Source organism: Bacillus sp. FCW2 (genome assembly GCF_021228595.1).
GTDB classification, from domain to species: domain Bacteria; phylum Bacillota; class Bacilli; order Bacillales; family Bacillaceae; genus Bacillus; species Bacillus velezensis.
In genome coordinates this window covers 57,559-114,734 of record NZ_CP089436.1, presented here as the reverse complement: position 1 = coordinate 114,734, position 57,176 = coordinate 57,559, and the positions used below count along the sequence as shown (strand labels likewise).

General features: G+C 47.4%; 58 protein-coding genes (2 of these 58 only partly in view). 28 read left to right on the top strand and 30 right to left on the bottom strand.

The window, feature by feature from the left end; genetic code table 11:
* Positions 1–754, bottom strand: the 5' portion of a protein-coding gene (locus K3G25_RS00625) for an ABC transporter ATP-binding protein (protein ID WP_007409231.1). 143 nt of this gene lie to the left of the window's left edge; 754 of the gene's 897 nt are visible here — the first part of the coding sequence; it begins with the start codon at positions 752–754; its stop codon lies off the left edge, out of view.
* 105 nt (positions 755–859) lie between these two features.
* On the opposite strand from K3G25_RS00625, the gene K3G25_RS00620 reads away from it, so the two are divergent.
* Entirely contained in the window at positions 860–1,045 is a 186-nt protein-coding gene (locus K3G25_RS00620) for a YhzD family protein (RefSeq protein WP_015239502.1), read from the top strand.
* A 24-nt stretch (positions 1,046–1,069) separates the two neighbouring features.
* Here K3G25_RS00620 and K3G25_RS00615 read toward each other — a convergent pair whose 3' ends face one another.
* Entirely contained in the window at positions 1,070–1,837 is a 768-nt protein-coding gene (locus K3G25_RS00615) for an enoyl-CoA hydratase (protein WP_007409232.1), read from the bottom strand.
* A gap of 184 nt (positions 1,838–2,021) precedes the next feature.
* On the opposite strand from K3G25_RS00615, the gene K3G25_RS00610 reads away from it, so the two are divergent.
* The 3 genes from K3G25_RS00610 to K3G25_RS00600 are packed head-to-tail and all read left to right on the top strand — an operon-like array spanning position 2,022 to position 4,122.
* Positions 2,022–2,375 (top strand): hypothetical protein, encoded by a 354-nt coding sequence (locus K3G25_RS00610; protein ID WP_014417322.1) that lies wholly within the window; start codon positions 2,022–2,024, stop codon positions 2,373–2,375.
* A gap of 27 nt (positions 2,376–2,402) precedes the next feature.
* Entirely contained in the window at positions 2,403–2,900 is a 498-nt protein-coding gene (locus tag K3G25_RS00605; protein WP_012117200.1) for a cation:proton antiporter regulatory subunit, read from the top strand.
* A gap of 7 nt (positions 2,901–2,907) precedes the next feature.
* Positions 2,908–4,122 (top strand): cation:proton antiporter, encoded by a 1,215-nt coding sequence (locus K3G25_RS00600; RefSeq protein ID WP_003155266.1) that lies wholly within the window; start codon positions 2,908–2,910, stop codon positions 4,120–4,122.
* 24 nt (positions 4,123–4,146) lie between these two features.
* Here K3G25_RS00600 and K3G25_RS00595 read toward each other — a convergent pair whose 3' ends face one another.
* From K3G25_RS00595 to K3G25_RS00585, 3 genes are all read right to left on the bottom strand, one after another.
* The gene (locus K3G25_RS00595) at positions 4,147–5,436 is read right to left on the bottom strand and encodes a lysine N(6)-hydroxylase/L-ornithine N(5)-oxygenase family protein (protein WP_015417143.1); all 1,290 of its coding nucleotides are present in this window, start codon (positions 5,434–5,436) and stop codon (positions 4,147–4,149) included.
* A 101-nt stretch (positions 5,437–5,537) separates the two neighbouring features.
* Positions 5,538–7,040, bottom strand: coding sequence for a coproporphyrinogen III oxidase (locus tag K3G25_RS00590; protein WP_061862026.1), 1,503 nt, complete (start codon positions 7,038–7,040; stop codon positions 5,538–5,540).
* A gap of 112 nt (positions 7,041–7,152) precedes the next feature.
* A complete protein-coding gene (locus K3G25_RS00585) occupies positions 7,153–8,019 on the bottom strand; it encodes a Cof-type HAD-IIB family hydrolase (protein WP_007409237.1) in 867 nt (288 codons plus the stop codon).
* Between the two features lie 383 nt (positions 8,020–8,402).
* On the opposite strand from K3G25_RS00585, the gene K3G25_RS00580 reads away from it, so the two are divergent.
* Positions 8,403–9,542, top strand: a complete 1,140-nt coding sequence (locus tag K3G25_RS00580) for a DNA alkylation repair protein (RefSeq protein WP_079891364.1) — start codon at positions 8,403–8,405, stop codon at positions 9,540–9,542.
* 38 nt (positions 9,543–9,580) lie between these two features.
* Here the strand turns inward: K3G25_RS00580 and K3G25_RS00575 are convergent, their stop codons facing one another.
* Both K3G25_RS00575 and K3G25_RS00570 read right to left on the bottom strand, forming a co-directional pair.
* The gene (locus K3G25_RS00575) at positions 9,581–9,931 is read right to left on the bottom strand and encodes a YlbF/YmcA family competence regulator (RefSeq protein ID WP_014720937.1); all 351 of its coding nucleotides are present in this window, start codon (positions 9,929–9,931) and stop codon (positions 9,581–9,583) included.
* Between the two features lie 85 nt (positions 9,932–10,016).
* Entirely contained in the window at positions 10,017–11,150 is a 1,134-nt protein-coding gene (locus K3G25_RS00570; protein WP_232489521.1) for a DUF445 domain-containing protein, read from the bottom strand.
* A 237-nt stretch (positions 11,151–11,387) separates the two neighbouring features.
* On the opposite strand from K3G25_RS00570, the gene K3G25_RS00565 reads away from it, so the two are divergent.
* From K3G25_RS00565 to K3G25_RS00540, 6 genes are all read left to right on the top strand, one after another.
* Entirely contained in the window at positions 11,388–12,479 is a 1,092-nt protein-coding gene (locus K3G25_RS00565) for a YheC/YheD family endospore coat-associated protein (protein ID WP_014417317.1), read from the top strand.
* Complete coding sequence (locus tag K3G25_RS00560; RefSeq protein WP_022553605.1) at positions 12,469–13,827, top strand: YheC/YheD family endospore coat-associated protein; 1,359 nt, start codon at positions 12,469–12,471, stop codon at positions 13,825–13,827. Before K3G25_RS00565 ends, K3G25_RS00560 begins: the two co-directional genes overlap by 11 nt.
* Before the next feature lie 82 nt (positions 13,828–13,909).
* Positions 13,910–14,125 (top strand): YheE family protein, encoded by a 216-nt coding sequence (locus K3G25_RS00555; RefSeq protein ID WP_012117190.1) that lies wholly within the window; start codon positions 13,910–13,912, stop codon positions 14,123–14,125.
* Between the two features lie 224 nt (positions 14,126–14,349).
* The gene (locus K3G25_RS00550) at positions 14,350–14,556 is read left to right on the top strand and encodes an alpha/beta-type small acid-soluble spore protein (protein ID WP_022553606.1); all 207 of its coding nucleotides are present in this window, start codon (positions 14,350–14,352) and stop codon (positions 14,554–14,556) included.
* 101 nt (positions 14,557–14,657) lie between these two features.
* The gene (locus K3G25_RS00545; RefSeq protein WP_007610363.1) at positions 14,658–14,783 is read left to right on the top strand and encodes a hypothetical protein; all 126 of its coding nucleotides are present in this window, start codon (positions 14,658–14,660) and stop codon (positions 14,781–14,783) included.
* A gap of 28 nt (positions 14,784–14,811) precedes the next feature.
* On the top strand, positions 14,812–15,432 hold the full coding sequence (locus tag K3G25_RS00540; RefSeq protein ID WP_029973208.1) for an NAD(P)-dependent oxidoreductase: 621 nt from the start codon (positions 14,812–14,814) through the stop codon (positions 15,430–15,432).
* Positions 15,433–15,471: 39 nt separating this feature from the next.
* Here K3G25_RS00540 and K3G25_RS00535 read toward each other — a convergent pair whose 3' ends face one another.
* Positions 15,472–17,493 (bottom strand): multidrug resistance ABC transporter ATP-binding protein/permease BmrD, encoded by a 2,022-nt coding sequence (locus K3G25_RS00535; protein WP_202729481.1) that lies wholly within the window; start codon positions 17,491–17,493, stop codon positions 15,472–15,474.
* A complete protein-coding gene (locus tag K3G25_RS00530; protein WP_224988485.1) occupies positions 17,490–19,247 on the bottom strand; it encodes a multidrug ABC transporter ATP-binding protein BmrC in 1,758 nt (585 codons plus the stop codon). The genes K3G25_RS00535 and K3G25_RS00530 overlap by 4 nt, the downstream gene beginning before the upstream one ends.
* A gap of 421 nt (positions 19,248–19,668) precedes the next feature.
* Between K3G25_RS00530 and K3G25_RS00525 the strand changes: the two genes are divergently transcribed.
* The gene (locus K3G25_RS00525; protein ID WP_232489520.1) at positions 19,669–20,169 is read left to right on the top strand and encodes a universal stress protein; all 501 of its coding nucleotides are present in this window, start codon (positions 19,669–19,671) and stop codon (positions 20,167–20,169) included.
* A 38-nt stretch (positions 20,170–20,207) separates the two neighbouring features.
* Here the strand turns inward: K3G25_RS00525 and K3G25_RS00520 are convergent, their stop codons facing one another.
* Positions 20,208–20,759 (bottom strand): hypothetical protein, encoded by a 552-nt coding sequence (locus K3G25_RS00520; protein ID WP_232489519.1) that lies wholly within the window; start codon positions 20,757–20,759, stop codon positions 20,208–20,210.
* 108 nt (positions 20,760–20,867) lie between these two features.
* On the opposite strand from K3G25_RS00520, the gene K3G25_RS00515 reads away from it, so the two are divergent.
* A complete protein-coding gene (locus K3G25_RS00515; RefSeq protein WP_232489518.1) occupies positions 20,868–21,455 on the top strand; it encodes a TetR/AcrR family transcriptional regulator in 588 nt (195 codons plus the stop codon).
* A gap of 39 nt (positions 21,456–21,494) precedes the next feature.
* Here the strand turns inward: K3G25_RS00515 and dat are convergent, their stop codons facing one another.
* Positions 21,495–22,346 carry a D-amino-acid transaminase gene (gene dat, locus K3G25_RS00510; RefSeq protein WP_232489517.1) on the bottom strand — a complete coding sequence of 284 codons (852 nt, stop codon included), beginning with the start codon at positions 22,344–22,346 and terminating at the stop codon, positions 21,495–21,497.
* Between the two features lie 256 nt (positions 22,347–22,602).
* Here dat and K3G25_RS00505 point away from each other — a divergent pair, with 256 nt between their 5' ends.
* Positions 22,603–23,451, top strand: coding sequence for a polysaccharide deacetylase family protein (locus tag K3G25_RS00505; RefSeq protein WP_014417307.1), 849 nt, complete (start codon positions 22,603–22,605; stop codon positions 23,449–23,451).
* A 32-nt stretch (positions 23,452–23,483) separates the two neighbouring features.
* Here the strand turns inward: K3G25_RS00505 and K3G25_RS00500 are convergent, their stop codons facing one another.
* The 3 genes from K3G25_RS00500 to K3G25_RS00490 all read right to left on the bottom strand — a co-directional run bounded on the left by K3G25_RS00500 (position 23,484) and on the right by K3G25_RS00490 (position 25,659).
* Positions 23,484–24,215, bottom strand: coding sequence for an NAD-dependent protein deacylase (locus tag K3G25_RS00500; protein ID WP_370531147.1), 732 nt, complete (start codon positions 24,213–24,215; stop codon positions 23,484–23,486).
* Positions 24,216–24,278: 63 nt separating this feature from the next.
* Positions 24,279–25,394 (bottom strand): mechanosensitive ion channel family protein, encoded by a 1,116-nt coding sequence (locus K3G25_RS00495; protein ID WP_017417359.1) that lies wholly within the window; start codon positions 25,392–25,394, stop codon positions 24,279–24,281.
* Positions 25,395–25,554: 160 nt separating this feature from the next.
* Positions 25,555–25,659: a YhdX family protein gene (locus K3G25_RS00490; RefSeq protein WP_003155299.1), complete on the bottom strand. Its 105-nt coding sequence runs from the start codon at positions 25,657–25,659 to the stop codon at positions 25,555–25,557.
* A gap of 169 nt (positions 25,660–25,828) precedes the next feature.
* On the opposite strand from K3G25_RS00490, the gene K3G25_RS00485 reads away from it, so the two are divergent.
* Genes K3G25_RS00485 through crcB form a run of 3 tightly spaced genes read left to right on the top strand, consistent with a single transcriptional unit; the run spans position 25,829 to position 27,298 of the window.
* Entirely contained in the window at positions 25,829–26,545 is a 717-nt protein-coding gene (locus tag K3G25_RS00485; protein ID WP_017417358.1) for a glycerophosphodiester phosphodiesterase, read from the top strand.
* Position 26,546: 1 nt separating this feature from the next.
* Positions 26,547–26,942 carry a fluoride efflux transporter FluC gene (locus tag K3G25_RS00480; protein WP_021494915.1) on the top strand — a complete coding sequence of 132 codons (396 nt, stop codon included), beginning with the start codon at positions 26,547–26,549 and terminating at the stop codon, positions 26,940–26,942.
* Positions 26,939–27,298 carry a fluoride efflux transporter CrcB gene (gene crcB, locus K3G25_RS00475; protein WP_017417357.1) on the top strand — a complete coding sequence of 120 codons (360 nt, stop codon included), beginning with the start codon at positions 26,939–26,941 and terminating at the stop codon, positions 27,296–27,298. The genes K3G25_RS00480 and crcB overlap by 4 nt, the downstream gene beginning before the upstream one ends.
* 13 nt (positions 27,299–27,311) lie before the next feature.
* Here the strand turns inward: crcB and K3G25_RS00470 are convergent, their stop codons facing one another.
* The 3 genes from K3G25_RS00470 to K3G25_RS00460 form a co-directional block, all read right to left on the bottom strand.
* On the bottom strand, positions 27,312–28,700 hold the full coding sequence (locus K3G25_RS00470) for a hemolysin family protein (RefSeq protein WP_021494914.1): 1,389 nt from the start codon (positions 28,698–28,700) through the stop codon (positions 27,312–27,314).
* A gap of 231 nt (positions 28,701–28,931) precedes the next feature.
* Positions 28,932–30,176 carry a beta-ketoacyl synthase N-terminal-like domain-containing protein gene (locus K3G25_RS00465; RefSeq protein WP_014417300.1) on the bottom strand — a complete coding sequence of 415 codons (1,245 nt, stop codon included), beginning with the start codon at positions 30,174–30,176 and terminating at the stop codon, positions 28,932–28,934.
* Between the two features lie 32 nt (positions 30,177–30,208).
* A complete protein-coding gene (locus K3G25_RS00460; RefSeq protein ID WP_031304436.1) occupies positions 30,209–31,393 on the bottom strand; it encodes a pyridoxal phosphate-dependent aminotransferase in 1,185 nt (394 codons plus the stop codon).
* A 179-nt stretch (positions 31,394–31,572) separates the two neighbouring features.
* Here K3G25_RS00460 and K3G25_RS00455 point away from each other — a divergent pair, with 179 nt between their 5' ends.
* Together K3G25_RS00455 and K3G25_RS00450 are read left to right on the top strand one after the other, a co-directional pair.
* Positions 31,573–31,998 carry a Cu(I)-responsive transcriptional regulator gene (locus tag K3G25_RS00455; RefSeq protein ID WP_007409263.1) on the top strand — a complete coding sequence of 142 codons (426 nt, stop codon included), beginning with the start codon at positions 31,573–31,575 and terminating at the stop codon, positions 31,996–31,998.
* Positions 31,999–32,059: 61 nt separating this feature from the next.
* Entirely contained in the window at positions 32,060–33,394 is a 1,335-nt protein-coding gene (locus K3G25_RS00450; RefSeq protein WP_003155308.1) for a hemolysin family protein, read from the top strand.
* Positions 33,395–33,439: 45 nt separating this feature from the next.
* On the opposite strand, the gene K3G25_RS00445 is transcribed toward K3G25_RS00450, so the two are convergent.
* A complete protein-coding gene (locus K3G25_RS00445) occupies positions 33,440–34,039 on the bottom strand; it encodes a lysophospholipid acyltransferase family protein (RefSeq protein ID WP_007610331.1) in 600 nt (199 codons plus the stop codon).
* A gap of 240 nt (positions 34,040–34,279) precedes the next feature.
* On the opposite strand from K3G25_RS00445, the gene sigM reads away from it, so the two are divergent.
* Genes sigM through K3G25_RS00430 form a run of 3 tightly spaced genes read left to right on the top strand, consistent with a single transcriptional unit; the run spans position 34,280 to position 36,115 of the window.
* Positions 34,280–34,771 (top strand): RNA polymerase sigma factor SigM, encoded by a 492-nt coding sequence (gene sigM, locus K3G25_RS00440; protein WP_003155312.1) that lies wholly within the window; start codon positions 34,280–34,282, stop codon positions 34,769–34,771.
* Complete coding sequence (locus K3G25_RS00435; RefSeq protein WP_087920756.1) at positions 34,761–35,837, top strand: anti-sigma factor; 1,077 nt, start codon at positions 34,761–34,763, stop codon at positions 35,835–35,837. The genes sigM and K3G25_RS00435 overlap by 11 nt, the downstream gene beginning before the upstream one ends.
* The gene (locus tag K3G25_RS00430; RefSeq protein ID WP_003155315.1) at positions 35,825–36,115 is read left to right on the top strand and encodes an anti-sigma-M factor; all 291 of its coding nucleotides are present in this window, start codon (positions 35,825–35,827) and stop codon (positions 36,113–36,115) included. Before K3G25_RS00435 ends, K3G25_RS00430 begins: the two co-directional genes overlap by 13 nt.
* A 35-nt stretch (positions 36,116–36,150) precedes the next feature.
* Here K3G25_RS00430 and K3G25_RS00425 read toward each other — a convergent pair whose 3' ends face one another.
* The 4 genes from K3G25_RS00425 to K3G25_RS00410 form a co-directional block, all read right to left on the bottom strand.
* Positions 36,151–37,506 (bottom strand): sodium-dependent transporter, encoded by a 1,356-nt coding sequence (locus tag K3G25_RS00425; RefSeq protein ID WP_014417298.1) that lies wholly within the window; start codon positions 37,504–37,506, stop codon positions 36,151–36,153.
* Between the two features lie 114 nt (positions 37,507–37,620).
* Complete coding sequence (locus tag K3G25_RS00420; protein WP_232489516.1) at positions 37,621–39,024, bottom strand: branched-chain amino acid transporter BcaP; 1,404 nt, start codon at positions 39,022–39,024, stop codon at positions 37,621–37,623.
* A gap of 334 nt (positions 39,025–39,358) precedes the next feature.
* Positions 39,359–40,228, bottom strand: a complete 870-nt coding sequence (locus K3G25_RS00415; protein WP_232489515.1) for an SDR family oxidoreductase — start codon at positions 40,226–40,228, stop codon at positions 39,359–39,361.
* Between the two features lie 78 nt (positions 40,229–40,306).
* Positions 40,307–41,410 carry a citrate synthase/methylcitrate synthase gene (locus K3G25_RS00410; protein WP_232489514.1) on the bottom strand — a complete coding sequence of 368 codons (1,104 nt, stop codon included), beginning with the start codon at positions 41,408–41,410 and terminating at the stop codon, positions 40,307–40,309.
* Between the two features lie 109 nt (positions 41,411–41,519).
* Here K3G25_RS00410 and K3G25_RS00405 point away from each other — a divergent pair, with 109 nt between their 5' ends.
* A complete protein-coding gene (locus K3G25_RS00405) occupies positions 41,520–42,395 on the top strand; it encodes a transcriptional regulator CitR (protein ID WP_007409271.1) in 876 nt (291 codons plus the stop codon).
* A 68-nt stretch (positions 42,396–42,463) separates the two neighbouring features.
* Here the strand turns inward: K3G25_RS00405 and K3G25_RS00400 are convergent, their stop codons facing one another.
* On the bottom strand, positions 42,464–43,288 hold the full coding sequence (locus K3G25_RS00400) for a C40 family peptidase (protein WP_014417294.1): 825 nt from the start codon (positions 43,286–43,288) through the stop codon (positions 42,464–42,466).
* 458 nt (positions 43,289–43,746) lie between these two features.
* Between K3G25_RS00400 and K3G25_RS00395 the strand changes: the two genes are divergently transcribed.
* Positions 43,747–45,126 carry an alkaline phosphatase PhoA gene (locus tag K3G25_RS00395; RefSeq protein WP_232489513.1) on the top strand — a complete coding sequence of 460 codons (1,380 nt, stop codon included), beginning with the start codon at positions 43,747–43,749 and terminating at the stop codon, positions 45,124–45,126.
* A 38-nt stretch (positions 45,127–45,164) separates the two neighbouring features.
* Here K3G25_RS00395 and K3G25_RS00390 read toward each other — a convergent pair whose 3' ends face one another.
* Complete coding sequence (locus K3G25_RS00390; RefSeq protein ID WP_014417292.1) at positions 45,165–46,571, bottom strand: SpoVR family protein; 1,407 nt, start codon at positions 46,569–46,571, stop codon at positions 45,165–45,167.
* A 169-nt stretch (positions 46,572–46,740) separates the two neighbouring features.
* Here K3G25_RS00390 and K3G25_RS00385 point away from each other — a divergent pair, with 169 nt between their 5' ends.
* From K3G25_RS00385 to K3G25_RS00375, 3 genes are all read left to right on the top strand, one after another.
* Positions 46,741–48,255, top strand: coding sequence for a mechanosensitive ion channel (locus tag K3G25_RS00385; RefSeq protein WP_404977502.1), 1,515 nt, complete (start codon positions 46,741–46,743; stop codon positions 48,253–48,255).
* A gap of 131 nt (positions 48,256–48,386) precedes the next feature.
* Positions 48,387–48,821, top strand: coding sequence for a nitric oxide-sensing transcriptional repressor NsrR (gene nsrR / locus K3G25_RS00380; RefSeq protein WP_007610306.1), 435 nt, complete (start codon positions 48,387–48,389; stop codon positions 48,819–48,821).
* A gap of 178 nt (positions 48,822–48,999) precedes the next feature.
* Positions 49,000–50,454 (top strand): peptidoglycan endopeptidase LytF, encoded by a 1,455-nt coding sequence (locus tag K3G25_RS00375; RefSeq protein ID WP_014417290.1) that lies wholly within the window; start codon positions 49,000–49,002, stop codon positions 50,452–50,454.
* A 44-nt stretch (positions 50,455–50,498) separates the two neighbouring features.
* On the opposite strand, the gene K3G25_RS00370 is transcribed toward K3G25_RS00375, so the two are convergent.
* Positions 50,499–50,822, bottom strand: coding sequence for a DUF3889 domain-containing protein (locus K3G25_RS00370; RefSeq protein ID WP_003155332.1), 324 nt, complete (start codon positions 50,820–50,822; stop codon positions 50,499–50,501).
* A 190-nt stretch (positions 50,823–51,012) separates the two neighbouring features.
* Between K3G25_RS00370 and K3G25_RS00365 the strand changes: the two genes are divergently transcribed.
* On the top strand, positions 51,013–51,255 hold the full coding sequence (locus K3G25_RS00365; protein WP_003155335.1) for a YhdB family protein: 243 nt from the start codon (positions 51,013–51,015) through the stop codon (positions 51,253–51,255).
* A 13-nt stretch (positions 51,256–51,268) separates the two neighbouring features.
* On the opposite strand, the gene K3G25_RS00360 is transcribed toward K3G25_RS00365, so the two are convergent.
* The 5 genes from K3G25_RS00360 to glpD all read right to left on the bottom strand — a co-directional run.
* Complete coding sequence (locus K3G25_RS00360; RefSeq protein WP_109566813.1) at positions 51,269–51,793, bottom strand: NADPH-dependent FMN reductase; 525 nt, start codon at positions 51,791–51,793, stop codon at positions 51,269–51,271.
* Complete coding sequence (locus K3G25_RS00355; protein WP_205160712.1) at positions 51,790–52,437, bottom strand: response regulator; 648 nt, start codon at positions 52,435–52,437, stop codon at positions 51,790–51,792. The genes K3G25_RS00360 and K3G25_RS00355 overlap by 4 nt, the downstream gene beginning before the upstream one ends.
* Positions 52,437–53,573, bottom strand: coding sequence for a GAF domain-containing sensor histidine kinase (locus K3G25_RS00350; protein WP_014417287.1), 1,137 nt, complete (start codon positions 53,571–53,573; stop codon positions 52,437–52,439). Before K3G25_RS00350 ends, K3G25_RS00355 begins: the two co-directional genes overlap by 1 nt.
* 144 nt (positions 53,574–53,717) lie before the next feature.
* Complete coding sequence (locus K3G25_RS00345) at positions 53,718–55,460, bottom strand: phospho-sugar mutase (protein WP_021494906.1); 1,743 nt, start codon at positions 55,458–55,460, stop codon at positions 53,718–53,720.
* Between the two features lie 139 nt (positions 55,461–55,599).
* Positions 55,600–57,176: the 3' portion of a glycerol-3-phosphate dehydrogenase gene (gene glpD, locus K3G25_RS00340; protein ID WP_014417285.1), read on the bottom strand. It continues 91 nt past the right edge of the window; the window shows 1,577 of its 1,668 coding nt (coding positions 92–1,668); the start codon falls outside the window, past its right edge; it ends in the stop codon at positions 55,600–55,602.

Sequence of the window (57,176 nt, the reverse complement as noted above, 5' to 3'; positions counted from 1 at the left end):
TCCCGTCATTTGTTTCCTTCCATTTCACGACGCCTTCATGCGTTTTTAAAAAGCTGAGGTCATCATCTGAATGAACGGTGACATTTTTTTTGCCGAAAGACCGCTTAATGTCTTTCAGATTGCCTTGAACGACGGGTTTTCCCTTCTGGAGAATGCACAAATTCTCGCAAAGCTCTTCCACATGCTCCATTCGGTGGCTTGAAAAAACGATAGAAACGCCGCTGTTTTTCAAAGAAATAACCGCTTCTTTCAGCAGCTCGACATTCACCGGATCAAGACCGCTGAAAGGTTCATCGAGAATCAGCAGTTCAGGCTTATGCAGGACGGCCGAAATGAACTGGATTTTCTGCTGGTTTCCTTTCGACAGCTCTTCGACTTTCTTATTCTTGTAATCTGTAATGCCGAACCGCTCGAGCCATGTCATGAGCTCTTTTTCCGCCTCTTTTTTGCCCATTCCTTTTAATCTCGCCAGATAGACAAGCTGGTCACTCACCTTCACTTTCGGATACAGCCCCCGCTCTTCCGGGAGATAGCCGATTTTTTCACTGATGGAATAATTGACCGGCTGCCCTTTCCAGGTGATATGCCCGTCAGTCAGGCTTAAAAGACCTAAAATCATCCGAAAGGTCGTCGTTTTTCCCGCGCCGTTTGCGCCGAGCAGCCCGAACATTTCCCTTTCAGGTATTTGCAGGTTCAAATTGTCAACAGCGGTAAAGCTGCCGAATGTTTTCGTTACGTTTTCAATTGTAAGCACAAATCCAACTCCTTCCTTGACCCATTATATACTAATAATGGGTAAAAATTAATGGAGGATTTTAAATTCTTTATCAGAATATCATTCTATAAAGGGGGTGACATGATGGGACAATATGTATTGACCGCATTCCATGCGTCGGGAGAAACGCTGCTGAATGAACGGATCGAAGCGGATAATGAGGCGGAGGCGAAGGCCGCCGGAGAGGCTTTATTGAAGGAAAAAAAGCTTGAGAACAGTACTCATCGCTTGGTAAATGAAGCCGGAAAGCTGATTTTATTCCACAGATAACAGAAGCTTTCCGGCTTCTGTATTTTACCGGTTAAATTGCGGCGTCCGTTTTTCTAAAAAGGCGCGGATGCCCTCTTTATGATCATCCGTTTTTCTCATATTTTCCTGGGCCTTTCGTTCAAGAGACAAAACGTCTTTTAACCGGCTGATATGGAGGCTCTGATAAATAGCCTTCGTTTCAATCATCGCTGACAGCGGCGCATGCAGCAATCGGTCGATATACGGTTGTGCCCCCTCCGCAGGGCCGCCGCTGAACAGCCCGTCGGCAAGCTTGAGCCGCACCGCTTTTTCAGCAGGCAATTTTTCACCGCTCCAAATCAGTTTTTTCGCTTCGATCTCACCGACGCGTCTCATTAATAAATAATGGCCTCCTCCATCGGGAACCAATCCGATGCCGATGAAATTCATCGCGAGGCGGGCGTTTTCTTCGGCGAGCACCACATCGGCGCACAGCGCGAAACTCAGCCCGAGCCCCGCCGCGGCTCCGTGGATGGCGGCAATCACAATTTTTTTCATATCATAGAGGGTCAGCGTAATGGATTCGATCATTTTCATGAGCCGTTCATATTCTCCTGAATCATGATCAGACGTCATCATCTGAATATCACCGCCCGCGGAAAATCCCCGGCCTTCCCCCCGTAAAAGCACGATAAGCGCCTCACTGTCGGCTGCCATCACGCATGCATTTTCCAATTCCCGGAGCATTTGTTCATTCAGCGCATTGTAACTGTCAGGCCGGTTCAGCACAATCTCCGCGATCTTTCCCTTTTCTTCATAACGAATATACTGCATGTTTACATCCCCCTTGAATCCGCTTACATATTTTGTTCAAATGATATATTCCTTCCCCCGAAGCGAAACTCCTTTATTTTTCAAGGTCAACAGATACCGAAAAATGCATATCATTTGAAACTGAACATACATTTTTATATAGTGAAATTGATATACAAAACAAAAGGGGGGAAAAACGCCGATAATGAAATATGTGATACTCAGCTTGTTACTGAGCTTTTTTATGGTGCTGTTCCCCCCTTCGGATGTCGCTCTTCCTTCCCAATTGGTGACAGAAACAGACAGCCATGTACAAATTTCGGTTTACCCGCAGGAAACGGATTCGGCAAAGACGCCGGTTCAAACCAAAACCGCTCCGCAAGGCCTGTCAAAAGGATACGGTGCGTTATCCCGGATGATCTCCCTGTTATCTGTCAAACCTCTTGATCAATTCATTGATTCCACCATGGAAAGGACATGCGCCATTCCGATACAATACCAGTCAAATTACCTCCGGCATCAGACCATTTCTCATTGCCAATCTGTATTTACGGTGTAAAAACAGTATATTCCGGAGGGATTTTTTATGAATATTAAAGAAAACGATCTGCCCGGCATCGGGAAAAAATTCGAAATCGAAACGAGAAATCATGAAAAAATGACGATCATCATTCATGATGACGGCAGGCGGGAAATTTACAGATTTGATGACCGCGACCCTGATGAGCTTCTGGCAAGCATTTCACTTGATGATGCGGAAGCAAGACAGATTGCCGCGATTATCGGCGGGATGGTGTATAAACCGCAGGCGCTTGAATCGATTGAAATGGCGTTCAACGATCTGATTATCGAATGGTTTAAAGTTGAAAAAGGGGCAAAAGCGGCAGGGCGGACGCTCGGCGAACTGGATGTGCGCCAGAACTATGACGTGACGGTCATCGCCATCATTAAGCATAACCAGAAAAAGCTTTTAAACCCGGGCGCTGATTCGCTCCTTGAAGCAAACGATACACTCGTCCTCTCAGGTGAAAGAAAGCATCTGAAGAAACTGATCCAAGACTTCCTCTCCAGAGACGGAGTGTGATCTGTTTATGGACCATCTCGTATTTGAAGTCGGTACGGCGTTAGTTCTTGTGGCCATTGCGAGTGTCATCGCCAATAAAATTAAATTCTCGATCATCCCCTTCCTGATCATTTTAGGAATGCTTGTCGGGCCGCACGCGCCCCAAGCGGGCATCATTGACCTGACGTTTATCGAAAGCCGGGAAGTGATTGAATTTTTCGGACGGATGGGCGTCCTGTTCCTCCTCTTTTACCTCGGGCTTGAATTCTCGGTCGGAAAATTAGTCAAATCCGGACGTTCAATTGCCGCCGGCGGAACGATTTATATTCTGATTAATTTCAGTTTAGGGCTGATCTACGGCTTTATCACGGGCTTTTCCTTTTTGGAAGTGCTTGTATTGGCGGGTGTCATCACGATATCATCAAGCGCCATTGTCGCAAAGGTGCTTGTCGACTTAAAGCGCACGGCCAATCCGGAAACGGAGCTGATTCTCGGCATCATTATGTTTGAGGATATCTTTCTGGCGGTTTACTTGTCCGTCGTCTCCGGGCTTGTTCTGGGAGACGCGACGTCTGTCGGAGGCGCGCTGATGTCAATCGTGATCGCTTTCGGATATATGCTGCTGTTTTTCATTGCCGCCCGAAAATTGCCGCCTCTGCTGAACAAGCTGCTTGATATCCGTTCAAACGAGGTATTTGTCATCGTCATTTTCGCCGCGCTCTTTTTCATTGCCGGCTTTTCCGAAACGATTCATGTCGCTGAAGCGATCGGCGCGCTCTTGCTCGGACTCGTATTTTCGGAGACGGCCCATTCTGACAGGATTGAGCATCTTGTCGTGCCGTTCCGTGACTTTTTCGGGGCCATGTTTTTCTTCAGCTTCGGTCTCAGCATTGATCCGTTTTCACTCGGAGATGCGGTATGGCTTGCCCTCGGCGCCGTTCTGCTGACGATTGCCGGAAACTTTATCGCCGGCATGATCGCCGGACGCCGGGCGGGGCTTTCTCATAAAGCATCGTCTAATATCGGGCTGACCATTGTGTCACGCGGCGAATTCTCCATTATCGTCGCAAATCTCGGCATCGCCGGCGGCCTGTCCGCTTCACTTAAACCTTTCGCCGCCTTATATGTTTTAATACTGGCCATCTTCGGCCCTTTGCTCACGAAAGAATCGAAGCGGATATATCTCCTGTTGAACAGCGTGTTCAAATGGAAGACGCCTGAAAAGAAACCTCAGAAATCATAAAAAAACTGACCTCTTCATAAGGGGTCAGTTTTTTTGAGCGGGAAGAAATTGCTGAAAAGCCGTTTTTTTATTAATGGAGAAATGCTCTTTCCCCAGAATGGTATTGATGATTTTTTGGTTTCTGTAAACAGACAGCTTCAAATTCGTAGCGCCCGTTCCGTGAGCATGATCAAGATTCGTTAATGTGAAAAAATGATGCCTCCTGTCGTCCTTAAAGACAAGACGGGAATCGGCCGTCACTTTAAACCGTTTCTCATCCTCCCATTCGATATCGGGGGCAATTGCCGTAAACCATTCCGGAATATGAGGTTTAAAGCCGGTCGCCAATATCACTTTTTCTGAATCGGCCGTAAAGGTTTCATCCATCTGCCATTGATGAAAACTCAGTACGCAGCGCCCGTTTTGCTTTTCAATTTTTTCAAGCTCCGCCATCGGCTGAATATACACGTCAGGCGAACCTCCGCTGATCGATCTGTGATACAGGGCATCGTAAATGGCGGCAAGTGTGTCAGAATCAATGCCGTGGCGCAGTCCGTCCAGCTCAGGGAGTGTGTTCAGCCGTTCTTTAAAAGGCAGGCGGTTAAAATATTCCACATAATCAGGTGTAAACATTTCCTGCCCGAGCTTGGCGGTTTCCAATTCTCGAAATCCGGCGGAGCGTGTCACCCATTGCAGCCGGCTGCGGCGGTATTGTTCATCGTGCAATAAGTCAGAAAAGATCTCCGCGGCGCTCTGTCCGGAACCGACCACCGTAATTGATTCGGCGCCGGCGAGCTCGTCTTTCCGAAACAAATATTCCGTGCTGACCATCGTGTCCTGACGCGCTTCGTCAGCAATCTCTGCGGGAATAAGCGGCTCAGACCCCGTCCCCATGACGAAATGCTTCGTTTGATAGACACTGATGCTTCCGTCCTCAATGTTCTTGACGCTGACGTCATAATGTCCGCCGGCATTTTTCACACCGATTACCTCTGAGCCGAAACGGCATGATTTGATTTCTGAAGCCGCCCAGCTCAAATAGTCGTTAAATTCCCGTCTCGGAATATCAAATTCATTAAACGTATAAAACCGGTACAGCCGGTCATGTTCATGGAGAAAGTTTAAAAACGTGTAGCGGCTTTTCGGATCGGCGAGCGTGACCAGGTCCGCCAGAAACGCCACCTGTAAATCCGTCCCTTTAATTAATAGACCGGGATGCCACGCAAATTCTTTCTTTTTATCGAAAAAAAGAGCGTCTGTTCCGGGTATATCCTCTAACAATGCGGCAAGCCCTAAATTAAACGGCCCGATTCCCGCTCCTATGACATCATACATATTATGCACCTCTTACGAATAACAGTCTGATGCTCTTTTCCCGTTTTTGCAGATGGTTAAACATAAAAAAACGGCACGCTGATTCCGTGCCGTTTTTGATATTATAATGCAGATTTGACGAACATCTCATCTAAGTATTTGATTTTCTCTTCTGTATAATGCTCGAATCGGTCATTATATGATTTCGGATCTTTCGGATTGGCGAAGTGCGTGATTTTTCCGGTTTCCGGATGAATGAATTTGCTTGCCGCGCCGCAGCCGATACCGATAATCGTCTGCACTTCTTCCATAATCATAATGTTGTAGATGCTTTCCTGACCAGGGAAGGAGTAGCCGACATTTTCAAGGTTTCCGAGAATGTTTTTCTGCCGGTACAAGTAGTACGGCGTATAGCCGTGCTCTTTTGTCCAGCGGACGGCGTCATCCATCATGCGGGACACTTCCTGTCTGTCGGCAACTTTATACTTATGCTTGTTTCTCGTCATTTCTGACGCCCGTTTAAAAGAAAGCGTATGAACGGTCAAAGATTCAGGCATCAGCTTTTCCGTTTCTTCAAGACTGTGCCTGAACTCAGCCGTCCCTTCTCCCGGCAGGCCGATGATCAGGTCCATGTTGATGTTATTCATGCCGTGTTTGCGGGAAAGATGGTATTTTTCGATGGTTTCTTCAACTGTATGATGTCTGCCGATGGCCTTAAGCGTTTCGTTTTCATAAGATTGCGGGTTAATGCTGATTCTGTCAATCTTATACTTATTTAAAACGGCCAGCTTTTCCTCCGTAATCGTGTCGGGTCGGCCCGCTTCAACGGTAATCTCCCTGATATTTGCGACATCCGGGAAAGAGCGGACCATTTCTTCATATAAAAGATCCATTTCTTCAGCGGTAATGCTTGTCGGCGTGCCGCCGCCGAAATAAATGGTCGTCACTTTGATATCATGCCGCTTCAGCCATTCTCCGATTTTCTGCATTTCATAGTGAAGCCCCCATAAAAAGGAGCCGACTCTTCCCGCCTGTCCTTGAATGGCATAAGCCGGAAACGTGCAGTAGGCGCATTTCGTCGGGCAGAACGGGATGCCGATATATATGCTGACTTCATCTTTGACGCGGTACAGATCGGGAATCGCAGCGAGCTGGCGGTCGACAATCTCCTGCATCAGATTGATTTTTTCATCATGTATCAGATAATCTTTTTTCAGATCGGCGTGCGCCTCTTCTTTTGTCAGGCCGCTCTGCAGCTTTTTATGAAGAAGTTTAGTAGGCCTGATGCCGGTTAAGATTCCCCATTTTTGTGTCATGCCCGTATGCGATTGAAGAAGATTTAAGTAGACATATGACAGCGTGTTTTTCACCTGTTTAAATACTTCTTTTTCGCTCCATCCGGCAAGAAGCGGTTTCGTATGATGTTCCTTTTCGCCGGTTCCTTTGATTTCTCCGGATACCGACACGCTGTCTGCATCTTGAGAAATGGCAAGTGAGATGACGAGATCAGAGGGTTCCTCCGTTTCGCCGTACGCAAGAACACACTCTTCAAAAAATAAATTCGCGATGTTTTGCAGCGGACGATGCAGCCTGTCATCCGTGATGCCGTCTATTTTTATTTGCAATGTGATCACCTTATTTTTCAGATTCAAAACTTTCTTTAGTGTACAGAAAGAACAGGCTAAAATCAATCCGCGAAAAAGCCGCAGACCGGCGTTTCGCGTCTGCGGCTCTTGATTACGGCCGTTTCATATGGAACTTATCGAGAAAGCCTTTGCGGTGCTGCATGCGGAAATATTCCTTAATCATATAGGCGACTCCCTGTTCATCATTTGACCTTGTCACCCAGTCCGCTTTTCTTTTTAATTCATTTGAGGCATTCCCCATCGCGACGCCGAGACCGGCCAGCTCGATCATCGGCAGATCATCTTCCTGATGGCCGATAGCCACAACCTCTTCCATTGAAAGCCCGAGATCAGCGGCGACCATCGAAAGTCCGCTTTCTTTTGAAACCCCTTTAGGCACGATGTTCAGTTTTTCTCCGTTGACGCGGATCACATCGACGGCCGGGAATGCTTTCATTATCGTATCCGTTATATCAGCCTGCAGACCATCTTCGGCATGCACTTCAATGACGGGCGCTGAAACCGGCTCATCAAGGAGCAGGTCACTTAATGATTCGACAAACTGCACCGGATAAAAAATCGGGTCAGACGGATGAATCATCGTTTTCCCGACCAGATTGGAGTTCACTTTCTTCTTGTTTCCGATCGAATATTTTTCGTGAAGAAGCCGGATATTGCATGGATAGCTTTCCAGCACCTGAACGATATTAAACGTGTGATCTTCTGATATTTTCTTTTCAAAAAACGGCTCATCTATTTTTTCAGAAATGTATGCGCCGCTGTGGGTAATCAATTTTGCATTCAGCTTTAATATTTTCGCCACTTTTTGAGCGGAGCGAAAATGGCGGTTTGTGACCAGTGTGACGTAAATTCCTTTTTTCTTGACGTATTCGATGGCATCCTTTGTCGTCTGATGAAGTTTGCCGTTGGAGCGAAGAAGCGCTCCGTCTATATTTAACGCCAGCATTTGTTTTGACACAGAGAAGTCCCCCTCCTTGATGACTGTACTTGTCATTAGGATATGACCCTGTCTCTTTGTTTAGAACAACCTTTTCTCCGCAGCAAAAAAGCCTGCCTCAAGCAGACTTTGAACTGTCGTTTTGTTGGGATACGATCGATTTGCTGCCTTCTCCCCAATGTGTATTTCTATTTACGAAATATATCAGGAACCCCTTATTTGACCGTTGATGCGCTCGTTTCACTTACTCTCTGTTGCTACCCCTTAACATACCAGGCAGTATAGGCGACCGTATCCTTAGATCATCTGTAAGTGTAGGCGCTTTCAGAGTTATTATCTCAATTATATTGTTAAAAAACAAGGGTTTTTTTAACTAAAAAAATCAGAGGAAATATCTGTGCTGAATGTATGATAAAGTTGAAAGGGAACATACATTCTCATATAATAAAAGAAAAAAAGCGGTGACTGTCATGTCTCTATTAAAAGATATTTATAACGAAGAATTTGCAGAAGCACTTCTGAACAGAATCAAATCGGCGCATCCGGCTTTTGAGCGGGACAAGTGCCGGGCGCTGATATTTCAGGAAGATTGGCCCGGACTGACGTTAAAACAGCGGATGCGCCGGATCACAGACTCTTTATATGAAACACTGCCGAAGGATTACATACGGGCGCTTGACGTCTTATATGAGACAGCTCCCCGCTTCTCAGGGCTCGCCGGGATTATTTTTCCCGATTATGTCCAACAGTACGGAACGGATCACTGGGACGAATCCATGAAGGCGCTTCAGTATTTCACTCGTTTTTCCACTTCCGAATTTGCGGTCCGCCCGTATATCAGGCTTGATCGGGAGCGGATGTTCAAAGAGTTCCTTTCCTGGACGGAGCATCCGGACGAACATGTCAGAAGGCTTGCCAGCGAAGGCTCAAGACCGCGCCTGCCATGGGGAATCTCCATTCCGGCTCTTCTTGACGATCCTTCTCCGATTCTCCCTGTTCTGGACCGCTTGATGCAGGATGACTCGTTATATGTCAGAAAAAGCGTGGCGAATAACCTGAATGACATCTCCAAAACACATCCGGATCTTCTGGTACAGATCGCAGCCGAGCGGTTCGGAAGCTGTCCGCACACGGACTGGATTTTGAAACACGCCTGCAGGACACTGTTAAAAAGAGGAGACAAACAGGCGCTCGCGGTTTTCGGGTTTGAAGACGCCTCCCGGATTTCATTGGAACGTTTTACACTGAATTCGGAAACGGCCGCCATCGGAACAAGCATACATTTTTCTTTTCAGATCCGCTCATCCGCCCGGCAAAAAGTCAGGGTTGAATACGCGATTGATTTTGTAAAGAAAAGGGGGCACCGCAGCCGCAAGGTGTTTAAGATGTCGGAGTCCGCCATGGATAACGGGGACGTAAAAACCTTCAGCAAACATCATTCCCTTAAAGATTTAACCACCCGCAAGCATTATCGGGGAATTCACACTCTGTCTGTCATCATTAACGGTACGGTAAAAGGTTCGCTTGATTTTTCTGTTGAATAAAAAAACCCCTCCATTTCATAGATGGAGGGGTTTGGAGCTTATTCCGGGCTGCCGTAAAGCTCTTCAAGAGGTTTCATAATGATTTTGTTTAACTCGCCGATCAGCATGCTCATGCGCTGTTCCGCTTCCATCAGCTGAGAAATCAATTCATGCTGCTGTACGAGAGCAACCGTTTTTTGTGCCTGCTCTACCTCTTCCTGAGTGATTTCTTCACCTGACATCTGTTTCTGCTGAAGCTGCAGCTGTACATTGCGGAAGTTATCAAACATGCGTTTTGCGGATTCATCTGCGTTTACTTGATCATAAAGCCCTCTCAGACGGCTGTATTCATCACTGTTTCGCAAAGCTTTTTCAAGATCATATGCTGCATCATAAAAATGAACTGCCATAGTAACCGCTCCTTTCTTCCTTTCGGACATACCACTCCACTATAACAGACTGCGGAGCGACTTTCATCATCGGCGTATGTTTTCCTTAGAAAAGAATGACAAACAAAGCCTGAATTGCTCCGATTATCCCGCCGAGCAAACCGCCTAAATACGTTATCATCTTAAATTCTCTCTTGGAAATCGACAGCACCATTTCCTCCAGCCGTTCAACGGGAAACTGATCAACCTGCTCTTTGACCACTTCCTCAAGACGCAGCCGTTTCAGTACATCCTCCAAATGAGCGGCAATACTGCCGAGTGCCGCATTAAGCAGCTTCGGCGCGTACGTTCCCGTAATCTCCCCTTCATAACGGGAGATGATGTCACCGAGCCGGCATTCGAAAAAGGGCGCGGTTTGAAGTGCGGCCAAAGCCCGCTTTTTCATGCTGAACAGCAGATCTTTCGCATTCCACTTTTCATCGGCCTCATAAAGTGTATAAGATTTGAGCTTGCCCCATTCTTGAGAAAGCAGATCAGCCAGAAGCTTTTTCGTTTCCTCATTGCGCAAAAACTTTAACAGCTCAGGCAGCACACGGTCTGCCAAGCTTGAATTGCCGAGGAACATCTGCACCATGCTGCCGAGCATCCCCCGGGAATTCAAAAAGTCGTCAATCATATTTCCGAGCCTGTCTTTCCCTTCTTCGCTCTCAAAATAATCAATGCTCCGCTTCAGGATATAATCTGCGGCCATCGGGACTTTTTCATCCAGCTTTTCCTGAAGCTCATCAGGAAGCCAGTCTTTTATGGCGCGGTGCTCATATTTCCGGTACAGTTCCGAAAGCTTTTCATCGGTAAAACGGTCAATCCAGGCATCCGTTTTTTCCTGCGGATTCCGGATGCCCGCGGCGGCCAAAGCTTCGTGCACCGTCATCTCGGAAGCGGCCATTTTTTGCGTGAATTGTTCGGCGAAAAGAAGCGCCTGGTTTTTAACGGTATCTGATAAAAGCCGTTTTTTTATTCCTTCCGGGGTTAAAAGGTGGTTCGTCACCATGAGCCCCATTTGTTTTGCCAATTCATCCCGCCTTTTCGGGATCAGCCCCGGTGTAAACGGAACCCGTTTTCCGAACAGGTAATACGGCCGGTACGGACGAAATAACATCTGAATGGCAAGATGATTCGTCACCGCGCCGATCGCGGCTCCGATCACAATCATAAATAGAAACGTTCCTGCTATGCCCATTCCTTTTCTTCTGCCTCCATCTAATGTTCTATTTTCTTGATGATATATCTATTCGTATTATAGAGGCTGGCGTGCATGCGGGCAAATGAAGAACCTGAATTGTTGTTTGTGAGGAATAAGGCAAGATGCTGTTTCGTACTCTTTACAGTAGATCATCTTTTATGATGCGCTTAGCATATTTATTGGATGGAAGGGCCGTTCCATCAGCGGCTTTTTGAATAAAGGGGGAGTAATAATATGACAACACTCGGTTTTATGTCTGTATCCCGCCGGCACGAAGAAGATTACGCCGGGGAATTGGCTGAAAGAGCGCCTCAATATAATGTGCGCTTAGCCCGCTTTACACCATTTGATATATTTCCGGATTCTTTGCGCGTGAAAGCGCTCGTCTATCACCCGCAAAGCGGAAAGTGGAACGAAACGGAAATCGATATTCCCGAATATATTTACGACCGCTGTTTTTACGGAAAATCCGCTGAAGCGCAAAAAGCCAAACCGATCGTCGAATGGCTGAAAAAATATCGGAAAACGGAATTTATCGGCCGGGGGCTTCCTGATAAATGGACGGTCACGGATGCGCTCCAAAAGCATCATCTGATCAGTCCCTATATTCCTGAAACGGCCGAAGTCAGCCGCTATGAACAGGTGCAATCATACTTAGCCAAGGAAAAAGCATGTATACTTAAGCCCGCTTTCGGCGCGGGAGGCAGAGGCATCATCCTGCTTGAAACAGGCAAAAAATCAATTACGGCCACTTACTATATCGGAAAAAACAAACAAACAAAATCATTTTCCAATCACGTGTCTTTTAAGTCCTGGTGCAAAAAAGTGCTGCAGCACCGCTATTTGCTTCAATCCTACTTAAATATCCAGGATAAAGAGCGGCATCCGTGCGACATCCGCATTTTCATGCGCAAAACTGAGTCAGGCGTTTGGGAAACGGTCGGAAAAGCGGTCAGAAGGGGTTATCAGAACGGTCTTTTATCTCATTTCCCCGGAGGATCCGAACCGATTAAGTTTGACACATGGTTTGAGGAAATTCCGAGAAAGCAGCAGGCCGTTTTATTGGATGATGTCTTTTCGATCACCCAATCCGTCCCTTATTTCCTTGACGAACGGTTCGGGCCGCTGTTTGAGCTGGGGCTCGATATTTGTTATGCCAAAGACGGACGCATCTGGCTTTTGGATGTCAATTCAAAGCCGGGGCGGAAAGCTATTTTAAGCGTGGCTCCGGAGGCGAAAGAGGATTTGTATACGAGTCCGCTGAGACGCTTCCGCGAACTTCAGTCACAGGAAAGCCGGAAAGGAGTATTACCGCGTGAATCATAAAGGGATGATTGTCGGCATCGATAAAAAAAGCAAAAATACGCTGTTTCTCCCCTCCTCCATGAAACGGGAAGGGCTTTTATCCGCTGCCTTCGGGACCAAGGTTGTCAAATGCCGTGTAGCCTTTTCTCAATCACTTGAAAAAAGCGCGCTCCTTTCTGAAGATTTGTTTGAGGAGCTGTTGATACCGCATAAAAGCCGGGCTGACTTTCTCATACACGGCCAGACGGTGCACATCGGTCCGCTGATCGGCGTTTTCACAGCCGGGTTCACATCATCGCCGACCCGCCCGTTAAGAGACCGCACAGACTTCTTTTCCAAGATGCTCTCTCTTCATGAACAGGCGAACGGATATTGTTTCGTTTTCGGTGCTCATCAAATCAACTGGGAAGAAGGCACCGTCCAAGCGCTGATTTATAAAGAAAACAGCTGGAAACGGACGGCCGTCCCGCTTCCGAATGTCGTATATGACAGGCTCCCGAGCCGAAAAACGGAAGAAGTTCCGCTTTTACAGCAGACAAAACAGAGGCTGATGAATGACTATCAGATTCCGTGGTTTAATCCGCAATTCTTTAATAAATGGGACATTCATAAGCTTCTGGAAAAAAACAGTCTCACCGCTTCACTTCTGCCAAAATCTGTCCTGCACCCGAATGCAGAAGCGTTAGAGACGTTATGCAGCACGTTTGACACCGTCTATATCAAACCTGCAGACGGCGCACTCGGAACGGGGATTTACAAGGTGGAAAAAACAGATGCCGGCTTATCTGTTAAACACACGAATGAGGAAAAAACGGTGGTGACGGCAGAGTATTCAGATGCGGCATCCTTCATGACATCATTTAAAGAAAACAATGACCCGTCCGCATTTTTAATTCAGCAAGGCATTGACCTGATCCGGCTGGATGGGCGCCCCGTCGATTTCAGGGTGCACACGAATAAAAACGCCGAGGGGAAATGGACAGTGACGGCCATTGCGGCAAAAATTTCCGGTGAAAACAGCATCACGACGCATCTGGCAACCGGCGGAGAAGTCAGGACGTTAGCTGAATTATACGGCGATCCGCGCGAGAGAGTCGGCATGATGCGGAAACTTTCAAAAGCCGCCTTGGCGGTCAGCCGCGTGTTAAATGAGCACATTGAAGGTTTTATCGGCGAAATCGGTTTTGACCTCGGCGTCGATCATTCAGGGAAAGTTTGGATGTTTGAAGCCAATTCCCGCCCCGGGCGCAGCATTTTTTCCCATCCGAAGCTGAGATCGGTCGATTACCTGACAAAACGGAGAAATTTTGAATACGCGTCGTATTTATCAGAACGGTCCATCACCGCCCCGGAAAAACTTTGGCGGTGAGGCTGTCTTTTTTTTGGTTTACCCGGGACAGGCAATGAACGATGAGCTACAATGAACAAGATCAACATTTCCCATAAGGAGCGTGAACGTCATGATTTCGCACTTCAGCTGGAAACCGTTATTCAAAAAAGAGAAACTGCCCGGATGGCGGATTTCATTTTACTGGCAGGGTACGCATTACGAAGGGATTTACCATAAGTCCGGAGACATTGAATGGGGACACACACATCCGGGAAAAGAAGAGCCGGCTCTCGTAAAAGAGCTGCATGAATTAATGCTTTATCACATATATGACTGAAAGCTAAAAGCTCAGCCGCACCAGGCTGGGCTTTTCTTTTTCCTTCCGCTATTTACCACACCCTTTTCCGAATGAGATGCCGTTTGATTCACCATAATACGTAGTACAAAGCGGCAAACAGCATTGGGTGAAGCCGAGCTGGCAATGGTTTTCATTCCGAAAATCATCGGCTGGTGCAATTCCAGCAAACCCAACCATACTACTTTATAAAGGAGATCATACAAATGGCAAACAACAACTCTTCAAACCAACTAGTAGTTCCCGGCGCTGCTCAAGCAATCGACCAAATGAAATACGAAATTGCTTCTGAGTTCGGCGTAAACCTTGGCGGAGAAACAACTTCTCGTGCAAACGGTTCTGTCGGAGGAGAAATCACGAAACGTTTAGTATCTTTCGCACAGCAGAACATGGGCGGCCAAGGCATACAATAACTCAATAAATGGCTTACAGAAGGCGCGGGATACCGCGTCTTCTTTTATGCCGTCACCCTTTTTTCCTATTCCACATACCCTAGGAAAAAAGGAGCGAAAACATGTCATTCATTGCCTCAGTCAATTGGGAGCTGTTTCAGTTCGTAAGTGTTTCTTTGGTCAATGAATATGTTGCCCACCATTTCCCGTTTATTCACAGGTATTCTTTTCCCCGCTGCTTTGAATGATATAATGAGCGGCGAGGAGGTTTTTCACATGAACATCGCTTTACTCGGAGCAACGGGAAGAGTCGGACAGGCTTTTATAAAAGAAGCGCAGAAACATGGACACATGGAGATATTCGCTCTTGTCAGATCAGCCGGAACAGTCCTTCCCATTCCTGAAAAACAAATCATAACAGGGAATGCGAGGCGGCGGGAAGATGTAAGCCGATTGATTTCCAAAGCGGACACAGTCGTGAGCTGTCTCGGCACGGACGGTGACGATACCCTTTCAGCCGCTATGACCCATATCATAGACGGCATGAAACGACATCATGTTCAGCGTCTGATTACGATCGGCACCGCAGGTATCCTTCAATCACGGCTTATGCCTGATCAATACCGTTTTGAATCGGCAGAATCAAAACGAAAATCAACAAGAGCCGCAAAAGAACACGCCCGCGTATACGAGATGCTGCTGGCAGAGGATCTTGACTGGACGATCATCTGTCCCACCTACCTTCCTGACGGAGATGCTGCCGGAGTTTACCGGTTCGAACAGGATCGCCTTCCTGAAGACGGCGCTAAAATCACCGTCGGAGACACGGCGCATTTTCTGTACCGTGAGCTGATCAGCCCGCAGTTTGTCAGAAAACGGGTGGGACTGGCTTACTGAATGAAAAAAAGGGCGAATCTTTAGATTCACCCTTTCCGATTACACCGCGGACTTCGCCGTTCCTTTCTGCAATTCATACATTTGATGGTACTGCCCCTTTTGCGCCATTAATTCGTCATGGCTTCCCTTTTCAATGATGCGGCCCTTTTCCAGCACGAGAATCTGGTCTGCGTGTCTGATCGTGGAAAGCCGATGGGCGATAATAAATGTCGTACGCCCTTCTTGAACGACTTGCAGCGCTTTTTGAATGACTGCTTCTGTTTCGGTGTCAATGTGCGCCGTCGCCTCATCCAAAATTAAAATGGCCGGATCAAACACAAGCGCTCTTGCAAAAGAAATCAGCTGACGCTGGCCTGAGGACAGTGTGCCGCCTTTTTCAGTGACGGGCTCTCTGATGCCCTTCGGCAGGGATTGCAGAAGACTTGCGGCGCCGACTTGGCGAAGCGCTTCTTCCGCCTGCTCCAAAGAAATACGCTGATCATCGAGTGTCACATTGGAGCCGATCGTGCCCGAGAAAAGATACGGGTCTTGCAGCACAATGCCCATATGCGACCTCAGCTCCTGCCTTGACATGCCGTATATGCTCTGACCATCCAGCAGAATATCCCCTTTTTGAGCATCATAAAAACGGAACAGAAGATTCAGGATGGAGCTTTTGCCGGACCCCGTATGGCCGACGAGGGCGACCGTCTCCCCTTTTTCAGCTGTAAAGCTGATGTGTTTCAGCACCTCTTCTCCCTTTCGATATCCAAAAGAAACATCGCGGAATTCCACAGTTCCTTTCGCCTTTCTGTCTGCGGGAGCGCCTTCTTCTTCCGTTTCCTCCTCCTGTAAAAGCTCGAATACCCTGGCGGCAGAGACACGGGCCAATTCAAGCTTCGAAAATTGGTTGACAATTCCCGTAACCGGCTGGAATAAACGGTTTAAATAATCAACAAATGCATATAAAACGCCGATCGAAACAATACCGGCCGCACTCAGACTCGCGCCTCCGAAATACCATATCAGCCCGACAAACGCCAGATTGCGCAACACATTGACAAGACTGTGGGACATGAGAGAATTTAAGGACAGCATTTTGTTTTTGTAGCGGAAATGAGATTCATTCAATTCTTCAAATTCCTTCATCGTTTCCTTCTCTCGGCGGAACGCCTGAATAATCGGCATCCCTTGAATGGACTCGTTCATTTTCGCATTGATGTCACTGTTAATGGAACGGATTTTTTGGTTGAAGACGGATGCGTATTTGCGGTACACAACCGACCAGATCATTAAAATCGGGATAATCAGCAGGCAAACGGCGGCCAGCCTGACATCAAGCATAAACAGCGCCGTAAAAATGCCGAGCATATAAACGCCGCTTGTGATAAATGTCGACAGCACCGTTACATATAAATCCCTGACCGCTTCTGTGTCATTCGTAATGCGGGCCACGACTTTTCCTGCAGGCAGATTATCAAAGTAGCGGATCGGCATTTTCTGAATGTGTGAAAATACATCCTGCCTCATGCGCTGTATGATCCGGTTTGCTCCCATCTGCAGCAGATAATGCTGGCCGTAATGAAAACACACGGAAAACATGAGCAGCCCCGCGTAAATGGCGGTCAGCGTCAGCAATCCTTTTATTTCGGGACGGTAAAATTGAAAAATCTCCTGTCTTGATAACGTAATGGCGGGATATGACCTGCTTTCTTTACCGTTTGATATTGTCAGCCGGCCGTCAGACACAGAACGGTTTCCGTCAAAACTGACGGGACGGTCAACAAAATAGTAGCCCGCACCGACTTGATAAATGTGCGCCTCTCCGGTTTTGTCCGCCCCCGGTTTGAGCCGGTCCTCCCTGACATAATCATGCCCCCGGAACCTGACGGCGCCCGGATCGTCCGCAGAGGCTTTAACCCATGTTTTTTCAATGCCGAGAATGTGGTCGTCAATCATTTTTTTTCCGATAAACGGGCCGGTCAGCTCAGTGCCGACCGCAATGATGAGCAGGACGACCGCCCATATCAGCAGCTTCTTATATTGAAGCGCGTAATTCCATAATCTTCTCCCGGTCTTCATGCGCCCGTCCCCCCTTCTTCAAGAGAGGACAGCTGCTGCCTCTCATATTGTTTTCGATACCAGCCGTTCTGCGCCAATAGCTCCCGGTGCGTGCCTCTTTCAGATACCCGGCCTTCATCCATGACGAGAATGAGATCTGCGTGTTCAACTGCCGAGAGCCGGTGGGTGGTGATAATCGTTGTTTTATGCCGCCGTTTTTTACGGATGCTGTCAATGATGGCGGCTTCCGTTTTCGCGTCTACGGCAGATAGCGAATCATCTAATATGAGAATGTCCGGATCGGTCAAAAGCGCTCTCGCAATTGAGATGCGCTGCTTTTGTCCGCCAGAGAGCGCTACGCCCTTCTCGCCGACAAGCGTCTCAAGCCCGTCGGAAAGCATGCCGATATCGTTTTCAAAATGCGCATCTTTCAGCGCGCTGCCGATTTCCTCTTCGTTTGCATCCTGCCGTCCGTAAAGCAGATTCTCTTTTACAGTCTTTGAAAATAAAATATGATCCTGCGGCACATAGCCGATCCACCCGCGGAGCTCCTCAAGCGGAATCTCCTGAATCGGAACGCCTGTAAACGTGATTGCTCCCTCACCGGGCGGATATTCACGCAACAGCTGCTTAATGATCGTCGTCTTTCCGCTTCCCGTCTTCCCGACGATGCCGAGTGTCTGCCCTTTCTCAACGGAAAATGACACATCGGAAACCGCCGGTCCAGCTCCGATCGGATATGTGAAAGTCACATGTTCAAAAGCAAGACGCCCGGGCTCCTTGATTTGGGCGGGGTGCTTGGGTCCTGTCACGTCAGGCTCATAGGAAAGCGTCTCATTGACACGATCCAAGGAGGCATTCCCGCGCTGCATAATATTGATTAATTCTCCGATCGCAAACATCGGCCAGATCATCATTCCGAGGTACACGTTAAACGATACCAGCTCTCCCAGCGTCAGCCGGTTTTGAAAAACGAGATAAGCGCCGTAGCCGAGACCGATAAGATAGCTGAGGCCGACGAGAAGCTTCACAGTCGGTTCAAAAAGTGAATCGATAAACGCCACTTTCATATTTTTCTCATATACATCCGCCGTCATATCACCGAACCGGCTGACATCATTTTTTTCCTGCACGAATGCCCGGATGACCCGGACGCCGGATACCGACTCCAGCACCTTGTCATTTAATGATCCGAAAGCATCCTGCGCTTCCGTAAACCGCTCATGGATCTTTTTTCCGTACAGGCTGACCGCAGCCGCCATTATCGGCAGCGGAATAATCGCGGCAAATGTCAGCTTCCAGCTGATGAGAAGCCCCATTGTCAAAAATATCGTCAGCATATACATCGTCGAATCAACGAGCGTTAAGACCCCGAAGCCCGTCGTCATACTGACGGCCTGCAAGTCATTTGTCCCCCGCGCCATTAAATCGCCCGTTCTGTATTTCTCGTAAAACGGCGGTGACATTTGTAGAAGCCTTCCCATCAGCTTTGAACGGAGAATCTTCTCCATGACATTCGCCCCGCCGAAAAGCTGATACATCCAAAAATAAGACAGTAAATAGACGGCTGCCGTTAATGCGAGAAAAACACATATGTAAAACAGCATCCCGCTTTTTGTAAACACGCCCGCCTTCATATCGTCTATCGCGTTACCGAGAAGTTTAGGCGGAAACATTTCAATGACATTCACAATCAATAACAGAACAATCGCTGTCGTATAGCGCAGCCAATAGGCTTTAAAAAACCACGCGAGCTTTTTTAATACAGTAAACAAATACCGTCATCCCCTTTCATCAATCAGCCGCCCTCAAGCTTTTCCGGATTGTTTTTCATTATTTTCGCTAATACCGCCACATGCATCACACCTGTCTTTCTTTCATTTTTTTGTATAAAAAAAGACATGAAGCCTCAGCTCCATGCCTCTTATTATTATAAATAAGGTACAGACCCGCCGTTTATGCGCGACTGCCCCGTTTTTAAGCAAATGTTCAGAAAACGGAAGCTGTATGGGAGTCACGCCGGTATTCAGCTGAAGATGAGTTGACAAGCTTTAGTTTTGACATGATCCATACCTCCTTTTTCCCTATATTGTTCCTTCATCATATAAACAAATCCTTTTTTTGTCAATGCAGGTTTTACATTTCTGCCATTCGGGTATTGTAAAACAAACCTTTTTTACTGAAAGGATGAGGCCGATGTTTCACGCGGACCGGTTGATAGCAGCTTTTGACGGAAGTGATGATAGTAAAAAAGCGCTCCAAAAAGCCATAGACCTTTCAAAAACGTTTCACGCGGATTTAACGGTCGTACATTCCCACAATGCAAAAGATACCCGGACGATTGTTGATCCCCCGAGGCCGGGAGCCGGGGCAACGTATATCGGCGGCGGGATTGCAAGCGTTCCTGACCCGCTCCAGGCGGAAAGAATCTCCCCTGATCCGATGATTTATGAAGACCGTACGGAAGAAATCGTTGCGGAAGCGAGAATGCTGATGAACGACAGCAAGATTGACGGGGATATCGACATTTTAGAAGGTGATCCCGCTGAGGCCATTATCGAGCATGCCGACCGTATATCGGCGGATTTGATCGTCATGGGGAGCCGGGACCAGAACAGGCTGAAAAAACTTTTATTCGGAAGCGTCAGTGAAAAACTGTCATCGAAATCCGATATTCCCGTGCTGATCGTAAAATAATTCTTTCTGTAAAGCAGCTTAATCAAAAGCTGCTTTTTTTACAGCTCCCGGCTGTTTCTTCTTTTTTTCGGCATCACAAAAAAACTCGCCATGATCAAAAAATCGATGCACAATACGACAGACCAGCCCTTTAACAGTACGCTGAGCGCTTCGGTGCGGGAAGCGTCCTGAATGAGAAATACCGTTCCGGCTAAAAGAACGCCGCCGATGACAAACGCTAATACATGTCTCCCCCACCCTTTTGCATAATGTTTGGCATAATCCAGCCCGTACCGCTTGACCGGTTTTGCCCCTTCCTTGACCACATAATAGCGGAACCGCTCATCCGCCCATTGAATCATGCTTTTCCCGAAGGCGACAGACACTCCGATATAAATGGCCGCCACCGCATGCGCCATAGTCGCCGCCGCCCCTCTGTATAAATCAGCTGCGGCCGCCAGAAACAGTATGGCATCCAATAAAGGAATGAGAGCGAAAAAAAACATTCCGAGCTTTTGCCGCCTGAATATATAGCGCGCCGCCAATCCGAAGATGACAGCCGCCCAAAACGCAGCCTCACAAATGACAATCAACCAAGCAATCACGTTCAATCCGGTTCCCCCTTATCGTTTTCTAAAATGCATTGTATCACTGCTTTTTATTTAATACAACTGTATTACAAAATTGCAAGAAAAAATATTTCCTGTTACACTGGAACCATGCCTAAAATAATCGATCATGAAAAAAGAAGAAAACAAATAGCCGAAGCCACTTGGCGGACGATTTTGGAGCGGGGAATGGAAGGAGCGACAGTGAGAAACATCGCCCAGGAAGCGGGTCTTTCTTTAGGCGCGCTGAGGCACTATTTCACCACCCAGGATGAGCTTTTAGGGTATGCGATGACACTCGTAAAAGAAAAAGCGGCCGCCAGAATTAACGAAGTTGCCATGAAAGATCTGCCGCCGAAAGAAAAAGCGGTGCGTCTGATGCTTGAAATCATCCCGACAGATGAAGAAACGATGGCTGAAATGGAGGTATGGTTCGCTTTCACAGCTTATGCCAGACATAAGGGAGAAGAGTTTCAACCCCAGCAGGACGGGATCTTGGCATATATCCGCGGTCTGATTGACTGGCTGGATGAAAATAAGCTTCTGAAACCGAATCTTGATAAAGAGATCGAAGCGGAGAAAATGTACGCCATCGCCGACGGATTGGCGCTGCATGCCATGCTTGAACCTGAGCGTCTTTCAAAAGAGAAGATCTCCCGTGTGCTCGTGCAGCATATCGAATCTCTTTTATCTGACTGAAGCAAAAAGGCCGGATGTGTTCCGGCCTTTTTTTTCAGCTTATGACTGAACGCCGAGCTCCTGCTGAATGTGCGACTGAAAAGCCTCCTGAATCGTTTTGGCTACAGGTCCCGGCGCTCCGCTTCCGACCGGTTTTCCGTCAAGGGTTACGATCGGGATTAATTCAGCCGTCGTTGACGAGATGAAAATTTCATCCGCATCCCTGAGTTCGTCTTCGGTAAGAACCTGCTCCCGCACCTCAATCCCGTTTTCTTTCATCAGCTCTAACAGTTTCATCCGCGTAATGCCGTTTAAAATCAGCTCATTTGCAGGATGCGTCCGGACGGTGCCGTTTATGACGGCGTATACATTGGAAGAGGTTCCTTCCGTAACCGCTCCGTCCCTTATCAGCACCGCTTCATAAGCGCCTGCTTCATAGGCTTTTTGTTTAATCATCACATTATACAGTAAATTCAGACTCTTAATGTCACACCTCAGCCAGCGTTTGTCTTCCGCCGTTATGGCCTGCGCTCCGGCTTTTTGTTCATTTTCCGGTTTTTTCACTGAAAAGGTGTATGCCGTCGTCTGCGGTTCCAATCCTTCGTCATACTGGTGCTTCCGCGGCGCCTTCCCTCTCGTCGTCTGTATATAGACCCCGCCGTCAATGAGTTTGTTTTCCTGTACGAGCTTTTGCAGATCCCATTCTATGTCCTCTGCAGAGAACGGCAGGGTGATGCCGATTTCTGCGGCGCTTCTGAAAAGACGGACGATATGCTCACGCAGACCGAATAAGGCGCCGTTATACACTCTGATGACCTCATACACACCGTCACCGAATTGATATCCGCGGTCCTCAATATCAACTGCCGCTTCTTCACGATCAATCAATTGGCCGTTTACTAATGTTTTCATGTAAACCCTCCTAATCGTTATCTGCCGTGATGTACATTCTCAGCTGTTATTGTCAACTATTCTATCATACTGAACGAGCCGGCTGCGGAGTTTATTTTTTTCTTAAAATCTTATTATTCGACATCTTTTCTATGTCTTTTCCAGTTTTGTTCCTGTATACTTGATTCGACATACATATGCTGTTAACTTATGGCACTTCGCAAGCCTCCGCTGTTATCGGCATTATGCAGAAACTTATGCTACTGGAGAGATTGTTATGCGCAACACAAAAGAAGGTGCTTCCCCTTCTCTGTTTTCATTGGCTTTTAAACTTACGAGTTTAGCAGTTTTGTGCGGACTGCTTCTGGTAATCGTCATAATGGGATATTCCGCTTCCGCCGCAAAAAACAAACAGGTCACCGTGACCGCAAACGGGCAGCTTCGGGATGAAGCAGAAAGCCTGCGGCTGAAAAATGATTCTCCCGACGTCTTAATGAAACATTTGCAGAAAGAGCGTGACCCAGGGAAAAAAACGGTATATTTAACCTTCGACGACGGGCCGTCTCCATATACTGAACAGCTGTTGAATGTATTGAAGGCAAATGGCGCAAAGGCCACTTTTTTTATGCTTGAACCGCGGATGAAAGCCTATAAGCATTCCGTGCAAAGAGCGAAGCAGGAAGGAATCGCGCTCGGCCTGCACGGCGTGACGCACGATAATCACCTGTTTTATCAAACACCGACATCACCGCTGAACGAAATGCAGCAGGGACGCGATACGCTCGAGGCAATCACCGGAGTAAAAACGGATCTTGTCCGCACGCCTTACGGCAGTAAACCGTCATTGACGGCTGCCCAGATTAAGAATCTCGAAAAAGGCGGATTCGTGTACTGGGACTGGACGATAGACAGTGAAGACTGGAAGTACAAAAACGCACGGTACGTGCCGGAAGTATTGAATCAGCTCGCATATTTGGAAAGCGTTCATACGAGCAGGCCGCATGTCATTTTAATGCACGATCTGCCTGCGACGGTGCACGCTTTGCCTAGCCTGATCCAAAAACTGAAAGCCCAGGGCTACTCCTTTGATGTTCTGACGGATCAAATGATTCCCGTCCATGAATAAGAAAAGCCGGATCTGTATATGATCCGGCTTTTTTATGTCGCGGCGCTGATCCGTTTTGCAAATTCACCGATCTTCTCATGGATGACAAGATCAAATAAATGGTCGCAATATGTCGGCTCAAGGTTAATGATCACCTGCTTCAAACCGGGAATCCGGCCCGCATCCTCAGGGACAAACCTTGCCGGCGCCACTTCAAGCGAAGTGCCGATCACAAGAAGAAGATCAGCTTTATCAAGCTTTTCATAAAGGGTTTCAAAATGCTGAACGAGATCGCCGAACAGCACGACATCCGTTTTTAATACGGTGCCGCATACCGCATGATCACCGATTTCCGCCGTACATTCCGGCACTTCGTCCTTCAGCAGATGAGAAAGCCCGTAGCGCGCTCCGCAGCGGGGGCATGCGGCGGTCTGAATTGAACCGTGAAGCTCATAGACACTGCTGCTTCCCGCTTTCTTATGCAGCCCGTCAATATTCTGCGTGAAAATGTCTACCTGCTTTCCCCGCTTTTCAAGATCCGCCAAATACGTATGGCCGGCATTCGGCTCATAGCCTCCGCTCATTTTCATCTGAAAGAGCTGTTTGAATTTAGGCCAGAATTCACGCGGACGGCGTTCAAAGTATTCCCTGCTCATCGCTTCCATTCTGGAGGTGTCTTCGGTCCATATACCGCCCGCCGAACGAAAATCAGGAATGCCGGATTCCGTGCTCATTCCCGCTCCCGTCAGCACCACGATACGTTCCGCCTGATTGATCAATGTCATAAACGCTTCCACTCTTCCACCGCCTTTTCTTTTTATCATATCATGAAAAAAGAACGGCGCCTGTTATGCCCGTTCTTTTTCTCCGGAATGATCCTTCACATGAACCGGATCATCATGGCTCTTCTGTTTTACGAATACATTCTGGCCCGGATAGGCGAACTCCACGCCTTCCTCAGCAAAAATATCAATAATCCGGCGGTTGATATCCTGCCGCACGTCCAAGCTTTCCGCCCAGACGATGGTCTTTGTGTAAAAGTTGAAAAACAGATTATAATAGCTGTCCGCAAACACGTCAAAGTTAACCATAATCGTATCATCATGCACGCCTTCATGTTCACGAAGCATTTCTCTGAGCCTTGTGATGCACCGCTCTAAACGATCAATCGGCGTCGCATAAGAAACACGAACAGAAAACGTGACCTGGCGCTTCGTCATCCTCGTCCAGTTTGTGATGGCTTCCATGGACAGCGTTGAATTGGGCACAGTAACAAGCGCCCCCTGCGCCGTGCGGAACCTTGTGCTTCGGAATGTGATATCTTCAACGCCCCCCGTTACAGATGACGTCTCGACCCAGTCGCCGATCGTAAACGGCTTTTCCGTAATGATGATAATGCCGCCGAAAAAATTGCTGATCGTATCTTTAGCCGCGAGCGCAAAGGCCAATCCGCCAAGTCCGAGTCCGGCCACGAACCCGTTTACATCATAATTGAATTCCTGCGCGATCACACTGACGCTGAGCGCCAGAATGACAAAGCGCAGCACCTTGGATAAAAACGGCGCCAAAATGTCATCCATATCAAGCTCAAAACGCTGATTGACTTTATGAAATAAAAACGAAGACGCCGATGTCAGATTGCAAAGCCCCCAGGCGATCAGCGCAACGATCAGAGAGCGGTACATTTTTTTGATAATGTCCATCTGCCCGTCTAAAAACGGCGAATACTCAATCGCCAAAAACAGACCCAGCGCCACGAAAAACCATCTGGCCGGCTTGTCAAACGCTACGGCAATCTGTTTGAATATGTCGGTTTTCGGCTTGTTCGCCAATTTGTAAACGAGCTGAAAAAAGTATTTGACAAACAGTTTTCTCAAAACGAGAAAAGCCGCTAAAATTCCGATGCTGATACTGATCTGCGAAATATGGTCAAGCGTAAAAAAGCTCTGAAATTGTGTCATCATGGCATGCTCCTTTGTCTTGTCGAAAATCTATTATACTAAAACATTCGGACATCAGCTTCTTTTAATGTCTTTAGGCAGCCTGAAAAACCCCGGCATCAGAGCACAGCCGGGGTTTTCACACATTCGTTCATCTTTCAGCCAGATACAACAGGGTCAGGCACTATTTCTTCTTTGATTGTGTCTGTTTCAGGAGAGTCGCTTTTTGGATTTCGGCATCGGTTTCGGCCTTAATTCTTTCTTCCACTTTCAATCTCCCTTTTCCCATGATCTCGCCTCCTTTTTGCCATTATAAATCATCACTGCGGATTGTAAACCGAAAAAAGCACTATCTTTATTCCAAAAAAATACTGTTTTGCACATTCACCAGTTTGAATCGCTGTGCATATACGAATCTGATATAATAACAGAAATGCCCATGAGGGGAGCTGACAAGCTTGTATACCATCGCTCATCGCGGCGCATCCGGTTACGCGCCCGAAAATACATTTGCGGCATTTGATATCGCTGCCGAAATGAACGCTGATTTCATTGAGCTTGACGTCCAGCTCACAAAAGACGGCCAGATTGTCGTCATCCATGATGACAAAGTCGACCGGACGACGGACGGCTCCGGTTTTGTAAAAGATTTTACGCTGAAGAAGCTGCAGTCTCTGGACGCCGGCAGCTGGTATGGGGCTGAGTTTAAAGGGGAGCGGATTCCCCTGCTCGAAGAGGTCTTGAAGCGTTATCATTCTGAAATCGGATTTTTAATTGAACTGAAAGGGCACGTTTCTCAAGTCGGTCTTGAAAAAGCAGTCGGCCAGCTGTTAAGCAGGTTTTCCTTTTCCATCCACCCTATCGTTCAATCATTCAGCCTCAAGTCGATTCAGACCTTTCACGACATGTATCCGTCCGTTCCGACTGCAATTATTGCAAGACCCAGCTTCGGGATGTTTTCCAAAAGCCAGCTGGCCGCCTACAAATCAGCCGTACATTATGTCAATATTAAATATACCCGCCTGAATCGGTTCTTGATTTCAACCGCTCACAGACACGGCCTGAAAGTATTTGCCTGGACGGTCAGAAATCAAAAGACGGCCCAAAAGCTGCAAATGATGGCAGTTGACGGCATTGTAACTGATTTTCCGGATTTTATTTCTAAGGATGGCTGATATGAAACAATACATCGCAATTTTTATCGGAGGCGCGCTTGGCGCTTTGCTCCGCTTTGAAATAAGCGCGCACATTCACAGGGGTTTTTTCCCGGCGGCCACTTTCCTCGAAAACGCGGCGGGAAGCCTTTTACTCGGTCTTATTACGGGTTATTTCATCATTCGGGCTAAACGCCCTCTTTTGACCGCCTTTTTAGGAACCGGTTTTTGCGGAGGTTTCACGACGATGTCAACCTTCGCAAAAGAAACCATTTTTCTGCTGCAATCGTCTCCCGCAGCGGCTTTTTGTTATGCTGCCGCGACATTAATCTCTGGCATTGCCCTTGCATACGCGGGCATTTTCTGGGGACGGCGGATTGCCCTTCACGCAGCGGGAAGGGGGCATGATACGCCATGACGATTGTCCTGATGCTTATCGCAGCGGGTATCGGAGCGGTATTACGGTCTCTGCTGGGTAAAGCAATTTCAGAAAGAACAAAAGGTTTTCCGATTCCGCTTGGAATGGCTGCGGTCAACCTGCTCGGCTCCTTCGGCCTCGGCATGTTCACCGGCCTGGGCCTGGATAATCCTTCTGCCGGCATCATCATCGCGACGGGCTTTTTCGGTGCGTTTACGACCTTTTCCACGTTCAGTATTGAAGCCGTGCAGCTGATGATGAACAACCGCATAAAGGAAAGCCTGCTCTACATCGCTGTTTCAGCAGCCGGAAGCCTTTTGGCGTTCTGGTGCGGCTTTGTTATGATATCCATTTAAAAAAACCTTGAGCTTATTTTTCGCTCAAGGTTGCGTTATGAAGCATGACCGTTTCAGGCACGGGCAGCTGGCGGTTTATTGTTCTCTGACCGCCCGGGCGGCCCTGTTCTTCTTTGAGTTCAAGCTGTTTAATAAACCGGCCGTCCATTTCTAATATGAGGGCAGTGTATCCCCCGATTTGTATCGACTCACCCGCACAGATGTCAATATTCCGTTTCAGCACAAGACCGCCGATCGTGTCGACTTCCTCTTCAATCCCTGCGCCGAGAAGATGATTCACCTGATCAATCCGAACCTTTCCGTCCAGCACATAATGGCGTTCGGACAGCTTTTGAATCTGCGGCTGTTCGTCTTCATCAAATTCGTCTCTGATATCGCCGACGATTTCTTCAAGGATGTCTTCGGTCGTCACAAGACCGGACGTTCCGCCGTATTCATCAGACAATATCGCCAAATGAATCCGTTCTCTCTGCATTTTTATCAGCAGGTCGTGTATCGGGATCGTCTCGATGACTTCAATCACCGGGCGGACGTAAGACGTGATGGATACTTCCGCTTTTTCATCTTCTGTCATAAACAGCAGATCTGAAAAGAGATGCTTCGTATTGATCATGCCGATGACACTGTCTTTGTCCCCGTCCGTTACGGGCCAGCGCGTATATTTGTCTTTCAGCATCATATCAAGCATTTCCGGCACGTCCATATCAGTGGAAACAGCCGCGATTTCTTTTCTCGGGATCATGATTTCCTTGGCGATCCGATTATCAAAATCAAAAATTTTATTCACAAATGTATATTCAGACGGATTGATTTCTCCGTTTTTTAAACTTTCTGACAGCAGGATCCGCAACTCTTCTTCAGAGTGGGAGCCTTCATGCTCAGATGCCGGCTTTAATCCGGCCAAACCGGTCAGAATTCTCGCGGAGCCGTTCAGCACCCAAATAAACGGGAACATGAACACGTAAAATAACCGAAGCGGTCCGGCAATCCATAACGTCAGCTTTTCCGCTTTTTGAATCGCAACCGTTTTAGGCGCAAGCTCACCGACGACGACATGTAGAAACGTAATCAGCCCGTACGCCGCAGCAAAAGCAATCACATGCTCAGCAGAATCCGGCAGCCCCATACCCTGAAACACAGGATGAAGCATCCGCTCAAATGCAGGCTCTCCCAGTACGCCGAGCCCGATGGATGTGAGTGTAATGCCAAGCTGCGAGGCGGATAAATACTCATCAAGATCCGTAATGATACGCTTTGCGAGCACCGCCCGTCTGTTCCCTTCTGAAATGAGCTGATCAATTCTGGATCTTCTCACTCTGACGATCGCAAATTCACTCGCCACGAAAAATGCCGTTAACGCAATGAGCACACCGATTAAAATCAAACTGTCAATATCGTCCATTTCACCTTATCCCGAATTGAAGGATAAGGACGTCACCTCCTGATTTCATCGTTTTTTCTTAAGCGAGAGGAACGAAATGGGTGATTGACTATACAGAGGGCCCCATCCTGCCACCTCCTAAGTCAAAGCATGATTGTCATTTGTATAGTTTATTGTATCACAACTCCATTCTTTCATCATTTTCAGATTTTTTTATCATATAAAAAACAGCCTTCAAAAAGAAGGCTGCCGTTATCTGCTTCGGAAATGATTTTCTAAACAAAGCGCCGTATTAATCCCCCCGAATCCCATGCTTAAGCTTAACGCATGGTGTACGGTATGGATGCTCGGCCCGTCGGTCACCCACTGAAAAGAATCGTCAATCGGCTCCGTTAAGTTTCGGATCGGATGAAGCTTGTTTTCCCGCATTTGCAAGAGAGCAGCAATGATTTCCACCGTTCCGGCCGCACTCAGACCGTGTCCGGTAATCGATTTTGTCGCATTAATCCGCGCGTGCGACAGGCCGCTTTCAGAAAGCGCCCGGCATTCAGTCTTATCACCGATCGGCGAACCGGTGCCGTGCGGGTTGATGTAATCGATCTCTTTTGCTGAAAGACCGGCCCGCTCCAGCGCCTGGCGGATCACCGTCATTTCGCCCTCTGCTGAAGGATTCGGGTTGCGGTTTGCATCGGAAGCCATCCCCCAGCCCTTTAAGCCGGCCCACGAACGCGCGCCCCTCTGTTCGGCAGATTCAGCGCGTTCCAGCACAATCGCCCCGCACGCCTCTCCGAATATAAACCCGTCCGTATGCCGGTCAAACGGGCGGCAGGCGGCTTCAGGCCGTTCAGCGTATGTATCAGTGCCCATCGCTCCCAAAGAACGGAGAGCATGACACTCCATGTACGACAGATCGGCCAGCGCCCCGATCACGATACATCGGTCAAACAGGCCTCCTTTGATTCCTTGAGCAGCCTGGATAACCGCCGCCTGGCCGCTTGCCGACGCGCCGCCGACCGTAAAGGCCGGCCCTTTTATCCCGAATTGCTCCGTACAAAGCCCCGACAAATCACTATCCATAAAAGAAAGCCCGTATGTCGGATTTACAAATTGCGGCGTTTCACCGTTTTTCTCAAAGACCTGCAGCAATTCGCGCTGCGTCATATTCGAGCCGCCGATGATCAGACCGGTGCGGCTGTGGTCAGCGCCGTCTAATTGAGCGTCATGCCACGCTTCATATAAAGCGATAAGCGCCGTCTTTCCTGATAATGCGGCCCTTCGGTACAAGCGCTTGGACAGCGCGTCCGGCGGCGTTAATTCGCTAAGCTCCGCGCCGATAAACGAACTGCCTTTCTGCCGGCCGGGCCGTTTCATCACATCAAAGGCGTGCCGCCCCTCCATGAGCGCATCGAGAAACGCCTCCTTGCCTTGTCCGACCGCGGTTAAGACTCCGATTCCTGTAATGCTGATGTCTGACGTGCCATTATTTCTCCTCGACATTTGTCCGTTCTCCCATCTTTATGTATTGGAAGCTATGAAGAAAAATCTTGATACAGTGCTTTGAAAATATCGCGCGACTGTCTGATCTGTTCTGAAGGCACGCTGAAAGATAATCGGAAATAGCCGCTTTTTCCAAATCCGCTGCCGGGTACGATCAATAGTTTGTATTTCTGTGCGGCATGCATGCAGAACGCCACCTCGTCTTCAATCGGTGATTTCGGAAAGACGAAAAAGCCTCCTTTCGGCATTTCAAATTCGAAGCCGGCTTCTGTGAGGATGTCCACCATAAGGTCTCTCCGCTTTCTGTAAGGTTCAGCGTCAATCGAAAGATCATCCATTTTCGCCACGGCGCGCTGCATCATGACCGGAGCGTTCACAAAGCCGAGCGTCCGGTTGCAGAAAACGAACGCATCCGTCAGAAGATCGCCCTCAGGCATTTGGGCGTCTGCCGCGATATACCCGAGCCTTTCCCCCGCAATGCCGAGATCTTTACTGAACGAACTGACTAAAATCACGCGGTGATACGCCTGAAACGGATTCGCCTGCTCTTCTCCGTAGATCAGCTGGCTGTACGGTTCATCAAATAAAATAAATATGCTTTGGCCGTTCCGCTCTTCGGTTTCTTTTAATAAGGCGCCCAATTCGTTAAGGTTTTTCTGGCTGAGCACAGTCCCCGTCGGATTATGCGGCGTATTAACGATCAGTCCTTTCGTACGGGGGGTGATCGCACCTTTAACCGCTTCAATATCAATCTCAAATGAGTCAGTCAGCGGGCGGATGACGGGTCTGCCGCGGTAATTTTCAACATACGCTTTATATTCCGCAAAATAAGGCGAAAGAAGGATGACTTCTTCCTCCGGGTTTAAAATGCTCTTCAGCGCGACATTCAGCGCCCCTCCGGCTCCGACCGTCATGACTGTATGCCTGGCGGAAATTTCTGTCTGAAACCGTTCTGACAAAAAGCGCGCAACCTTTTCTCTCGCCTCCGGAAGCCCTTGGTTTTGTATGTATCCGTGCCGCCCTGTTTCAGCCGCTTCGCAAAGCGCCTTTTTAAACGTTTCAGGCGGCTCCGCAACCGGATTTCCTATTGAAAAGTCAAACACCTTATCGGCGCCGAACTCTTTTTTCAGCCGCGCGCCTTCATCAAATAGTTTGCGTATCCATGAACCTTTCTCCAGATTCTGTGTCACTTCCCGTGATAAACCGGCCACTGTCATCTGTCCCTTCTGTCTTTTTCTTCCGTTTCTATTTACAATGATTATGAAAGATTTACCTGGCGCAGTCAACGCTTTTTCAGACAGCCTGCCGCGCCGTTTCAGGAGAAAGACGGAAAACAATAAACTTGTGCAAACTCCCCTTCATATATTAAACTATTCTCATAACTATAACGTGATGGTTGGGGAGGGATTTAGATGGGGCTGAGACTTATCGCATCAGTGAATTAGCAGAGCTTGCCGGTGTAACGAAACGCACGGTGGATTACTACACAAACCTCGGGCTTTTAAAGCCTGACAGGTCTTGTTCGAACTATCGTTACTACGATACACTTGCACTTAATCGGTTAAAGTTTATAGTCGCTTGTAAAAAGCAGCGATTGGCCCTGTCTGATATAAAAGATCGACTGGAGAACCAGTTTCCCTCTTCAGCCCTGCCTGACGATATTGGAAATCTGGCATCGGAAATTGATCACATGAATCAAAACATCTCCGTGATCTTGAATCGGTTTGAAAAGCTTGAACCAGAGGAGCGCGCCCAGCTGAAAAAAAGGCTGGCTCCTGAAAAGCTTGCAGTGCTTCAATCATTTATGCTGCTGTTAAGTTAAACCATTATCTTACTAACAGGAGGTGTTACCTTCATCTTCCCAAAAGGAGTGAAGGTTCTAATTGGACATTGTGAATTTGATTTTAGTCGCGGTTTTAATCGCGCTGACGGCATTTTTCGTAGCATCTGAGTTTGCGATAATCAGAATCAGAGGCTCACGGGTTGACCAGCTTATAGCAGAAGGAAATAAAGCCGCAATCGGTGTCAAAAAAGTGACCACGCATTTAGATGAGTATTTATCGGCGTGCCAGCTCGGCATAACATTGACTTCCATCGGTCTTGGTGTCTTAGGCGAATCAACGATTGAACGCTTGCTTCATCCGCTTTTCACAAAGATAAACGTACCAAGCTCATTATCGCATATTATTTCATTTATTCTCGCCTATGCGATCATTACATTCTTACACGTGGTCGTGGGAGAATTGGCGCCGAAAACAGTCGCCATCCAGAAAGCGGAAGCCGTTTCAATGCTGTTTTCGAAACCGCTCATTTGGTTTTACCGCATCATGTTCCCGTTTATCTGGCTTCTGAACAACTCCGCCCGTCTTTTAACGAAGACGTTCGGTCTGGAGACGGTGTCTGAAAATGAGCTTGCCCACTCTGAAGAAGAGCTGCGCATTATTTTATCGGAAAGCTATAAAAGCGGTGAAATCAACCAGTCTGAATTTAAATATGTGAACAAAATCTTTGAATTTGACGACAGACTTGCAAAAGAAATCATGATTCCGCGTACGGAAATCGTCAGTCTGCCGCATGATATCAAAATCTCTGAAATGATGGACATCATTCAGATTGAAAAATATACCCGGTACCCTGTCGAAGAGGGTGACAAAGATAATATTATCGGCGTTATTAACATTAAAGAAGTGCTGACCGCCTGCATAAGCGGCGAAGTATCAGTCGACTCGCCGATTACCGATTTTGTCAATCCGATCATCCATGTGATTGAGTCGGCACCGATTCACGATCTGCTTGTAAAAATGCAGAAGGAACGGGTTCATATGGCGATTCTGTCGGATGAATACGGCGGAACCGCGGGGCTTGTCACCGTTGAAGACATTATTGAAGAAATCGTCGGGGAAATCCGTGATGAATTTGATATTGATGAAATCAACGAAATCCGTAAACTCGGCGACGGCCATTACATGCTTGACGGCAAGGTCCTGATTGATCAAGTGAACGAACTCCTCGGCATCCATTTGGAAAATGACGAGGTCGACACCATCGGCGGCTGGTTCCTTACCCAGAAATACGACGTCGAACAATACGACTCGATTATCGAAGAAGGCTGCGAATTTATCATTAATGAAATTGACGGCCACCACGTCGCATATATCGAAGTGAAAAAACTGGCGTTTGATGAACTGCTGGAAACCGCCGAACAAAAAGAAGCATAACAAAAAAGCTTGCGCGTCTGATACAGACGGCAAGCTTTTTTTCATTTACAATTGTTCAAGTTTTTTCTCAAGCTCTTTAATTCTGGCATTCAGCTCTTCTGTCATGGCCGCCAGCCTCTCCTTCGGCGCAAGATCGGAAAAGTCCTCCAAAAAAATCGGCTCGCCTATGATAAGCCGCATTTTTCCCTTTTTAAACAGCGCTTTTCCCGTAGACGGCCCTTTATATGCGGCCGGAACGAGCGGCGCTTTCCCCATTTGGGCGATGGTCACGGCCCCTCTTTTCAGCGGGACGTCTTCAGAAGTTCTCGTACCGCTCGGAAAAATCCCGACAATCTTTCCTTCCTTCAGAAGCTTAATCGGCGTTTTAATGCTGCTCGGACCCGGATTTTCACGGTCAACCGGGAACGCGTGAATCTTCTTCAAAAAACTTCCGATCCACTTTTTCTGAAACAGCTCTTTTTTCGCCATATAATGAATCTGATGGGGCAATATCCCGACACCGAGCGTGAGGACGTCCACCCAGCCCGCATGCGTGCACGCGATAACAAATCCTTTATCAGACGGAAGATTCTCTTTATTGTACACTTTCACTCCTCCGCGCAGGGATAGAATGCATTTGATGGCATTTGCACAAAACTTATACATAACGCACTTCCTTTGTTGTAATGATCAAAAGTGTTCTCTCTCTCTATTATAACAATATTTTTTATTACCTGGTACTAATAATTATATTTTTCCTCTGCCGATCTCTATCTTTTATGACGGTTTTTGGGTACTATAGAGAAATGGTGTTTGATGAGGTGAAAATGAATTTAAGCCGTTTGCATGGAACGTGCAACTTTAAACCTTTCTTATGCGTGTATAACATAGAGGGGAGAAAAGGCAGTGACGATCGATGAAATTTACCAAATGTATATGAATGATGTTTACCGGTTCCTGCTCTCCATGACAAAAGACAAGCATCTCGCTGAAGATTTGCTGCAGGAAACCTTTATGAGGGCATACATACACATTCACTCCTACGACCACAGCAAAGTAAAGCCATGGCTTTTTCAAGTGGCGAGAAATGCGTTTATAGATTATGTCAGAAAACATAAAAAGGAAGTGACCATTTCCGATGACTTAATTGGGAGCCTTTTTCAGACGGCTGTTCAAAGCCCGGCTCATCAGATTGAAATCAAGGAAGTGCTGACAGGGTATATGTCCGAACTTCCCGACAATTATCGGGAGGCCTTAACACTGTATTATTTAAAAGAACTGAATTACAAAGAAGCATCCCATATTATGAATATTTCAGAGGCTAATTTTAAAAGTGTTTTATTTCGTGCCAGACAGCGGCTGAAAGCACTTTATAATAGAGGTGTTAATGATGAATGAAGAATTTAAAAAGCGTTTTTACCAATACAAAAATGGAGAAATGAGCGACCGGGAAATGGCCGCCTTTGAAGAAGAGCTGGAAAAGCTGGAAGTCTATCAGGAGTTGATTGAAAGCGAAATGCAGGACGACCGGGAATGGGACGTCGGCATCAGCCCGGAAAAACAGAAGGCCATTTTATCATACGGAAAACGCAAATCGTATTTGCGGATTTCAGTTCTCGCCGTCATCTCCACTTTGATGATTTTGCCGCTTTGCACTTTGGGAAGCTACCTCTATTACGGTCTGGGAGGAAAGGAAAGCACCGGCAATCAATTAATGGAGACCGCGGCAGTGACGGTGGCGACCACAATGCCGAACGTCCTCGTCGATACCTCCGGACTGAAAAGCCAGGTGAAGCTGTTTGGAATGAATACGGAATTTCCGCTGCAAAAGCAGATCGGCACAAAAACGAAATCCGTCGGCGGAGAACGGATTGAAATGTTTTTAGATACGGTCAAATCACCTGCCGTTAACTACTATGATCTAGACGCGGCACAGGCAAAGCATTATTTCGCCCATCCTTCCGGCTTAAAGGAACGCACGATTGAAAAAGCCGGTCAGACATTAAAAAAATTGCCTGAAGGAAGCGTGGCGGAGGTCTATCTTTCTTATGACAGGGCCTACCCTTCTTCTCAAGTATATTCGACTTTTAAAAAATACGATGTGAAGTTTCTATGGAACGCGGTCGAAACGGAGAAAAATCTGAAAGACAGTCCTTATGCCGAGCCGTTAGGATTTCCCGGGAAAGATTCTAAGATGGTGTCCTCTTTCGAAACGCAAGGACAGACAGACCGTGAACAATTTATCAATGCCCTTGAATTTATGTCCCGCCATAAAAAATGGGCGCATGCAATATCGAAACGAAAAGACATGAATCTTGGCAGCCGAATCGACTATGTTGAACATCACGGAATGAACGTATACGGCTCTGTCGTGACGGGGCCGACAAAAGAAATCGAACGTCTGCTGAAAAACAAAACAGTAAAAGCAGCAAACATCGGTGAGGTGGAATTATGGAATTGGTAAGAATTTTTAAAGAGCATAATGTTTTCGGCTGGATATCAGTCGGTACCGCGATTTTGTCGCTGCTGCTTTTGAACGTGGCAATCATCAGCAATGTGACTTTCTATTCTTATCAGATGCTGCCGTTTGCGATGGCCGCCGTGCCGTTCGGCATCATTGAGCTGTTTATTAAAAAAGGACGGACGGGCCCGGGACTGCTCGGTGTCATTCTCAATCTGTTCGTCATTGTCTGTGTATATACGATCGTTGCGGTTGATACGAATCTGCAATTCGGTTTTTAAACATAAAAACAGGCCCTTTTACGGGGCCTGTTTTTTTAAAATGAAAGAACGCCGATTAAATGCAGCAATACGACGATGATAGCCAGCGGCACGAGATATTTCAAAAGGAAATACCACACCTGAAAGAAACGATAGCCGATGGCTGAACCGCTTTTCATCTCGGCAAACAGCTCCTGCTTCGGTATTTTCAGCGGGACGAAGATTGATATTAATAAAGCGCCGAGCGGAATCAGCACATTGCTGACGGTGAAATCCGCAAGATCAAAAAACGTTTTTCCGAACAAATGAACATCACCGAGAACACCGTATGATAAACAGGACGGAATTCCGACTAAGAAAATGAGCAGACCGCTTGTCCACGACAGCTTCTTTCTTTTCGTTTCATCACCTTTCCCCACAGTCGCCACGATAATTTCCACCATTGAAAAGGCCGAAGTCAGTGCGGCGAAGAAAAAGACCGCCAGAAAGCTGATAAAAAACAGCGAGCCGAACGGCAGCCGGTCAAACACAGCCGGCAGCACGGTAAACAGCAGTGTAGGCCCTTCATCCGGTTTAAAGCCGAATGAAAAAACCGCCGGGAAAATGGCCAGTCCCGCAAACAGCGTAACGAGCACATTCATCATAACAATGGAACCCGCCGAACCCGGAAGATTTTGGGTTTTCGGCAGATACGAACTGTATGTCACCATGACCGAAACACCGAGCGTTAATGTAAAAAACGCCTGTCCTAAAGCATATAGGATGGATTCCGGCGTCAAATCTTCAAAGTGCGGAACCAATAAAAATTTAATCCCCTCAACGGCATGATCGAGCGTGACTGATCGCAGCACTAGCAATAGAAACAGTACAAATAAAATCGGCATCAGCACCGCACTGACACGTTCAATCCCTTTCTGCACGCCTTTTGCCACGACCGCTACCGTCATGATCATAAATACAAGCTGCGCAACGAGAGTCTGGATCGGATTTTCAATGACCGTTCCGAACACCGTGCCGTACTGCTCCTGAGTGAGCCCGGATAAAGAACCCGTAACGGCTTTTAACACATAAAGCAAAATCCATCCGCCGACAACACTGTAAAAAGACAAAACTAAAAAACAGGCCGCCACACCCACATAACCCGTAAGGTGCCATACCGACTTCGGCGCGGCTTGTTTGTAGGCATCAATCGCATTTGTCTGGCTCCGTCTTCCGAAAATAAATTCACCGAGCAAAAGCGGATAGCCTAAAAGCACGGTAAAGAGGACGAATACAAGAAAAAAAGCGCCTCCTCCGTTCGTACCCGCTACGTAAGGGAACTTCCAAATGGCTCCCAGGCCGATCGCCGAACCGGCAGCGGCCATAATAAATCCTATTTTTGAGGCCCATTGAACCCTTTTTTGGTCAGACACGACTTTCCACTTCCCTTCCGCCCTATATTATCCCTTATTCACTGCGATAACTTAAGCCCATTTCAATATGTTTCATTATTCCGAAAAATAAAAAGGAGCGGCGGGTGCCGCTCCTTACAAATCCCCGTTTAATTTCGAATGCTTTCTCGAATATAAGAAATAAATCACCAGACCGATGATCAGCCAGATAAAGAAACGGAATATGGTGGTGGCGCCGAGGTTAATAATCAAAAACACGCAGAACAGAATGGACAATATCGGAATAAAGGGAACCCCCGGACATTTAAAAGCCCTCGGCAGATCAGGCTGTTTCTTTCTCAATACGATAACCGCCACTGAAATCAGGACAAACGCGGCAAGCGTGCCGATGTTCACCAGCTTCGCCAGTTCATCAAGCGGGACGAGCGAACCGAGTAATGCTGACAGGATGCCGAACACCCATGTCACCACGTGCGGCGTTTTATGTTTCGGATGGACTTTTGAAAGCGCCCCCGGCACCAAACCGTCACGGGACATGGCAAACATCACCCTCGTCTGGCCGTACAGCATGACGAGCATCACCGTTGTCATTCCCAACACTGCGCCGATATCAATAATCCCGGCCACCCAATTCTGACCGGCCATCTGCAGGACGAGAGACACGGGATGGTCAACGCCTTCAAAGCGGGCAAACGGAACGACGCCCGTCATAATCGCCGATACGGTCACATACAGCACGGTGCAGACGATTAATGAAAAGATAATTCCTTTCGGCAGATCCTTCGCCGGATTTTTCGTTTCTTCAGCGGCGGAAGAGACGGCGTCAAAACCGATAAAAGAGAAGAAAACGAGCGCCGCGGCACTGAAAACACCGCCGAACCCCATCGGTATAAACGGCTGCCAGTTGTGAGGTTTGACATATACGGCCGCAACGGCGATAAACAATAGAACAACCAGAACCTTCAAAATGACCATAATATTATTGACCCGCTTCGATTCCCTAATGCCTAAGTAGAGGAGGAATGTAATCGCAAGCACGATAACAAATGCGGGGAGATTAAAGAATGTGACCGTGCCTTTTATTGACCCCGGCGCGGCCGTTAATGCGGTCGGAAGATGAATGCCGAAGCCCGCCAAGAATGATTGAAAATAGCCGGACCATCCGACCGAAACCGCGCTGACGGCGAGCATATATTCCAAGATTAAATCCCATCCGATAATAAACGCGAGAAGTTCACCCAGTGTCGCATAAGTAAACGTGTAGACGGAACCGGAAACCGGGACGCTTGAAGCAAATTCGGCATATGACAGAGCCGCAAATAAACACGCAAGAGCGGCGATGACAAATGAAACGGTCAGCCCCGGCCCCGCCGTGACAGCGCCTGTTCCGGTTAATACAAAAATCCCCGTTCCGATGATGGCCCCTATCCCCAGAAGGGTCAAATCAAAGGCCCCTAACTCTCTTTTCAGCGACTTTTTCCCGCCCGTTGCGGCAAGCAGGTCCTGAATGCTTTTCTTTCTGAATACGCTCCCCTTCATCTGCTTCACTCCTTGTAAACCAATATATGTTAGAATATTCAGATAACAATAGCGATAATGACTAAATTCTTATTTTTCGCATGAAATGTTTCAGCACATCATTCCTTTCTCCTACATCATATTATAGCGAAAAATATAAAAATGAAAATAACTTTTTTGAAAATTCTATATATTATTTTTAGTTTTCATGAAACAGAACTCAGCGGATTTTCCACTGTGAAATATTAACATTAGTGATTCAGCTTGCGACTTTTATTTTTTTTAAAATCGTATTCATATGTACGTTCAAATAAAAATCCCGCCCTTTTTAAAAGCGCGGGATAAGACTTGCGTATTATGTTGAAATAAATCTGCCGCCATTTACGTGAATGGTCTGCCCCGTCATATAGGAAGATTCGTCTGAAGCCAGAAGCAAGTAAGCTCCGGCGTGTTCCGCAGGCTGTCCCGGTCTTCCCATCGGAGTGTCCAAACCGTGCTTTTCCACCTTTTCTTCAGTAAACGTTGCCGGAATCAGGGCGGTCCAGATCGGGCCAGGGGCCACCGCATTTACTCTGATCCCCTGATCGGCCAATGACATCGCCATTGAACGAGTAAAGGAAACGATACCGCCTTTCGTGCACGAATAGTCGATCAATGATGTGTCTCCCTGATAAGCGGTAATCGACGTTGTATTAATGATGGCGCTCCCTCTTTTGAGATGAGGCAGCACGGCTTTTGTCATATGAAACATGGAAAACATGTTTGTACGGAATGTCTTCTCCAGCTGTTCAGCCGTAATATCAAGAATCCCGTTTTGCGGATGCTGCTCAGCCGCATTATTAACGAGAATATCTATTTTTCCGTAGTGATCTAAGACTTGCCGGACCGCCTTCTGACAATGCGCCTCATCACCGACGTCCCCCGGAATTAACAGGCATTCGGCCTGGTATTCTTCCGCACGCTTTTTCGTTCTCTCGGCATCGGCATGTTCGTCTAGGTACAGGATGGCAAGATCCGCCCCTTCCTTCGCGTAAGCGATCGCAGCCGCTGCGCCGATGCCGCTGTCTCCGCCCGTGATGACGGCGACTTTTCCTTTTAATCTGCCCGACCCTTTTACATCCGGGTCCTCCAAGAGCGGCTTCGGCTCCATGTCTGACTCAATGCCGGGCTGGCGGTTTTGCACCTGCGGCTTTTGTCCTTCCGTCTGTCTGTCCATCGGATTCATATTCTCACACTCCTGCAATTGGTATTACTGAGACGATACCACGCAGTGCTGAGAGTTAAACGGACAAATATGCCGGTATTAAAGCTGCTGAGCCGTTTCGGGAAAAGCGCCGGTGTATTTCGCAGACGGCCTGTAAATCATGTTGTCAGCGGACTGTTCAAGCACGTGTGCGCACCAGCCTGCCATTCTGCTTGCTGAAAAGGTCGGCGTAAATAAATCATTGTCGACATCAATGGCCTGCATCACAGCCGCTGCGTAAAACTCCACATTCGTATACAGCTTCCGTCCGGGCTTATATTGCTCTAACAAGCGGATGGCTTCCTTCTCCACATAAAGCGCCAAGTCAAGCGACGGATCATTTCCCGCCACTTCTTCAGCCTTTATGCGCAGCGCTTCCGCCCGCGGGTCTTTTGTTTTGTACACCCTGTGCCCGAAGCCCATCAGGCGTTCTCCCCTCATAAGCTTCGCTGCCAAATACGCTTCTGCATTTTCTTTTTCTCCGATGTCTTTAAGCATTTTCGTGACGCCTGAAGGCGCGCCTCCGTGCAGCGGCCCTTTCATCGTACCCAGTGCGGCAGTGACGGCAGACACTAAGTCCGATTCAGTCGAAACGGTGACTCTCGCTGAAAAAGTCGATGCATTCATGCCGTGCTCCATCGCCAGAATCATATACGTCTCAAGCGCTTTCTTTTGGGCTGCGGACGGCTGCCTGCCTGTCAGCATATACAAGTAGTTTTCAACGTGTCCGTATCGCGCCTCAGGTGACAACGCTTCCTTCCCTTGTTTACGGCGGTATCTGTACGCAATAATCGTCGGTGTGACGGCAATCAGTTTAATCGCTTCTTCCGGCTTGGGCGGATATGTAAATGAATCTGTGCCCAAACCTGAAACAGCCGTTCTCAGCACCGCCATGTCGTCCATTTCATCCGGAAGCGTTTCCAGTAAGCCGATCAAATGTTTCGGAAGCCCGCGCTCGGCTGCAAGTTCTTCCTGAAACGCAAGCAATTGCCGCTCATCAGGAAGCGCCCCGTTCAAAATGAGATACGCCGCTTCTTCAAAACTGGATTGCAGCGCGATATCCTTCGCATCATAGCCGCGATATATTAAATGCCCCTTTTCTCCGTCAATGTGGCTGATAGCCGTTTCTGCACAAGTAATCCCTTTCAATCCACGATAAATCAATTTCATTCCCCCTTATCCTCTTTCTGTTATTATAGTAAATATAATATTTAAAAAATAATGAATATTTTTAAGGGAATTAATTAAAACTTTTAATCAGAGGAGTGCATCTATGGATTTTAAATGGCTTCACACCTTCGTCACTGCGGCAAAATATGAGAATTTCAGAAAAACGGCGGAAACGCTTTTTTTATCTCAGCCGACCGTCACCGTTCATATAAAATTATTAGAGAAAGAAATCAGCTGCAAGCTGTTTCAGCGAAGCGGCCGGAAAATACAATTAACGGAAGAAGGAAAAGCATACGTGCCGTTTGCCATGAGGCTTTTGGAAGACTATGAAAACAGCATGGCGGAGCTGCACAGGGTGCGCCAGGGCTACTCGCACACACTGACACTCGCTGTTTCGCCGCTTATCGCCGACACCGTTCTCCCGTCTGTCATGAAGCGTTATACAGAGGACAATAAAGAAACCGAAATGACGGTCACCATTTTCGAATCGGAAGAAATCGCCTCTCAAATCAGAAACGGCTCAGCCGATATCGGACTGAGCTGCTTAAAGGTGCAATCATCTTCCCTCACTTGCCGCCCCCTGTACAATGACCCCGTTGTCCTCGTCGCGCCGCCCGGCCGAAAACCCGGGACAGGGAAGGCGGATGAAGTGAAAGACCTGTTCGGACAATATCTGCTTTTGACCCATAACCACCCTGACTATTGGGATGATTTGCTCCGCCAGGTCAGAATACAGTTCCCTTTCGTCAGGACAATGAAGGTGACACAGACGCATATTACGAAACGATTTATTAAAGAGGGGCTGGGTGTCTCATTTCTGCCGCTGTCAGCGGTACGGGCCGAACTCGCCGCAGGCAGCATGATTGAAATTCCGTGCGAATTCGCCCAGATGCCGAGCGCGGGCGCGTACGCCATTGCCCTCTATGAAAATGAGAAAAAGAAAACCTTTTTAGATTTTTTATCACATTTTCATTTTTAGGTGAAACAAATGGAGCTCTGTCCCGTCTAAATAAAAAACCCGTTCTGATGAACGGGTTTCTATCGCTGCTAGAATCTTTTCGCGCCAAGGTAGCGAGGTTTCCAGTAGCTGTTATTCAGATCACTTGTTGTGACGCCGTCAGAACCGGCATGGATGAACTTGTTGTTTCCGATGTACACACCCATGTGTGAAGGGCCGGCCTGATATGTTGTAAAGAAGACGAAGTCTCCTCTTGACGGGCTGGACACGCTCTTCATTGAGCTCCAGTATCCCGCAGTGCTTGTTCTGCCGACACTCGTCTGTTTGTTTAACAGGTACCAAATAAATCCGCTGCAGTCAAAGCCGGAAGTCGTTGTTCCGCCCCATACATACGGCGTGCCGATTAAAGATTGCGCATCAGAAATCAGCTTGTTTACATTCAGGCTCGTCTGTGCAGCATTATGGCTGGATGAAGGCTGCTTTGATGACGAAGATCCTGAAGACGTTGAACCGGAAGTTGATCCCTTTACTTTAAGAACTTGTCCGATGCGGATCAGGTCCGTTTTTAAACCGTTTAAACTTTTTAATTGGTTTACCGTCATTTTATATTTATTCGCAATTTTCCAAAGGCTGTCGCCTTTTACGACTTTATATGTAGACGATGATGACTTGCTGCCCGAATTTGAACCTGAAGATGATTTACCGTTGATCGAAAGCGTCTGGCCGATGTAAATGATATCCGATTTTAATTTGTTCTCAGATTTAATGGAATTAATTGACGTTCCGTACCGATTTGAAAGTCCCCATAATGTATCGCCTTTTTTTACCTTAATCGTTTGCGCAGATGCCGCGCCCGCAAACAAAGTCGTCCCCAAAACCACTGCCGTTGTTGCTGTAACAAGTTGCTTTTTCATGTTTTCCTCCCCGAATGATTCTATCTATTTTATGTGTCTCTTTTTTAAAGTTTTTATCTGTTTCCTATTATAAGGTTCAATTTCCACTAGAAATAGACTTGACTTCCCGTGACAAATTTCTTACTAATTCGTTTTTAAAAAAAGTTTTTAAGGGTATTAAATATTTCAATTTGATTTCAAACGTGACGAAAAATGAGTCAATTTGTCATGTTTTTTTCCTGTGATCCTCGTATTTTGGAAAAACAAAGCAGTTTATTTTCCAAATAACCCCTTGTTAAAAAAATCCTCGTCTTTTTCAAAAAAGTGAATTGTTTTCACTCTTTCTTGAAAACATAAGTTACACCGGAATTTACATTTCTAACAATGTTTCACCTGAAATTTACAGGAGGAACAGGCGCTCTTTACAAACATCCCCTACCATTAGACATGCAGACAAGATTAAAGGAGGACGAGTGAGAATGAGTCTATTTAAACAGGTTCGATCAAAACTTCTGCCGGCGGCAGCCGTATCCGTGCTGACAGCCGGTCTGATTGCGGGCGCGGGGCTTCAGCACTCCGAACAGGCTGCGGCAAAAAAACAGCCTGACAAAAACGAGATCAGAAACGTCATCTTCATGGTCGGCGACGGAATGGGCGCTCCCTATATGAACGCCTACCGTTCGGTCATTAACAAAGGAAAGCCTTCGGATGGCATGAAACTGACGGCATTCGACCCCAATCTCACCGGTATGATGATGACTTACCCTGACGATCCTGATTCCAATATTACCGATTCCGCGGCGGCAGGCACGGCAATGGCCACAGGCGTGAAAACGTATAACGCGGCGATCGGAGTCGATAAAAAAGGAAAGCGGGTAAAATCCGTCCTCGAAGAAGCGAAACAAAGAGGCAAATCCACCGGACTTGTCGCAACTTCGGAGATTGCCCACGCCACTCCTGCGGCATTCGGAGCCCATAACAAATCCAGAAAAAATATGGATGACATCGCAAGCAGCTACTTTGATGACCGCATCAACGGAAAACAGAAAGTCGATGTGCTCCTCGGAGGCGGCAAATCAAACTTTATCCGTAAAGACCGCAATGTAACAAAGGATTTCAAAAAAGCGGGATACAGCTACGTTACATCAAAACAGGAGCTCAAAAAGGATCGTAACAAGAAGATTCTCGGCCTGTTTGCCGATGGCGGACTCGACAAAGCAATCGACCGCTCAAACGCCGTCCCTTCATTAGAAGACATGACAACGGCAGCGATCGACAGGCTGAACAAGAATAAAAAAGGGTTTTTCTTAATGGTCGAAGGCAGCCAAATTGACTGGGCGGGACATGACAATGATATAGTCGGCGCAATGAGCGAAATGAAGGATTTTGAAAAAGCGTATAAAGTAGCGATCGCATTTGCCAAAAAGGACAAACATACGCTTGTCGTTGCCACGGCCGATCATACCACCGGCGGATTGACGATCGGCGCGAATGACGATAAAAACTGGCATGTTGAACCGGTTCTTGCCGCCAAAAAAACCCCGGCATTTATGGCTGACCAAATCAAAGCGGGCAAATCCGTATCTTCCGTGCTTGCGCGTTATACAGACCTGAAATGGTCAAAAGCTGAAATCAAACAGATCGAAACGGCCGCAAAACAAGATGCTGACAAGAGCGTCTACAAAGCGATCATTAAGCTCTTTAATGCGAAAACCAACAGCGGCTGGACAACCGGCGATCATACGGGCGAAGAAGTTCCCGTTTACGCATACGGTCCGGGAAGAGAGTCATTTACGGGGCTTTTAAACAACACGGACCAGGCCAAAAAGATCTTTCACATCCTGAAACACGGAAAATAAAAAAAGGATGCGGGGGTTTCCCCGCATCCTTTCTTTTTTTACAGATATCTCCGGTGCACTCCTTTGCCGTCATACGAAAACATCACTTCTCTGTCTTCAAGAACAGATTCGATGTGCACGCTCCTGCCCCACAGCTGGTACAGATACGGCAGCACTTTCTCCAAATATTTCAGATCAAGCTCAATTCCCTCATACCAATGTTTAATATAAAGCTCATTATTCTTCAGGTAATCCCCGTCATTGACGGTCAGATAAGGAAATCCCCCGTTGACCCGCATGTTCACGAGCTGGTCGCGCACGGCCTTCCATTCTTTGTCGATCACTTTATAGTCCCTGCCCTGCTTTTGGAATAAATACAAATCCTCACGCATCACGAGATCTTTCGTCAAATAATTGCGGATAAATGATATATCCGATTCAATTTCCCTGACCTCAAACATTTTCTCGCGGCCGGAACCGGGCTTTACTCCTGTTTTTTTCATTTCATCTGTCGGGTTGTCATAACGCTCTTCGATGTCTTCAAAAATTTTCAGCCCTAAATAATACGGGTTGATTCCCGTTTTTGACGGCTGAACGACGCCTGCGTTCAGCTTCGCAAATTCGATGGCTTCATCTGAAGTCAGGTCAAGCTCGCGGATAATCCGCTGATGCCAATAAGATGCCCAGCCTTCGTTCATGATTTTCGTTTCCAGCTGCGGCCAGAAATACAGCATTTCTTCTCTCATCATGGTTAAAATGTCACGCTGCCACGGTTCAAGCTCCCGCGAATGTTCTTCGATAAACAGCAGAATATCTTTTTCCGGCCGGGGCGGAAACGGTTTTTTCCCTTTTTTCTTTTTCACCTGCTTCGGCTTATCCATTCCCCATAAATCATCGTAAGGCGATGGCGCGGTTTCTTCTTCGTCCTCCTCTTCGTCATCGACGCTCCACAGCAGCTTCGGCCTGACGAGCGACGGATCGATATGCTCCTGAATCGCCAGAATGGCATCTAAAAAGGACTCCACCTCTTTTATCCCGTGCATTCTTTCATAATGCTTAATCCGCTCCGCCGCAGCCGCCATACTCTCAACCATGTCCCGGTTCGTATTTTGAAAGCGGCAGTTATGTTTGAAAAAATCACAATGGGCAAGAACATGGGCTACAATTAATTTATTTTGGATCAGCGAATTGCTGTCCAGCAAAAAAGCGTAGCAAGGGTTGGAATTAATGACAAGTTCATAAATTTTGCTCAAACCGAGATCATAATGGAGTTTCATCTTGTGAAATTGTTTGCCGAAACTCCAGTGGCTGAATCTCGTCGGCATGCCGTACGCGCCGAATGTATAAATAATTTCAGCCGGGCAAATTTCATATCTCATCGGGTAGAAATCAAGGCCGAAACCCTTCGCAATGTCGGTTATTTCCTCAATTGCCCGCTGTAAACCTTTTGTCTCCTCCGCGTTCAACCGAATCCCCCCTACTTGGACTTATTTATAATGTATGACCCCTCCTCTCAAAAGATGAAATAACAGACCGGTTTCCGGCTGAAAACTTTCGGCACATCCGCCCCGTTTGCTTTATATGTAAGTGGGTAAAACACACACCATACCCCAAAAAGAAAAGGAGCGATTCTACTTGAATACAGCAGACATGCTTACGACGTATCTCAGCAAACTCCCGAATCTGATCATTGCACTGCTCGTCCTGCTTATCGGCTGGGGCATTGCCAAAATCATTGAAAAAGCCGTATACAAAGGCCTGCAAAAAACAAAAATCGACGACAGGCTGTTCGCCGAAAAAAAGCCGGCGCGCTATTCCTCAGAAAAAGTCATCAGTAAAGTCATTTATTTTATCGCATTAATCATCGTTTTTATTCTATTCTTTAACATTCTGCATCTGACAACCGTGGCTTCGCCTTTTGTCAGCATGCTGTCAGCGATAACGGCGGCTGTGCCGAGCATTTTAAAAGCCGGCCTGATTCTGCTGTTGGGCTGGGCGGCCGCTTCGCTTTTCAGCTATCTCGTCAAAAAAGCGGGCATGAAACTCGCTGAAAACGGCCGGCTCAGAAAATGGACAATGGTTTCTGAAGAAGCGGAGATGAGCAGATCCGTTACGGCCGCTTCACGAATCGTTTTTTACTTCGTCTTGCTCTTGTTCCTGCCCGGCGTCTTGGCCGCTCTCCAAATCAGCGGAGTATCAGGGCCGTTTACAAATATGATCCAAAGCGTTTTGTCCTTTATACCGAAATTATTCGCCGCGGCGCTGATTGTTTTAATCGGCTGGCTTGTTGCCCGTCTCGTCCGTGATATCGTCACAAACTTTCTGGCGAGTATCGGCACGGAAAGGCTTGCCGCACGTATGGGGCTTTCTATTTATCTGAAGGATACAAGCCTGTCGACAATCATCGGAACGATTGTCTACGTGCTGATTTTCATTCCGGTGATCATCTCTGCGCTTGACCGGCTTGATGTGGCGGGTATTTCTGAACCGGCGTCAGCCATGCTGCACACGGTCTTCACAATGCTCCCTAATATCATCATCGGTATTGTGCTGATCATCGCCGGCATCTGGATCGGAAAATGGGTCAACCGCATTGTATCCGGGCTCTTGCACCGGGGCGGTTTCGACTCTCTTCTCGGTAAAATGGGCTTTGAACAGGCGGGTACCCCGAAGCTGACGCTTTCTCAGACGGTCGGCATGATTGTTCAGATCATCATCGTCCTGCTCTTTACGGCAGAGGCGCTGCAGCTTGTCCATCTCGAATTTCTCGTTGTTATCGCAACCGGTATTATCGCTTACCTGCCTAATGTTCTGGCCGCTGTATTTATTCTCGGAATCGGGCTTTTGGCCGGACAGCTCGTCAGCAGGCTGCTTGCCGGCATGCTGAGCGGAAAGGAATTCAGATTCCTGGCGCCGCTTGCGAAATATACCATTATCACTCTTTCAATCTTTATGGCGCTGGATCAGCTCGGTGTCGCCGACACGATCGTAAATGCCGCGTTTATTCTGATTCTGGGCGGTTTCGCGCTTGCCTTCGGACTTTCATTCGGTCTTGGCGGAAAAGAATTCGCCTCCCGTTATCTCGCAAAATTGGATCGCAAAATTGAAAAACATCAATCGGCTGACGATCGTAAGCCGCCGATGTCTTAACGAAAAAAACGTGTGCTCAGAAGGAGCGCACGTTTTTTTTGAGTTAAAGGGGCAAATTCCTTTTTTTTCATTTTAAATTCATATATGATAGACTGTAACAGAAGCAAAATCTCTTTTTTCGAGGTCATTCTATGAAATTAACGAACTATACTGATTATTCTTTACGCGTTTTAATTTTTTTGGCTTCCAGACATTCCGACGAACTTTCCAACATAAAAGAAATCGCAGATACTTATTCCATCTCTAAAAACCACCTCATGAAAGTCATTTACCGCCTCGGACAGCTCGGATATGTCGAAACGATCCGGGGCCGGGGAGGCGGAATCCGATTAGGAATGACACCGGAAGACATAAACATTGGAGAAGTCGTTCGAAATACAGAAGACGACTTTAACATCGTAGAATGCTTTGACTCCAAAAAAAATCTCTGTATCATATCTCCCGCCTGCAACTTAAAGAACCTTCTGAATGAAGCCCTGCAAGCTTACCTGGCCGTTTTAGACAAATATACGTTAAGGGATCTGGTCAAAAACAAAGAGGAGATTATGAGACTGCTCAGAAGCTGAAGGAATGTCCGCATTCCTTCTTTTTTTATGCCGGCATAAGAAAAAAGGACTATTTCTATTAATATGATAAACGATTGCAGACAAGTGCCGATATAAAGATTATCATTACTGATATCCTCACCTTGCGGCTGCAACGAATGGGGATAGAAAAATTATCGCAGGAAAAGGGAGATTCACTATGAAAAAAAAGGTAGCGGTCGGTTTGACTGCATCTGCGATCGTCGGGTCTGCGTTAGCTGTAACACCGGCAGAAGCACAAACGATTAAGGTTAAAAGCGGAGATTCATTATGGAAGCTTGCCCAAAACTACAATACAAGCGTGGATGCCATTACATCAGCGAATCATCTAAAATCCACCGTTCTTTCTATCGGGCAGACGCTCAACATTCCTAACGGCAAATCAGATTCCGGCAGCAAAAAGCCATCTTCAAAGAACAGCGGCACGACTAAAAGCGTTTATACAGTGAAAAGCGGAGACTCGCTGTGGCTGATCGCATCTGATTTTAAAATGTCCGTACAGGAACTGAAAAAATTGAACGGTCTGACAAGCGACTTAATCCGCGCCGGACAGAAGCTGCAAGTGACGGGGAAAGTTTCCTCAAGCACCGATCAGAAAAAAACCGCTCCTGGCAGCAGCTCAAACAGCAGCAAAAATCAGTCATCATCTTCCGGGACGTATAAAGTCAAACTCGGCGATTCACTATGGAAGATCGCAAACAGCGTCAATATGACCATTGCGGAACTCAAAGTATTAAACAACTTAAAAACGGATACGATCTACGTAAACCAAGTCCTGAAAACAAAAGGAACGTCTTCTTCGGGAAACACGCCGTCAAAAGACAATTCAAACCAAAATAAAAACCAGACGCAAACGTCCTCTTATACAGTAAAAAGCGGAGACTCACTCTGGAAAATCGCAAACGCATACAATATGACGGTTCAGCAAATCAGAAGCATCAACAAACTGACGTCAGACATGCTGCGGGTCGGACAAGTGCTTAAGCTGACCAAAACGTCATCTTCCGGCTCTTCGACTTCACCGTCAACTCCGAACCAGTCCGGAGATACAGGGAAAACCACTACATATACCGTGAAAAGCGGGGATTCTTTATGGGTGATCGCCCAAAAGTTCAATGTGACCGCCCAGCAGATCCGCGAGAAAAACAATCTGAAAACAGATGTTCTTCAAATCGGACAAAAGCTGACGATTACCGGGCAGCAGACAAACACGACACCGAATCAGTCCGGCAACACAGGCGGCACAGGTTCAACAAGTGCGAAGATTAATGTAATGATCGATGCCGCAAAAGCTCAACTGGGCGTACCGTATGTATGGGGCGGGACAACGCCGAGAGGCTTTGACTGCAGCGGTTTCATTTATTACGTTCTCAATAAGGTCACTTCTGTATCCAGACTTTCAGCCGCAGGCTACTGGAATACGATGACATCAGTCAGCCAGCCGGCGGTCGGTGACTTTGTCTTTTTCTCAACTTATAAAGCCGGACCTTCCCACGTCGGTATTTATCTCGGGAACGGCCAGTTTATTAATGCCAACGATTCGGGTGTCGTTATTTCCAGCATGAACAATTCCTATTGGAAACAGCGCTACCTCGGCGCAAAACGCTTCTTCTGATATCTGACAAGCTGTACGGCCTCAATTAGGCTGTGCAGCTTTTTTTATAGTCTGAAAATATTAATGCTGATCACGTGTTTTGTTACGGGGTGGAAATACACTTCAGCACGGGATGAAAACGTTTCTTTTGCTGTTTGCACCGTTACGCGAAACACATCTTTCGTCTGTTCCCGGTTCACTTTTGTACGGCCCATGTACGAATAATCGGTAAGCTCGGCCCCCTTGTATTCACGTTCAAGCTGGTTCCATGCGAGCTGCTCCCATTTTTCAACTGACGGATCGAGGTGTTCTGTATGCCCTTTTTCAGCGATCGAGGCAATGAGAATGCCGCAAAACAAGAGGGCAAGCGCAAATGGAAGAGATTTCATCTTTATGTTCTCCTGAGTCGTTTTTGTCAATCTTAGCGTGTCCAAAGAAGAGACGGATATGCGGTTTTATTTTATGTCTCCCTCATATTGCTATGCCGATGTGATAAGGACACCAACTTTTCCCCCGTTGCATCCGGGCTTCGACGGCATAAACTAACGGAGAACTTCTCATTGAAAGGAGAAGCGTAAGATGGATCATGCCGATTATGACAAAGCCTTGTATTACACACACCGGTCTCAATGGGACAATTTATTAATTTTGATGGTTCGTACAAAAGATGATTTATTATCAAAGCGTATTGAGCACTTTCTGCACGCGTATCATTTCGAATATGATCATGCGGTGCTTGAAAAAGAGCTGTATTCTCTTCTCGGGTATATTGATCATGCGACAGAGCTCGCTTATGAAGATCAATTAGCCATGCTGACATAAAACAATCCCGGCGTCAGACGCCGGGATTTCTTGTGTTTGTGAACATATTCAATTCTTCAATCATGTCTTTCAGGCTGACCGCCATATCCTCAGATACGGTCCGGCGATCCATGTCGATGTGAATCGGGTCTAAGACCAGCTGTTTCGGGATGACATTTGCATAGACGCCCCGCATGACCGTCCGCATATTCGCCAGCGCGTTCATGCCTCCTTTTCCTCCGCCCGCCGCGGCAATGATTGCCACCGGTTTGTATGCCCAGTGATCGCTGCTTAAAAAATCGATGGCGTTTTTTAAAGCGCCGCTCATGCCGCTGTGATACTCGGGAGATAATAAGACGACGGCCGCCGACTTTTTCACCTGCCGCCTTAACTCTTGCACTGAAGGCAGCTCGTTCTGTTCTTCTTCACCGTTATAAAGCGGCAGTTCACTTTCGCTCAAATCAATAAAATCGGTATGAAACCGATCTCTGATATAAGAAGCGGCAATTCTAGTCCGCCCGTTTTTTCTCGGTGTTCCGCTGATCACTAATATGCTCATAATTTTACCGCCTTTCCAAAAACATTATATTTTACCGCATACAATGCCGCCTGCGTCCGATCGGAAAGATTCAGCTTTGAGAGCAGGTTAGATACGTGGGTCTTCACTGTTTTTTCGGAAATACACAGTGCCGCCGCAATTTCCTTATTGCTTTTCCCTTTGGCTATTTCTTGAAGAACATCTTTTTCACGGGGGGTCAGCTGATAATATTTTTCCTTATCCTGATCATCCTGAACCATATGGGTCAGCACGTGAGGCACAATATTCGCCGACAGCCGGTAACGTCCGGAATACACTTCCCGGAGCGTTTTCACTAAATCATCGGGCTGGGCGTCTTTCAGCTGATATGCTTTTGCGCCGGCTTTAAGGGCGGGAATGACATGCTCCTGATCAGAATAGCTCGTCAAAACGACGATACTGATGTCCGGAAATCGTTCAGCCGCAATTTTTGCCGCTTCTATGCCGTCCATATCAGGCATTGATAAATCCATCAGAATGATGTCCGGCTCCGTCTTTTCAGCTTGCTGAAGCGCTTCAGCACCGGTGGACGCCTCACCGACAACTTCAATGTCTTCCTGAGTGGCGAAGAAATAGCGCAGTCCTTTGCGGACAACGTGATGATCATCAGCAATCACAATTTTCATCAATCAGACCTCCTGTCCCGAAACGGAAGCCGAACGGAGACAATCGTTCCGGCGCCAAGCTCGGATTGCAGTGTAAAGCGGCCTCCGATCGCTTCAGCCCGCGCTTTCATGCCGGCCACGCCGAGCGATGGGAGCACAGCGTGCGCATCAGCGCTGAAGCCCGCTCCACGGTCGCTGATGTGAAGCTCAGCGCAATCCGGCTTTTTAACGGCGGAAATGATAACCCGGTCCGTTCCCGCATGCTTTTTACAGTTATTCAAGGCTTCCTGGGCGATCCGCCAAAGCGCGTGTTCCTGTTCATCCGTAAGCTCCAGCTCATCCTCCATTTCACAAACGGCTTCCAGGCCGATAAGAGCGGCATAGCTTTTGATCGACGCATACAGCCCTTTCGTCAAACTTTCCGGCTTCAGCTGCCAAATAAGCGCCCTCATTTCTGTTAGCGCATCCTGAGACAGCTCTTGAATAAACGTAATCATCTGCCGGAGTCGATCATCATCTGTAAAGCTCTTTGCGGCTTTTGCCGTTAAGCTGACAGAAAACAGCATCTGATTGACGGAATCATGCAGCTCTTGCGCAAGTCTGCTTCGTTCCATCAACAGGGCGTTCTGCTGCTCAAATTCGGCCAATTTCATCCGCTGAATCGCCGTTCCGATTTGAAATGCAACCGCTTCAAGCAGATGCAGTTCTTCTTCGTTGAAAAATGTCTTTTCACTTGCGGCGACGTTTAATAAACCGAACTTCCGGCCGCCGTCCTCAAGCGGTACGGTCGCATGATGGGTAATGCCCTCCGTATCGCGGCAGTTCGTCGTCTGTTCCGCAAATTCAATCCGTTTACAATTCATTATGTTTACGGCTTTTGTCAATCCGCCATTGCTGAATTTGGTCAGACAATAGCATTCCCCGCTGCACATGAGTGCATTTTCCCGCTGACCGAGAGCCGGCGGTAAATAAGCGGATGCGGCGAGCGTATAAGATCCGTCCGGCTCAATCAGAAAAATCCACCCTGTCTGCAGCCCGGTCAAGCTGAGCAGTTCGCGGAGCACTTTATCAAGCGCTTCCTTTAAATCGTGGCTTTGGTTTAAGGTTTCCGCAATCGCTTTTAACGTTTTTAACGTTTCTACCGTCGTTTTCGTCAATTTCCCTCACTCCGGCCAATCAGAATTATCCATATTATATCAATTCTTTTCTGTATATTCCTTTGTTTTCAGCATGAATTTTCCTCATACTTTCGGATGAGACGTAAAAAAAACCGCCGGATGTCGCTTCCGGCGGTTTGTTGTTTATTTCGTTTTTTCCACTATGCCATCCACCGTTTTCATGACGGCTTCAGATAATGCGGCAAGACGCTGTTCGCTGTCTTGTAAAGAAGTTCCCTTCACGGCGAAATAGAACTTCACTTTCGGCTCCGTTCCCGATGGACGAAGGCAGAACCAAGAGCCGTCTTCAAGGAAATATTTCAGGACATTTGACTTCGGAAGATCAATATCTTCTTCACGATGATCGGCAAATACAGTCCGTTTTCCCGTTGAATAGTCTTCAGCCTGCGTGATTTGTTTTCCGGCCATCTGCTTCGGCGGATCGTTTCGGAATGAAGTCAGGATAGCGGAAATCTGCTCTGCTCCCTGTTTTCCTTTTAACGTCAATGACTTCAAGCCTTCACGGTAATAACCGTATTCTTTAAAAATGGACAGCAGCGCGTCATAAAGCGACATGCCCTGCTTTTTATAAAAGGCGCATACCTCGACGGCTAACAGCGCAGCCTGGATCGCGTCTTTGTCACGCGCGAAATCGCCGATTAAGTAGCCGTAGCTTTCTTCATACCCGAACTGGAACGTGTATTGGCCTGTTTTTTCATATTCTTTGATCTTTTCACCGATAAATTTGAAGCCTGTCAGCGTGTCAATCGTATCTAACCCGAACGATGAAGCGACGGCGCGGCCCAATTCGCTCGTGACAATCGTTTTCATGACGACACCGTTTTCAGGAAGGGTGCCCTGTTTTTTCTTCTCGGAAAGCAGGTAATGCAATAAAAGCGCGCCTGTCTGGTTTCCCGTCAGCACTGTGTACTTGCCTTCGCTGTTTTTTACGGCAATGCCGAGACGGTCGGCATCCGGGTCCGTAGCGACGAGAATATCGGCATTTTGTTCTTCTCCGAGTTTAATGGCATATTCGAATGCCGCGTGCTCTTCCGGATTCGGCGATTTGACGGTTGAAAAATCCGGGTCCGGCAGCTCTTGCTCCTTTACGACGGTGACGTTTTTGTAACCGAGTGCTTCAAGACCGCGGCGCACCGGTTTATTTGCCGTGCCGTGCAGCGGAGTGAACACGACGCTGACATCCACTTCATCCGAAAGCTCGGGATGTACGGAGATGGAAGTCAGTTTTTCAGTATACGGTTTATCAATTTCTTCACCGATTATTTTAATCAAACCTTTTTCTTTCAGCGACTGTTCATCTTCAACTTGAATCGTTAATTCATTTTCTATGGCATTCACTTCCGCAATGACGATGTCAGCTTCTTTCGGCGGCAGCTGTGCGCCGTCATCGCCATACACTTTATATCCGTTATATTCAGGCGGGTTATGGCTGGCCGTCACGACGATACCGGCATAAGCGTTCAGCTTTCTCACCGCAAAAGACAGCTCAGGCGTCGGGCGGAGCTCATCAAATACGTATGTTTGAATGCCTTGGGAAGCAAGGGTTTTTGCAGCTTCCATCGCAAACTCAGGAGATTTATGACGGGAGTCGTATGCGATCGCAACCCCTCTTTTTTTCGCGTCTTCTCCCTGTTTTTCGATATACGCCGCAAGTCCGGCGGATGCTTTGCGGACCGTGTAAATATTCATCCTGTTCGTACCCGGCCCGATTTCTCCTCTCATGCCTCCTGTTCCGAACTCAAGATTTTTGTAGAAAAAATCTTCCAGCAGCTGCTCGTTTCCTTCTGCGTCCGCCAATAATTTTTTCAATTCTGAATCTAATTGTTCGGCCTGATTCCAGCGTTCGTAGCTCTTACTCCAACTCATGTTCGTCCTCCTATAATTTCAGCTTATGACCATATTTTAATATGAATCGGCTGCCCGTGTCACTTGATAACCTAACCAAATGCTTTATGTAAGAAGATAAAAGAAGGGCTCATGCCTTTTCGGCACAGCCCTCCGGTTATTATTGTTCGAGCGGAACAACCGCGTCGTGCAGCAGCGTATTTAACCACTCAGTGTGTTTTTCTTTCGTTGCGTCATTCCATTGGAATCGGTCGCTCATGTAATCAATCACGGCCGTTTTATACGTTTGCACCCATTTGATGTCGAAGAACAGTCTTCCCGTTCTGCGGACGAAGAAATCGGCAGGTGTCGCAGCCATTTCTTCTTCGATGCTGTAAGCCGCTTCAGCCAGAATGTGAACCGGAATCTGGCGTTTTTCCGCTTCGTCTTTCAGACCTTCAATCCGGCTGAATACATTTTCAACGTTAGAGCCGTATCTGATGGCTAACTGCTTAGCGGTTTCCTGTGATAAACCGATTTTCAAGCCGTCTTTTGTCTTTGCTTCCACAAATGACTCGAAGTTTTTAGAGCCGCCGACATGTCCGCCGGAAATCGGCATCGTCTTCGTCTTGCAGCCGCCGAAGTCCTGGCCGCCCTCTTCTTTCAAGCGGTCGCGGACAAGATCGACAATGTGCTCAGCCATTTTACGGTAGCCCGTCAGTTTTCCTCCGGCGATCGTAATCAGGCCTGATTGAGATGTCCAGATTTCATCTTTACGGGAGATCTCAGACGGGTCTTTCCCTTCTTCGTGAATAAGCGGTCTGAGGCCGGCCCAGCTTGATTCAATATCGTCCGCCGTAATGTTCAGTTCCGGGAACATATAATTGATGGAGCTGACGACATAATCGCGATCCTGCACCGTCATGCGCGGATGCTCAAGTTTTTGTTTGTAAACCGTATCGGTCGTACCCACGTATGTTTTTCCTTCACGCGGAATGGCGAACACCATCCGGCCGTCCGGCGTATCAAAGTATACCGCCTGTTTAAGCGGGAATACGGATTGGTCGAATACGAGATGGACCCCTTTTGTGTGCTGAAGATGTTTTCCGCTTTTACTGTGGTCTTTTTCTCTCAGCTCGTCGACCCACGGACCTGTCGCATTGACGATTTTTTTGGCGTAAACTTTGTATTCCTTGCCTGACAGCAGATCTTCAATTAAAACGCCGACAACTTTTCCTTTTTCATAAAGCAGTTCTTTCACTTTAGAGTAGTTGACAGGCTCCGCACCGAATTTAACGGCTTCTTTCATGACTTCAATCGTCAGTCTCGCATCGTCCGTCCGGTACTCTACATAATAGCCTCCGCCTTTTAAGCCGTCTTTTTTGACGAGCGGCTCTTTTTGCAGCGTTTCTTTAGCAGACAGCATGCTTCTGCGCTCTGATTTTTTTACTCCCGCTAAATAGTCATACACACGCAGGCCGATAGAAGTAGAGAATGAACCGAACGTGCCGCCTTTATGAAACGGCAGCAGCATCCATTCCGGCGTCGTGACGTGCGGGCCGTTTTCGTACACGATGGCACGTTCCTTACCGACTTCTGCAACCATTTTGACTTCAAATTGCTTCAGATAACGCAAACCGCCGTGGACAAGCTTTGTGGATCGGCTTGATGTGCCGGCCGCGAAATCCTGCATTTCGCTCAAAGCGACTTTCATTCCCCTTGAAGCTGCGTCAAGCGCCGTACCGGCACCCGTAATAC

Bases quoted from the DNA above. Each gene is read 5' to 3' on its own strand.
- K3G25_RS00480 (WP_021494915.1), top strand. From the start codon at position 26,547: ATGAAACAATACATCGCAATTTTTATCGGAGGCGCGCTTGGCGCTTTG.
- K3G25_RS00400 (WP_014417294.1), bottom strand. From the start codon at position 43,288: ATGAAAAAGCAACTTGTTACAGCAACAACGGCAGTGGTTTTGGGGACG.
- K3G25_RS00420 (WP_232489516.1), bottom strand. From the start codon at position 39,024: ATGAAGGGGAGCGTATTCAGAAAGAAAAGCATTCAGGACCTGCTTGCC.
- K3G25_RS00605 (WP_012117200.1), top strand. From the start codon at position 2,403: ATGAATATTAAAGAAAACGATCTGCCCGGCATCGGGAAAAAATTCGAA.
- K3G25_RS00345 (WP_021494906.1), bottom strand. From the start codon at position 55,460: ATGAGTTGGAGTAAGAGCTACGAACGCTGGAATCAGGCCGAACAATTA.
- K3G25_RS00570 (WP_232489521.1), bottom strand. From the start codon at position 11,150: ATGGGCATAGCAGGAACGTTTCTATTTATGATTGTGATCGGAGCCGCG.
- K3G25_RS00580 (WP_079891364.1), top strand. From the start codon at position 8,403: ATGTATGATAAAGTTGAAAGGGAACATACATTCTCATATAATAAAAGA.
- K3G25_RS00575 (WP_014720937.1), bottom strand. From the start codon at position 9,931: ATGGCAGTTCATTTTTATGATGCAGCATATGATCTTGAAAAAGCTTTG.
- K3G25_RS00430 (WP_003155315.1), top strand. From the start codon at position 35,825: ATGGAATTGGTAAGAATTTTTAAAGAGCATAATGTTTTCGGCTGGATA.
- crcB (WP_017417357.1), top strand. From the start codon at position 26,939: ATGACGATTGTCCTGATGCTTATCGCAGCGGGTATCGGAGCGGTATTA.
- K3G25_RS00490 (WP_003155299.1), bottom strand. From the start codon at position 25,659: ATGGGAAAAGGGAGATTGAAAGTGGAAGAAAGAATTAAGGCCGAAACC.
- K3G25_RS00435 (WP_087920756.1), top strand. From the start codon at position 34,761: ATGATGAATGAAGAATTTAAAAAGCGTTTTTACCAATACAAAAATGGA.
- K3G25_RS00365 (WP_003155335.1), top strand. From the start codon at position 51,013: ATGGATCATGCCGATTATGACAAAGCCTTGTATTACACACACCGGTCT.
- K3G25_RS00515 (WP_232489518.1), top strand. From the start codon at position 20,868: ATGCCTAAAATAATCGATCATGAAAAAAGAAGAAAACAAATAGCCGAA.
- K3G25_RS00595 (WP_015417143.1), bottom strand. From the start codon at position 5,436: ATGTATGATGTCATAGGAGCGGGAATCGGGCCGTTTAATTTAGGGCTT.
- K3G25_RS00355 (WP_205160712.1), bottom strand. From the start codon at position 52,437: ATGAAAATTGTGATTGCTGATGATCATCACGTTGTCCGCAAAGGACTG.
- dat (WP_232489517.1), bottom strand. From the start codon at position 22,346: ATGAAAACATTAGTAAACGGCCAATTGATTGATCGTGAAGAAGCGGCA.
- K3G25_RS00525 (WP_232489520.1), top strand. From the start codon at position 19,669: ATGTTTCACGCGGACCGGTTGATAGCAGCTTTTGACGGAAGTGATGAT.
- K3G25_RS00540 (WP_029973208.1), top strand. From the start codon at position 14,812: ATGAACATCGCTTTACTCGGAGCAACGGGAAGAGTCGGACAGGCTTTT.
- K3G25_RS00615 (WP_007409232.1), bottom strand. From the start codon at position 1,837: ATGCAGTATATTCGTTATGAAGAAAAGGGAAAGATCGCGGAGATTGTG.
- K3G25_RS00375 (WP_014417290.1), top strand. From the start codon at position 49,000: ATGAAAAAAAAGGTAGCGGTCGGTTTGACTGCATCTGCGATCGTCGGG.
- K3G25_RS00445 (WP_007610331.1), bottom strand. From the start codon at position 34,039: ATGTATAAGTTTTGTGCAAATGCCATCAAATGCATTCTATCCCTGCGC.
- K3G25_RS00545 (WP_007610363.1), top strand. From the start codon at position 14,658: ATGTCATTCATTGCCTCAGTCAATTGGGAGCTGTTTCAGTTCGTAAGT.
- K3G25_RS00600 (WP_003155266.1), top strand. From the start codon at position 2,908: ATGGACCATCTCGTATTTGAAGTCGGTACGGCGTTAGTTCTTGTGGCC.
- K3G25_RS00495 (WP_017417359.1), bottom strand. From the start codon at position 25,394: ATGATGACACAATTTCAGAGCTTTTTTACGCTTGACCATATTTCGCAG.
- K3G25_RS00505 (WP_014417307.1), top strand. From the start codon at position 22,603: ATGCGCAACACAAAAGAAGGTGCTTCCCCTTCTCTGTTTTCATTGGCT.
- K3G25_RS00610 (WP_014417322.1), top strand. From the start codon at position 2,022: ATGAAATATGTGATACTCAGCTTGTTACTGAGCTTTTTTATGGTGCTG.
- K3G25_RS00565 (WP_014417317.1), top strand. From the start codon at position 11,388: ATGACAACACTCGGTTTTATGTCTGTATCCCGCCGGCACGAAGAAGAT.
- K3G25_RS00460 (WP_031304436.1), bottom strand. From the start codon at position 31,393: ATGACAGTGGCCGGTTTATCACGGGAAGTGACACAGAATCTGGAGAAA.
- nsrR (WP_007610306.1), top strand. From the start codon at position 48,387: ATGAAATTAACGAACTATACTGATTATTCTTTACGCGTTTTAATTTTT.
- K3G25_RS00465 (WP_014417300.1), bottom strand. From the start codon at position 30,176: ATGTCGAGGAGAAATAATGGCACGTCAGACATCAGCATTACAGGAATC.
- K3G25_RS00360 (WP_109566813.1), bottom strand. From the start codon at position 51,793: ATGAGCATATTAGTGATCAGCGGAACACCGAGAAAAAACGGGCGGACT.
- K3G25_RS00535 (WP_202729481.1), bottom strand. From the start codon at position 17,493: ATGAAGACCGGGAGAAGATTATGGAATTACGCGCTTCAATATAAGAAG.
- K3G25_RS00415 (WP_232489515.1), bottom strand. From the start codon at position 40,228: ATGAATCCGATGGACAGACAGACGGAAGGACAAAAGCCGCAGGTGCAA.
- K3G25_RS00550 (WP_022553606.1), top strand. From the start codon at position 14,350: ATGGCAAACAACAACTCTTCAAACCAACTAGTAGTTCCCGGCGCTGCT.
- K3G25_RS00405 (WP_007409271.1), top strand. From the start codon at position 41,520: ATGGATTTTAAATGGCTTCACACCTTCGTCACTGCGGCAAAATATGAG.
- K3G25_RS00620 (WP_015239502.1), top strand. From the start codon at position 860: ATGGGACAATATGTATTGACCGCATTCCATGCGTCGGGAGAAACGCTG.
- K3G25_RS00470 (WP_021494914.1), bottom strand. From the start codon at position 28,700: ATGGACGATATTGACAGTTTGATTTTAATCGGTGTGCTCATTGCGTTA.
- K3G25_RS00370 (WP_003155332.1), bottom strand. From the start codon at position 50,822: ATGAAATCTCTTCCATTTGCGCTTGCCCTCTTGTTTTGCGGCATTCTC.
- K3G25_RS00500 (WP_370531147.1), bottom strand. From the start codon at position 24,215: ATGACATTGATCAATCAGGCGGAACGTATCGTGGTGCTGACGGGAGCG.
- K3G25_RS00395 (WP_232489513.1), top strand. From the start codon at position 43,747: ATGAGTCTATTTAAACAGGTTCGATCAAAACTTCTGCCGGCGGCAGCC.